Source organism: Algoriphagus sp. (assembly GCF_039969895.1).
In the GTDB taxonomy this organism is placed as follows: Bacteria; Bacteroidota; Bacteroidia; order Cytophagales; family Cyclobacteriaceae; genus Algoriphagus.
The window spans coordinates 1-57,671 of the sequence record NZ_JBDVMZ010000006.1; the positions used below are offsets into that span (position 1 = coordinate 1).

A 57,671-nucleotide genomic window follows, 5' to 3' on the forward strand; every position below is an offset into this window, starting at 1 on the left:
GGTCTTGGTCAGATGCCTCAATCTCCCGATTTCTGCTCCGTTTTTTCCCCTTCCTTGCTGAAGGGAGTGCAAAGGTAAAAGGTTATTTTTAAACCGCAATACCTAGCGCGAAATTTATTTTTGAAAGTTTTTCAGGTTACTCCCCTCGCCTCTCTCTCTACCCATCCGTTAGATCGGTGCGCAAAGGTAAGGACTCTTTTTTCTCTTCCTAGCTCTACGCCTAAATTTCTTTTTTTTCAATCTTATCTAGAAAATTTTCCCTAATCCCTCTAACACCGTGTGCGTCGTTTGGGAGTGCAAATATCCGAGATTTTAATTGAAGTACAAGAGAATACTAGAAAAAACTTGGATACTTAACTTAACTCACTGACTACAACTGACAAATATTTGAAACCGATAAAAATTGGGACATGAAGAAATATATAACCTTAAGAATTCTTTTAATCCTGCTAACTATCACAATCACAAAATTAAATTTTGATCCAAGTACCTAGAACCTAGTATCTGAAGGTTGGTAAAGCTGGATAGTACTTTTTACGTGGATCCTGAGACGAAAAAACATACCTCACAGATACTTCATGTGCCCCTCCCGAAACATTCTGCCCCAACTTAGAAATAGAATAATCATAGCTATATCCAAAGTCCAAACCTGAATCCAATTCGATTCCTATAAGCCCAATTAAAGATTCATTATTCGGTAGATTGTATTTAGTCGGCAAACCTCTGTACCAAAAGCCGAGAATAAGCGGTTCGAAAAAAAACTCAGCGCCAATGTCTAGCTGATCAAAAGCACCCTGCGACTTATAATTAAACGCCAAAGCAAGCGATCGCTCCTGATCTGTATTATTGAAAAAATCATTAATATTCCCTGGAGCGAGATTAAACCTTACTCCACCATGCAGTGAATATTTGATCGGTAGTCTATTTGAGTCAAATTCCAGATAACTAATCTGAGGCTTTAATAAATGAAAAGCAGAGACACCAAACCAAAACTTATCTTCATAATACAAAAGCCCAGCATTAACATCTGCAGCTCGCAATCGACTATCCCCAGTGAATCCATCCCCAGGCTCACCTAGTATAATTCCTTTATCTATGTCTAACTGAGTTCCCAAAACAACTTGATCAAAAAGAACATCTCTCGATATAAAACTCCCTTGAACTCCCATATGCAGGAAGCGTTTTTCCCCCAGCCTCAAACGATAACTATAGAGCAACCCAACTTCATCGGTTCTACTTTGAGTGAAAGATTCTCTCGCGCCAGAGACGACCAAACCGAAACCTGAATTATACTTCTCTGAAAAATGATCTCCATAGGCCGTGTACGCAAGGAAACTCTGGTCCAAAGCAGGCCATTGATTCCTGAAATTCACACCTACCCGAGTCAGCCCAGTGCTTCCGGCCAAGGCAGGATTGAGGTAAAAAGGATTGGCATAAAACTGGGAATATTGAACATCCTGCCCAAAGGATTTGAACCCAAACACTATAAGTATGATGGTAATTAAACAAAGCCTCCTCATCTGATCAACTTGAATTTACCCGCTCTTTCCACTTTTTCTCCATCTGTAGCTACGCCATTGAATCGGTAAACAAAGAATCCAGCATCTAAAAGTTTGCCATCTAGTTTTCCATCCCAACCTGATGAATTCAACTCATATGTTCTAAAAATCAAATCCCCCCAATTATTAAAAATCAATAGCTCGGCTGACACTAGCCCCTTGTATTTTGGAGAGAAAAATTGATTCTCGCTAGCCAAAGGGGTAAATCCTGTGGGAAACATCACTCTATAACTACGAACGATAGAAACTTTTTTCACTACTGATGCTTCGCAGCCCCACCTATTTGTCACTGTGAGGGTCACGTCAAACTCCCCCTTCTTTCCAAATATATGAGTTGGGTTTTTATCTGTAGAAATAGTGCCATCTCCAAAATCCCATTTCCAACTTTGAGCGCCATTGGGGGACAGGTCTCTAAACTGAAATATATCATCTGGAAAAAATCCACCATCTTCCTCCCCTTTCACTCCGGTACCTGATATTTCAAAATCAAAATTTGCAATGAGCTCTTCCTCTAAAATTACGATTTGCACAGGCTCGGGCAAGGAATAACATGCTAGATCGGCATGCTTGACCTGGAGTTCATAGGCTCCAGAAATAGAAATTTCCTTCATTTCATCGTCCAAATACGTCTGTCCGACACCTGTCAATTTATAATCATACATAAGTGGGTCGTAGTTGGAAATGGATTCTGTAACATCGACAGCCTGCCCGGGTGTACAGCCAACCACAGGTGAGGTGACCTGAAAACCCGGGAACTCCGGAAAACTAACTTTAATAATATTGGAAATAGCAGGGCAATTCTTACGATTATAGGCTTTCACCAAATATTCGCCCGCAGTGGAGATGGTTATCTCTTCCAAAATTTCTCCAACAATAAGTTCGTCGTTCTTATACCATTCGTAGCGCTCATAAATCTCCCCTCCTTCAGAATTCAAAACCACTGATTCACCTCCACAGAGTCTTACTTCTTCTATAGCTTCAGGATTTCCTTTTTCGAAAATACTCACTGGCTCCGGTGACTCCTGGATTTTTAAGGTCATGGAATTACCAGAGGAAGTTTTACCGTAGGAATCTGTAATTGTGTAATACACCGTCACACTTTGGTCGGTGAAGCCCGTTTTTGGAAAAAAAGTAAAATCTCCGCCCTCTGAGCCTGCTGTAAAGGTTCCTTGAGGTAATTCTAAAACTCTATTTTCTTCCCTACACTTTCCTTGAGCACAGATATCCGAACTTTCTTCTTCTATGTCTTCAAGTGATGCATAAAATTGCAAACATCGGATTTCACTGTCCTCATTGGGTAAAACAACTTCTTCATCCGTAATAAAATAAGTATTCTCCTGCCCCTCACACGAAGCAAAATCAGAAAAATCCACCCCAACTGGATTTTGTAAGCCCTCATCATTGGAGACCTCTACTACTAAGTTTCTAATTTCATGGATATTGGTCTCGCCCCCTGTAGAAGCAGCAAACCCAATTTTTAAATTACCCGAAGGCTGGTATGGAAATGGAATTCCGGGAAATATCGTAATCGTCCTAGGCTCATTTTGAACAGTAGTCACTACCATTTCCATTTTCAGCAGATAACCTACTCCTGCGGGATTTGGCTCTAGTTCCAAAAAAACCTGTCGGTAACCAATTTTTGCAGGATCTGTAACCCGAGTGGTGCCTTCCCCTCCGGAACTGAGAGGAAATTGATATTGCACATCAAGTGACAAACCAAGTGATCCTGATGGTGGATCCAAGGTCATTTTGCCATCTACAAACTCATAACCATTCAGCCCAGAGCCACTTTTCCTAATCGAAATACTATTAGGGTATCTGCTAGTAGGCGAATTTGAAAAACCACCGATTTTACCCTCACCTGTGTTGCTATAATTACCAAAGGAATCGAAACCTATGCCCAGATATCCGCCTGTCATGCCTGACACAGTACCGCGCTGAGCGTAGCCAAATGAACCGCCAAATCCCCCAGGTCTGAAATTTTGCACAGCTGCATCAAACAAAAAAACCGTAAGCCCATCGGCTCCAGTGCCTCCATACATAAAGTATTCGAAGGAAGCTTTTATCCCGTAGGCTGGAGAAAAAGGAATATCTATATACACATATCCGTTTTGTTCTCTTTGGGCATCTGTCAACCTCAGAACACCATCAATCAATCTCGCACTGCCTCCAAAAACCGTCTTCGACCCGATTGACTGTTGATCCGAAAAAGTTTCACAATAAGGAAAGCCTACTTGGGCACTAGTCGTGAAGGACAAAAAAAAGAAGAGGACGACTGGTAGTAAAAATTTCAATCTAAGGTTAGGTTTAAGTTAGGCACGCCAAAATACACTTAAAACCCCTAAAAGAAAAAGGCCCTTGACTTTAAAAGTAAAGGGCCTTAGGTAGTGGAAATTCTACTAACGTAAAATCGTTTGGGTACGATCTGGACCTACAGAGATAAGCTTTATTGGAACATGGAGCTCAGTTTCTAAATATTCCACATATGCTCTCAATTCAACTGGAAAATCCTCGAACGTATGTATATTTTCCAATGAGCAATTCCAGCCCTTCATTGTTTTATAAACCGGAATCACTTCTTGCTCGGTAATCTCAAAACTTAATTTGTCAATCCTTTCTCCGGTAGGAAGTTCATAATGAGTACAAACTTTGATTTCCTCAAATATATTTAACACATCGCCCTTCATCATAAAGAGTTGGGTAACCCCATTGATCATGATAGAATAACGGAGTGCTGGCAAGTCTAACCATCCACATCTTCGTGGGCGGCCGGTAGTACTTCCGAATTCATTTCCTTCCTTGCGCATATCCTCGCCATCCTGGTCAAATAGCTCAGTTGGAAAAGGTCCGCTACCCACACGGGTACAGTAAGCTTTGAAAATACCGAACACTTCACCGATTTTGGAAGGGGCAACACCCAGGCCGGTACAAGCTCCGGCAGTCATAGTACTACTACTCGTCACAAAAGGATAGCTGCCAAAATCCACATCCAGGAGAGATCCTTGCGCTCCTTCGGCTAGAATTCTCTTCTTCGAATCCAATGCCTCATTCACCACATACTCGCTATCAATTAGATTCAGTGTTCTGAAAAACTCAATAGCTGCGAAGAATTGCTCCTCCATTTCAGCTAAAGCATCCAATGGATGATTGTAAAAAGAAAGGGTGGTTTTATGCTTAGCTACAAGCGTATCGTATTTTTCTCTAAAATCAGGACTCAAAATATCGCCTACGCGAAGTGCCGTTCTACCTATTTTATCCTGATAGGTAGGTCCTATACCCTTCAAGGTAGAACCTATTTTTTTATCACCTTTTGCTTGCTCGGAGGCAGCATCCAGCAATTTGTGGGTAGGTATGATAATCGTGGCCTTTTTGGAAATCACCAGATTTTTCATGTAATCAATAGAGAACTTGCCCAATCCGTCGATTTCTCTTTTGAGAACAATTGGATCGAGAACTACTCCATTACCTATAATATTGAGTATCTGTGAGCGAAAAATCCCAGAGGGAATCTGATGCAAAACGTGCTTTATTCCGTCAAATTCAAGGGTATGTCCAGCATTTGGACCTCCTTGAAAGCGAGCAACAATTTCATATTCGGGCGCTAATACGTCCACTATTTTTCCTTTTCCTTCGTCTCCCCACTGGAGACCTAGAAGTACATCCATCTTCATTTGATGTGCGATCTTATCTGTTACACTTGACTTTTTGAAGCGTGAAATTTGTGATAAGCCAATAGAAAACCTAGAGAAAGAGTGTAATTATTTCGAATTCACCGGGATCAGCTAGCCAATTCAACCACTTCACATAAACTGCTCACTACTCTATTCAGATACTTGCAATTAGCTGAATCATTCTTTCATAGGAGGTTAAGTAGCCTATTGTTCACCTAAGACAATCTCAAAATGGCTATGAGTACTGTACTTCACTTCTCTTTATTATGGACTGACCTGATGCAGGCCTAACGCTCAGAAACCTTAAGCTGGCTCCATGCTTTTCTTAGTCTTTCTGTAAATGTAATTTGGATAAATAGCACGCTTGGCAAAACGGTTAATTTTATCACTATTGATCATTTTTTGAAAAACCGCCGGTGTCACTCCGAAGTATTCATAGGTGGTACCATCTAAGAACGTGATTTCTAACACCATGCCTTTGTGATGATAGTCTGCAATTCCCTCATTGATCGTTGCAGTGTATGCTTCCTTATTTGCATCTCTAGTCTCAGGCGCTATGCTCATCAAAAAATGGTAACCATCGATCACTCTTCGACTTTGAACCTCTGCTTCTACTTTCATAGCATCACCATCCTGGAATTTGTCAGGATGCCACTGCTTCACCAGATCTCGATACGTTTTCTTCAAAACCGTCAGATCAATTTCCTTTTCAACTCCGAAGAGTTTTTTGTATTCATTGATACGCTTCATGAGTCATTTTATTTGCGGGCGCAAAAGTAAGGCTTAATTTGACGTGAAGTACTACTTCTTCTAGCCTTTGTGAGTTTCTAAATTTAACGCTGAGCTAAACTCCGCTCTCGGCAAAATCTCGAGTTTTACCGCTTTATTTATTAGATTTCAAAAGCCTTATAAGTTCAAAATAGAACAAGGAATTTCAACCGTAGCTTATTTTTGATCTTTTGACCAGATTGTCCGTACACTTTAGTAAGTGAAAAAACTTATCATTCCAGCCCTCGCCGCACTCTTATTTATAGCAGGACTCATCTGTCTTGTACTGCCTTTTATCCCGTTAGGCTGGCTTCTCATCGCACTGGCATCTCTGCTGATGGCTCCTTATTTCAAAATTATGAGGAAATTTATCGGCTGGTTGACCAAAATAGATAAAACTGGTTTCGTAGAAAAAGCCGGAGAAAAGGCTTCCCATCTATATGAATGGGCTGGTGATCACAAAAGAGCCGAAAAACTGGAGGCCATCCTAGATGAAAACACCGCAGAATCAAATCAGCCCAAGACTGCGTCAGAAAAGAAATGAGAATTAATCACAGTCCGGAATAATAATTAGTAGTTCTGGAAAAAGATTTTGCCGTCGCGCCATAGAATATTTTTCAATTTCAGAGACAGCTCAAGCTTTTTGAAATAATAACCTATTTTTGAAAACAAAAGACGTAATCATTAGCTTTGGCAGCTACTTAATGACAGCTAAGTACCGTTCGCTATCCAATTATATCACCTAATTGAGATGCTTTATATAACTTACCCTAACTAGCTGACATAGAAAAAGCCGAAGTACAATAGAAAAATATGGAAGGAAAAAGTAATAGTCAGGCTAAGAAAATCAGCTTATTCATAGTTCTTCTAATTTTACTTATTGTTGTATTCAATGTGTTGGCCAGTCGCTTCACGCCCTCTACAAACCAGGTGAGGGTGCAGGGATTAAGTTTACCCCTTACACCCATGGTGAGTGGCTACGTATCCAAAGTAAACGTAAGTCTGCATAAAGAAGTAAAGCAGGGAGACACGCTGTTTTTGATTAACAGAAAACCATTTGAAATAGCAGTTGCTCAGGCAGAAATCAATCTGGAAAATATCACTCAAAGCATCACAGCGGGTGTGGCAGGATTGAAAGCTGCTTCTGCACAACTCAACCGGGCTAGAGTACAGCTAGAACGAGCCACCAAAAACTGGGAAAGAACAAAGCGGATCATGGAGCAAAGCAAAGGCGCCCTGGCCGAAGCAGACAGAGAGCGCTCAGAATCTTCCTACTTATCAGCAATAGAGGGAGTATCCACTGCTGAGGCAAATCTCGAAGGTCAACGAGCGGCTCTTGGACCTATCTCAGAAGAAAATCCAGCACTAAAAGGTGCGCTAAACCAACTGGACAAGGCTAATTGGGAGTTGTCCCAGACCGCAATTATCTCTCCATCTGATGGCATCATCGAAAGCTTCACAATTGAGGAGGGTTACTTTGCCTCGCCCAATAGAGCTCTTGCCTCTCTGGTTTCCAATAATACTATTTGGATTCAGGCCAATTTCACTGAGAAAAACCTGACACATCTAAAAATAGGTGATGCAGCCAAAATTACATTTGATATCAATGCAGGGGAAATTTACACTGCCTCAGTGAAAAGTATCGCGTATGGAGTGAAGACTCAAACTACTTCACCTGGCGATCTCCCCACAGTAAGTGCGCCACAAGGCTGGCTCAGGGAGCAGCAGCGCTTTCCAGTGATACTTGCATTGGACGATGAGCAGATGTACAAGAAACTAAGACAAGGAAGTCAAGGCAATGCCGTGGTTTATACAGGCGAAAATTGGCTTTTGAATCTACTGGCTGATGCACGGATATGGGTAAGTTCAAAGGTCGCTTATGTCAGATAAATTAGCGTTACCAAGCGTTCAATTCTCCCAAACCACCGCTATAACTCGTTCTTTGCTTGGGGTGGTTCTTTCTTTACTGATAGCCACAGCAGCAGGTCTTCTTACTCCTCAGACTGCTCCTATATTTGCGGTATTTCTTTTGTCCCCCGGCTCAAAAGCTTTGGGCATCAAAAAATCTCTAGGTGCTGTAGCTGTATTGTTTTTCTTGGGATTGGGTGGTGTACTGCTAGGAAGTATGATTCAGGATTTCATGGTGGAAAGTATCCTGATTGTCGGACTCATCATTTTTTGGTCATTGAGACTGGTATCTATTCCAGAGCCTATTCGATTGATGTTCCTGATATATTCTATATTATTTCCATTACTGAGCTTGACTTTTGAACTATTGGCTCCTTTTGTATTCATGGAAATACTTATGAACCTAGGTATCGCATTAATAGTAGCTCAGTTGGCTTTTATCCTTCTGCCGGAAAGCAGCCCGATGTCCCTACCAGCCACTTCGCAACAGCAGGGCTCATCAACCTTCAACTTAGATAAAATCGCATTGAATGGACTTATTGTCATATTTCCCGTTGTGATACTTTTCTTTTTTTATCGTCCAAATAATCTGATTTTAACTTTGATTTACATAGTCATGCTGGGCATGGATCCGCTGATCTATAAGTCAAAAAAAGTCTTCGTGATTCTGCTTGCCAATTTGTTTGGGGGAATAGTAGCTGTGGTAGCTTATAATCTCCTGACCATCTCTCCTACTTTCTTTTTTTATTCGATCGTACTGTTAGCAGCGTCAGCCTTTTTCACCTTCAATATGTATTCTGACAAAAAAACACGGGATATGTACCCTATGGCCTATAGAACTTTTTTTGTAGTGATGGGAGTAGTATCCAGTACTACAGATCAAGTAGAGGGAAAACTTGTAGATAGACTTCTAGGAATCATCCTGGCTGTAGTATATGTGGTTTTAGCCTATCATGTGCTGAATATTTTCAACAATCCAAGAATAAATGAAAAAGTATAGCGCATTTCTTGGATGCATAGTGCTTGTTTTGGGAGTAGTATCAAGCTGCAAAATCCGAAAAGAGTATGTCTCACCAGCACTGCAAGAATCAAGTTCTTTTTCCACACTAACAACTGACACCTTAGCCCTAGCTGATGTATCTTGGTGGGAATTCTTCAATGATTCTACTCTCACAAAGCTCATTGCTCAGGGTATGGACAATAACCTGCCCCTGAAAAACATCACTGTTGCTATCAGGCAGGCTCAACTACAGCTGGATATAGCCAAAGCACAACTCTACCCAGCTATCAACTATACTATCAGAGGAGAGTCTTCTACCAATTCCATCTCCCCATCCCTGTCCAATTCCATTGCTCCTGCGGCACAGGTCTCCTACACTGTGGACGTATGGGGACGAATAGCTAATCAAAACGAAGCAGCTTTGCAGGCCTATTTAGCCACAGAAATGGCGGTTTTCGAAGTGAAAGCAACATTGGTAGCGCAGCTGGCGGAACTCTATTTCACGCTGAGAGACATAGATAACAAAATTGAAATCTCCGAACAGATGCTTGTTTCCATGCAGGAGTTTGAACAAATCATGGAAGAAAGATATTCAGGCGGCTTTATTTCAAAAGTGGACGTCAACCAAATAAGTATAAGTGTAAAAGATATAGAAGTGACTATTCAGGCATTAGTCAGAGCTAGAAAACAGCTAGAAAATGCCATAAGTATCGCATTAGGAAATGTGCCTCAGCAAATCCCGAGAGGCAAAAAACTACAGGAGCAGATTTTCCCATCCGAACTACCTACGGGTGTCCCTGCTGGTTTGCTGCGTAGAAGGCCGTCAATTCTACGCTCAGAAATTCTATTGAAAGCTCAACTCGCTCAACTTGGAGCGGCAGAGAGTTTTCAATATCCAAACTTTGAGATTGGGTTGAATGTGGGTGCTGAGTTACTAAACCCAATGGCCGTTTTTGGAAGTTTATTTGGTAATCTGACCGGCCCAATATTCAACGCAAAACGTATCAAAAACACCATCTCATTACAGGAAGAACAGTATAATCGAGTAGCCCTGGATTATCAGCAGTCCTACCTCTTGGCGTATGGTGAGGTAGAAGACGCGCTCATTGCCATCAAAACGTATCAAGAAGAAGTGGCTATCCGGAGCAAACAGCTTGCACTTGCTCAGGAAGCTTACGACTTAGCTTGGGTTCGATACAATGAAGGTGCCACCTCTTTCCTTGAGTTTTTGAATGTGCAAAGTAGCTTGCTGGGCGTACAGCTCTCAGCCTCAGAAAGCTATAAGTCGCAACTCCAGTCAGTAGTTCAACTCTACCTTGCGCTGGGCGGTGGCTGGTAAGATTGCAGCTTGAGATTGTCAAAATGAAGAATTGCTTCAAAGGCAGTTAATCCTTTGCTCCTGAGGATTCCTCCTGCTTTGCAAACCACTTATCAACTACCCGCTTACTAGCCCATAAGCACATAAAACTTGGCCTAAAATTGGCTAAGGGAAATTCAAAATTAATTTTCTACTACTTCCTCTTTTCAAAACTCCAAATGAATTTAAAAAAATCGTTTGTGCTCTTCGTTTTTATGATTACTGCCGGTTTGTCCCAGGCGCAAACAGAAATCACAGAGCAGATCAAAACAGATCGGGACAATCAGCTCAAGGAACTGAATGAAAAACTGAAAAACAATGAGGAAATAGTCAATCGATTAACCGAAAAACTAGCTGCGACAGATAATAAAACTGCCTCGGACAAGGAGAAAATCGAAGACATGGAAAAACTCCAAATAGCTCTCGATACTCGACTAAAAATCCTGGAAGAAGCTCCAAAAACGAAGATTAATCTAAATGGGCAATTGGCATTCACAGAGCTCCTGAGCATTCAGCGAGACATACAGCCTCTGGAATTATTTCTTACATCCCAGTCGTTTTTTGACCAACTAGGAAGCATAGGCAAAATACAGCAGTATAAATCCTTCACTAGCTGGAAGGCAGATTTTGACAAATGGTATGAGAAGGATGGCAAATCGGATGCGATGAACAGCTTGTTACAAAATTCCCTGACGATGATTTCTGCATCCTCATCTGTTGTACCCATTTATGGCACTATGGTAAACACCGCCATATCAGGAGTCACCACCCTGATGGGAACTCTGGGTAAAAAAGAAAAGGATCTCTACGACAAAACTCCTGAAATGCTGAGAATACTAACGATTTCCAGTCAGTTTGAACAGCAGAAATCTATCATAGATCACGAGTGGACGCTTATTAATCAGGAATTGGAGCAACTACAAAAGGAAAATGCAAGTCTCCTTGATGAGCAGATGACTTACTTCGGTATCGACAAAAAGCAATTCGAAAGAAGGTATCTGAAGGCAACTTTGGACTCAGATCGTGAGCAGTTTAAAAATGAATGCAGAAAATCCATTTCGGATAAAATAGCCACATTGGACAGATCTGCAGATACTCGAGGTAAGTGGCTAGGTCAGGTAGAAACCTACATGTACAAAGTTCAGTCCCTTCGTTTACGCTTCGGCCAGTTGACCTCCCGCATGCTTGCCAATATAGATCAGTATGAAACCCTATTGAAAAACTACTCTGATCCAGCAACATTCCCAGTGGAATTCACCTCCAAAATTATTGCTATGAATAGCCCATTAAATAATTTGCGGAATAAATTTTACTCCAGCTTCAATCCGGCCAAATACGTGGAAGATTCGGCAGTTATGTACATTGAGCGTCAATAGCATGTACTGTGTTGCTGTAGAACAGCAATCATTCCCTTTCATAAAAATTGATTTCCGGCGCTTTTTATTCATAGAAAAAATAACCCGACTGAGGTCACCTCTAGCGCTTGATTTGGATAGCAGGACTAAATCCTACCTGTTTTCAAAAGTCAGGGAATAGTGAAACAAGTATTGCTCCCGTAGATCAGGGCAGTCTAATTCTTGAAAAATTAAAGTAGTTTAATTTTTGTTTTTATCTCTTTCCTCATTATCGACGGTTTCCTCCTGCACATCGTTCTCTTGGTCATTTTCTCGTTCTATTTCGTTAAACTCTTCTTTTTTAGGAGGACGTGCGCCTTCGGATTGGCCAGGCGTTTTGCGGGTTGATCCCTTATCTACTGAATCTCTTTTCTTGCTTAAAAAAAACAGGGGAGAAAGGCTTCTCAATTGACTTTGATGAGTTAACATAATAATGGGTTTAAGTGGTCTTTAAAGTGAGGCTGCATGAAATCTACCTGAAAAGAAATAGGACATTTATTCAAAATTGCTCCCCATTTCTTCAATCTCCTCTATCGGCACTCGCTTGATAAACTCATCATAATATTGATTATCCTCATCTGAATAAGTACCGTAGGCATTTAGGATAAATCCCTTTTCACCCGAATCTCCATGCAAAAGGTAGATCACCGCCATATCTCCAGGATCAGATTCTCCCTCAAAACGATAAACTTTCACGATTTTAAGCTGCTCGGGCTGAAGGATCGTCTCCGAACCATCAAAACTGGCACCTGCTCTTTTGATCGTCAGTTCCTTACCATAACCTCTCTCAGGCAGAAGATTTAACACTTGTGAATAGGTTGTCATTGATTTGGATGTGCTCATGATTTCTAAGATTTAGTGAAAAAGATAATTGCTTTAAGATGAAGGCAGCAAGACAAAGGCCATCTTATCAAAAGCCTTAAATCCAGTAATTTAGGCTTTACCCCAGTTTTTTCTCCACAAATTCAATCCTATATCAGAGAAATATTCACCCCAACTTGACCCTATTCAATTTGTTTTTCCTGAGTAATCTTATCCACTACCAAAGCGATCGCGCCGTCACCAGTGACATTACAAGCCGTACCAAAACTGTCCATCGCAATATAAAGTGCGATCATCAATCCAATCATTTCCTCGCTGAAACCCAGCATGGACTGAAGCACACCGATAGCTGCCATGATCGCTCCTCCAGGAACTCCTGGTGCCGCCACCATCGCTACTCCAAGCATAAAAATAAATCCTGCAAACATCCCGAAGTCATACGGAACTCCCTGCAAAATCATCAAGGCAACTGCGCAAGCAGTGATTTTCATGATACTCCCCGACAGGTGGATAGTAGCACAAAGGGGAATTACAAAACCGGCAATTTTCGGAGAAACCCCGTTTTTCTCTGCCTGCTCCAGCGTCACTGGAATCGTGGCCGCTGAGGATTGTGTGCCCAAGGCAGTGAAATAAGCAGGCATCATATTGCCCAGCAATTTCAACGGGTTCTTCTTCACAATACCTCCAGTGATCACATACTGTAAGATCAGCAAGAAAATATGCATGGCGAAAATTACCCCTATGATATTCAAGAACACAGAGAGAATGGAGAACACTTGGCCACTATGGGCCATATTTGCAAAAATCCCCAAGATGAAGATGGGTAAAAGTGGGACAATCACGTTTTCAATCACCTGCATGATGATCGTCTCAAAGTTCTTTACCACCTTCTTCAGCATGGAATTTTCCTGGTAGGACAGACCCAACCCAATCACAAAAGCCAATACCAAGGCAGACATCACATCAATCACCGCCGGAATCGTAATGCTGAAATAAGGCACTAAGTCTTTTCCACCTTCTGTAAGCTCAGAAGCCTCATTGATATGCGAGGAAAGTAAGGATGGGAAAATCGTAGCGGAGGTAAAATAGCTCATGAATCCTGAAAAAATCGTAGATCCATAAGCAATCGCGGCAGTAATCAGAAGCATTTTCCCAGCACCTTTACCCAAATCTGAAATAGCAGGCATGATCAGTCCGAGGATAATCAGAGGAATGGCAAAGTTCAGGAATTGTCCAAAAAACGCGTTAAAGGTTGCGAAGATTCGATTAACAGATTCTGGTAAGTAAAGTCCGAAAACTATACCCAAAACGATCGCGACAAATACTTTAAACAATAAATTGGAGAAGAGACTCTTCATTCTTTAGGTTATATTGGGGTGACGAGGTACAAAGCCTCAATTTAATCGTGGATGTGCCGAATGGCAGCTGAGGCAGCGTGGCGTAGGAACTTGTAACATAGATTTGCGCTCCCGCAGCGTTTTTTACAGGTTGATTCAATAGGTAATGGGGATTTCTACCATAGTCTGATCCCAAGCCAAACGCATGACAGCTGCACCGTTTTTGAAATCCTCAAATCGAATAGAGAAATTTTCCACTACCGAATCTAGGGACTTAGAAGGAACTGTAAATCTAGCCACGTCGCTAGCCTTTCTATACCCATGAGTTCCCCAGAAATCCAAATCCGAATTTACAATAATGGTCCATTCTGTAGCGCCAGGAACTGCAAAAAGGGTGTATGTGCCCGCACTCAATTTTTGTCCACCCAAAGTGATGTCTTGAAATGCCTTAAATTCAGTCGCTTCATTTGCTCCAAGCCTCCAAACTTTGTCGTAAGGCGCCATTTTGCCAAAAACTTCGCGTCCATTTTTAGCCGGTCGGCTGTAGTACACCTTTGCGATTACCTGCTCACCATCCACTCTATCGTGTGCAAAGTTGTCAGGTAAATAAGCTACATCCAAGGGACTTTTATCCAGCGACGGGAAGGATTGACCTAGTGACAACGTAGAAAAACTACAAGAAATCAGGAGAATTAGAAGGAAATTTTTCATAAGGTTAGCTTAGTGTAAACTTGTGGCAAAGTAGCAAAATTAAACGGAAGACAATTTTCCATTCCTGTAGATTCTACCCAAAAAACTGCTAAGACTGTTACCATGAAGCCCTTTGATCAGGAAAATAGAGCTGAGTTCAAGGGGTTTTTCTAAACAATAAAAAATGCTGGATCGGTAGAAATTTACCATTCTTGATCAGCTCAAAGCCATTTGCACTCAGCTCCTTTTTAGCTTGTTTTTCGGTCATTTTGTGAAGGGGCTTGATCGGAATACTTGGATCCTCTCCTTTATATTCCAGCAATAAGATTTTCCCATCAGGCTTTAAAGCCTTATAAATAGCCCCCAACATTTCTTTAGGATAAGCCAATTCATGATACACATCCACCATGATCACCAAATCAACTTCTCCTTCAGGAAGATTGGGCGTTTGCTCAGCTCCTTGTACTGCAATCACATTTGACATACCCAGCGACTTACTTTGAGCACGTATATAAGCTACCGCATCTGCCTGAATATCTACCGCATATACCTTCCCAGAGGGCACCAAAGGCGCTATCCTAAAGGTGTAATACCCTGATCCAGCCCCTATATCCGCCACTACGCTCCCGGAATCTATTGGCAGATTTTTCAAAGCCATCGCAATACCTTCCTCACGCTCCCGCTCTGCTCTTTCCAGCCAATCCTTCCCAGCAAACCCCATGACAAAAGAAATTTCCCTGCCCAGATAGACTTTACCTGTACCATCCCTACTTGGAGTTGTAAAAGTGTAGGCTTCCTCTGTGGCAGTCTGTGCCTGACAGCCATAGTTGATGCTAAAGAAAGTGAGGAAGATAAGTGCAAGGATTGGCTTTTTCATAGGGATTCGTTTTTCAGTTAACTCCTTAAAGGAATGCTTGTTTTGAAACAAGTCCAGCTTCCGGAAAATCAGGAAAACAGTAAATTAACAAGGCTGCCAAGCGAAAGACCCGCTCACCTACCTCTTCCTTCGCGAAACCACTGCATCCCAAGATTGAAAATATGAGATCCCGACTATTTATAGAATCGGGATCTCGTTTTGTGCGATTAGTGAGGATACTAACCTTGGAGGCATTTTTAACAGCTCCTGTCTGTGTCTCCACAAACAGGAATTTAGTGGCAGTATAAGTGGTCTGTGAGGACACAGACCACGGAGGTAGGCCTTTCTGCCTATTTAGTCCAGCTTCTGGAGAAGCAAGACAACAAGAGTTACAGCATTCACTGCGAAACCTTCGAGTTCTTAGTGGTTAAAAGTAACCTACTTCCTCATTTTCTTATAAGCATTGATCAGGCCATTGGTAGATCCATCGTGCGTAGTGATTTCCTCATCGCCATGCAACTCCGGAAGAATGCCGCTTGCCAAAACTTTGCCTAGTTCCACACCCCACTGATCAAAGCTGAAAATATCCCAAATTACGCCCTGTACGAAGATTTTGTGCTCATACATAGCGATCAAAGCACCTAGCGTGTAAGGAGTAATTTCCTTTACCAAAATAGAATTTGTAGGCCTATTTCCTTCGAAAACCCGATGTGGGGCTATTTTTTCAATTTCTTCTTCCGACTTACCGGCAGCTTTCATCTCTCTTTTCACATCTTCCAGAGACTTCCCATTCATCAGGGCTTCGGTTTGTGCAAAAAAGTTGGAAAGCAACTTCTGATGATGATCTCCTACAGGATTATGGGAAATAGCCGGAGCGATAAAATCACAAGGAATCAAATGTGTGCCTTGGTGGATCAATTGATAAAAAGCATGTTGCCCATTGGTACCTGGCTCTCCCCAGATAATCGGACCCGTGGTATAGTTTACTTTTTCTCCTGATCGACTGACATACTTGCCATTACTTTCCATATTTCCTTGCTGAAAATAGGCAGCGAAACGATGCATGTACTGATCGTAAGGAAGGATAGCCTCAGAACTAGCACCAAGGAAATTGGTATTCCAGATACCGATCATCGCCAGGACAACCGGGATATTTCTATCAAACTGAGAATGGCGGAAATGCTTATCCATCGCATGTGCTCCGGCAAGTAATTTTTCGAAATTATCGAATCCAATCGTGCAGGCAATCGGCAAACCAATCGCTGACCATAGAGAGTATCTTCCTCCTACCCAGTCCCAGAACTCGAACATGTTCTCGGTATCAATTCCAAACTCCTCAACTGACTTGGCATTGGTAGAAAGTGCCACGAAATGCTTGGCCACAGCCGTATCTATTTTCGCATGCTCCAAAAACCAGTCTCGTGCAGTATGCGCATTGGTCATGGTTTCCTGAGTGGTAAAGGTTTTGGAAGCTATGAAGAAAAGTGTCGTCTCAGGATCTACTCTCTTGAGCGTCTCGGCGATGTGCGTTCCGTCCACGTTGGACACGAAATAGACTTCAATATCCGGATTTTGGTAAGGCTTCAGGGCCTCAGTCACCATCACCGGACCTAGGTCAGATCCTCCAATTCCAATGTTTACCAGTGATTTGATTGGCTTTCCTGTGTAGCCTAGCCACTCTTTATTTTGAATTTTATCAGCAAAAGCCTTCATCTTTTTCAAGACGGCAGAGATATCCTCCATGATATTATGACCGTCAAGATATACGGCCTCATTGGCAGGGTTTCTCAAAGCAGTATGCAACACAGAACGACCCTCTGTCACATTGATCGGCTTTCCAGTAAACATATCCTCAATAGCGACATGTAGATTGCACTCACGTGCCAGATCGAAAAGTGCGTCAAGGACTTCCTGATTCAGCCTGTTTTTAGAAAAATCAACTAAAATATCTTCCAAAGAAATGCTCAATCTGTCAAAGCGCTCGCGCTCATCAAATTGAGATAGAATAGTCGTGTCTTTATGATCTTCAGCAAGCTGCTGTAATCTTGCCCAGGCAGGAGTGGTCGTAGGATTAATTGCGTTCATTGGTTTGTTTAGATAGGAATGAGTCACAAAAATAAGGTTTATCTTGAGGGATGAAAGGATTTATGGCTATCTGCACTAATGGCAGTATTACAACTTCCTAGATTGAAAGGCTAGATCTCCGATGTCGGAAGATCGAAGCGGACGATAGTAAAGTTTTAGCCAATCGGCGCCAAAGACACATCACGCCAATCCTGCATCTCCGATGCGGCAGAATCCAATACAGAGTGTAGGGTAGTTGATGAATTTACAAACGGTAGCCCTGAAAGTGCGGAACTTCACAGTTTCGCACTTTCAGGGCTATCCTCTTATTTTAGTTCTATACTCCCGGTTTTTCCTGGGGACATGAATTGTTTCAATCCTACGGATCTTTTTTTGAACTATGAATTAAATTTATGAAGCGTTGATGGGTTAAAAATTTGGCTGTGGGTTCAAAAGAGAATAAAGATTTCAAAGAAACCTTCCGAGTTAATATAAAAAAAATAACGATTGTGTATTTCAAATTTTACTACCATTTCCTTTGAATTATTCATTAGCAACATGAATTACTTTTCCAGCCTCATCAAATGTTATCACCACTCCTTCAGAGCTACCGAAGGGAGCATGATATATATAACTCGAATCAGCTTCATTCAAATATACATGTGAAAGCCCTTTAGTTTTTGGTTCTCCGATAAGCTCCATTACCATGTTTTTGGTCATCCCTTTTCTCACAGATTTAGCTTTCTCCATCTTGTTTATCCCTATTTGATCAGATATCAAAAAGAAACCAAGACCTATACTAACTATGACTATAATAAATATTCTAATTTTCATATCTACTTCGACTAGATGTATCGCAACAATTTGGATTTTAAATCTCATTTCTATACATAGAACTTAAAAGGAATTGTTTCAAGTAAGTCACGAATACAAAGGAATTTCGGTCAATAGCTTCTCCGCTGGGTTTAGACAGAACACGAGGTACCTGGGTGAAGTTTGGCTGCCCTGCAAGCTGGCCCAAGGCTAAAACAACTCGCGGCAGTAGGTTGTTTTTAACGCCTTGTCCTACCCCAATATCCTTACCAATTTTCAATTGGCTAGAACAATCAAACTCAACCCAGACCACCTACCCTCTTGAGTGAGATTTTTGACGATGGAATGAAAATATAGGATTCGTCCGAATTGCAAATTCTAGAAATAGTAAGGTGTAGATACAATCTACACCGAGTGCTAACGATATACCTACTACACCCAGCGGGGGAATTGCGACTATAATCTATTTTGAAATATCATTCAAGAAACCGTTTTCTAAGCTGATGAATTAAACTATCCATTAAGTTTTAAGATCATTAATCTACAATCATCAAAAGCACATAAACTTCGCAAAACCTCTCCCATACACCTTCTTCAGTTTTCTTGTAAAAATTAATCTGTTCTATCCAACCAACTCTATCCAACATAACTGCGAAATCTCCTTTTATAATCGGCGCAGATACATATCTAATCATGTTAGAATCATATTCGGAGACAAGTTTGACTTCAAGGCTTTCTAACTTTGACGATTGTATTTTCTTAGGCCCCAATTCATTTGTTACAATTGTACTTAAGCTACCCAAGATTTCTTCATCAATATACTTTGAAAACTCACTGGTTTTAAAAATAGCATCTTCACGATATCCACAAAATCCTTCTTGACTACTCAACCATTTTAAATTTAGATAATTACTCCAATAATACCCAAAATTTGTGTTTTCATAAACCTTACCCTTCAATAATTCTAAATTAAGTATGGCATATTGTTCTTCCGTGAGTTCTTGGTCTTGCCCGTAGAGCAAGCCAAAATTCATAAATAACATTATAAAATATAGATATTTCATTTTCTTAATCAACATGGGTTACTTTTGGCATCAGCAGCATTGGTCGCTTCATCTGATAGTATCTTCAAATATTCATTTAACTTATCCCCGGCTATTGCTACAAAAGCTTCATTTGGCTCCCCTGTATCATAGTCCAGCAATCCCCCACATGCCATGGCGATATAATACTCAAAATCCAATTGGTTCTGATTATTACCATAGTTCTCATCCCACATAGCTAGAGAAAAAGCCATCCCCAAAACATATTGTCCCATCAACTCATGATGGGCATCTGCTAAATTAGAAATACCATTATGCTCAAACATACCAAGAAGCAAAATCGACCAAAATCCAGATCTACTCAGATTTTTGTAATTGGGGGGGGTATAATGTTTTTCATATTTTGGGTTTAGATAAGTGGTTAATTACTTCTTCAGTTTAGGCTTTCTAGGATTTAAAAGCAACAGTAGTTTGAAAATTTTCTTGGTTTTTCTCCCGTATAAGCTCTCCTAGGCAACTACCTTAACTAGCAAAACCCGCCATTTCTGACGGGTTTTGCTTATTTTATTTTCATAAGGAAAAATAAAATCAAAAAGATCAACTCCTCCTTAGCTAATCCTTTACCATAACAATCTCGCTATCAGAACCATCTTTATGCAAAAGTTTCAATCCACCCGTTTTGGTAATTAGATATTTTGCAAGGAAAGGTTTCTCGAAATATTCAATATCCGAATCGGAGAGCACAACTTTAAGCTCTGTGATAAATCCCCAGAAATCTTCTAGATCAATATATAATTTTCTATATCCTAAGAAGGAAATAATTACTTTGTCCGCCTCCCTACCAGTAGTATAAATTCTAGCTTCCCCATTTTCATTGGTAACTTCTCCGCTCAGTGTTGCTTTTCCTTTCATTATTGAAACTTTAGTATGTGGGATAGTCTCACCTGAATAATCCACCACTTTTATCTTCAATGAGGCTATACTATCTCCAAAGTTTGAGTCAAGTCCGAAATCACGTCTAATTGTATCCGTTTTGGAAATGACTTCAAAATAGGATGGACGTGGATGCTCAATACCCTCATGAAACAAAAGCAAAGTGTCCTGCTTCACAAAATAGTATCCTTTGCTGATAGTCTTTTCGCCATGTGTTCCATAAAGCACATAGTCAAAATGATGATCCTTCTTAAATTCTATTTGTAGGTTGCCATGATCCACACCTCGGGGAGTCCATGAATACTTACCCTCCAAATCCTCTTGAGCAAAGCTTGAACTTAAGGAGTAAAGATTCATACAAATAAGTAGTATCAGTTTCCTAAAAATCTGCATCATTTCTTCAAGTGAATTACGAAATCTTAATAACTAAAGATATCATATGATTATCTACCAAACAAAAAAACCCGCCATTTCTGACGGGTTTTGATTTATCATCAACTAAAACATTTCAGTTATTCAAACTAATATTATGGAATAAAATCTACGTGTTCAGCAGTGTCAATTTCTAATTCCACATTAATAGGAATTCTAGAAGGCTCTAAATTATCGACGATTTTTGGAAGAAAGCCTACCATCCCAAAGTATAATACACAATCCTCTATATCACCTTTGTAATCTATTGAATACAACCCTTCACCGTCAGAGACAGTACCCTCGAGATAATGACTTGAAATATCTAAGGAATCTCTGTGTTTAAGTAGAACCGAAACTTGCCCTATTGGCTCCTTTGTTTTCGAGTCCACAATCATACCTGAAATATTGTTTTGACTAGTACATGAAAACAAAACACATAATGTAATTGTGAGAACAACAAATTTAACAACCTGCATCATTTCCCTTTTTACCACTTTCTCCATTTTGTTCATTATTTATAATGTTTAAAATTCTACTCCTATCAGAAGATGAAGGAACACTTTCTTGAAACCAAGGACTTAAAACATAATTGTTATTTCCAGAGGGATCATAATGCGTTAAACCTCCCCAAGCTAAATCTTTATAATATTGGAGAGAAATTGAAAGCCCATTTAATTGACCATATTCATATAATGATATTGCAATTTTATCTACAAAATTAGAAGCAAATAATGCATGCCCTTGGTTAGGGACTAATTTTGGAACTAAAGAAAACCAATTATCTCCCATGAGAACTGATTTCTCTTCAACAGTCAACTGCAAATTTTGAACTGTTACGAAATATGCATGCACGGATTCATGCAAAATAGTTCTGGCGATAGATATATCAGTTGCGTTTGACAAGTTTGTCGAACTAAAACTTGTGGAAACCCCGTTATTATATGATGTACTAGTGGATGCATTACTCAAACCAGTATCCGAACTTTTCACAACCCAATTATATCCGGGAGTATCCCCTGCAAATTGCGAAACGATATTGCCTACCCCAGTAGTCAAGGACTTCAAATCAATTAATATATCTTTAATACAAGGGTTCAGCTGCGTATCATCAATTTGATCCTCCCATTCATCAATTAACTCTTCATCACTAGGAATATAAGGCCCTCCTCCTCCAGACCCACTACCCGATCCTCCACCAGGTGTAGGTCCAGTCGGACCCGTGTAAGTCCCAGCTCCAGAACCAGGATTATATTGATCGGAACATTTTGGATCCTCATAGGCTATAACATCAAAACACTCGATACCAAACTCTGGCAGAACGCATGTCCCACTACTACAATCCATCTCTTCATCATCTCCAAAGTTGAAGCAAACTTCTTCCATGATTGGCGTGCAGTTAAGCGCCGCATTAGCATTTAAGCTGCCTTTCTTGCCAGATTCATTCTTTGGGAAATAAGTATATACCTTCTCACCCTTCTCCACATACCAGCCAGTACTCAATTCTTCACCCCAGGATATCATCTGTATATCACCAGTGAAATCTTCGCTCCAAACTGTATAATTATTGACTTGTAGCTTTCTCTGCTTGGGTACAGACACCTCAGGGAAATACTTGATGATAAACTTGGTAAACCATCCGTCTTCTCGTTTCTCTAAAATCAATCGGAAGAAGGAATCTTGCTGCTTTCTTTTGATGTCGTTGATCGTCTTGGCTGATCGGATGGGCACTGAGAAAACATTGTATGTGATTTCCACTTCAATCACTCTGCCTTCTTCATGGACTATAGCTTTGTTCCAATGGATTTTCTTGATCTGATTTCTGACTCTAGCATTCGAGGCCGATGTGATTGGCACCTCAAACTCCTCCTGTGGTCCAAACCAAGCCTTGGATTCTTCCACTGCCTGCTACAAATCGGAAACGGGAACAACTGCAGGTTCTTCCTCAGGTACGCAGGAATTAAAAACCAGAACCATACATAGGAGCAAAATCGACTAAAATCCAGATCTACTCAGATTTTTGTAATTGGGGGGGTATAATGTTTTTCATATTTTGGGTTTAGATAAGTGGTTAATTACTTCTTCAGTTTAGGCTTTCTAGGATTTAAAAGCAACAGTAGTTTAAAAATTTTCTGATTTTTTCTTCTAGTCAAGCTCGCATATCCATATATCTAAAAAAACTAAAACCCGCCATTTCTGACGGGTTTTGCTAATATAAAATCCAGCACCAAATCCAACATTTGCGGCAGCCTACACCGGTCACCGGACATCAAACATCCAACTCCCTACTCCTTCAAGAAATCCCTCAGCACATAATTCAAAATCCCTCCATGCTTGTAATAAGCAATCTCCACTTCTGAATCCAATCTGGAAAGCACTTCGATTTTCTTCTCTTGAGACTCGGATTTGACAATCACTTCAAACTTCTGACCTGGAGTCAAACCCGATTCGATTCCTACAATACTGAATTCTTCTTTGCCAGTTAATCCTAAGCTCTCAGCACTATCTCCCGGCAAGAACTGTAGTGGCAATACACCCATTCCAACCAAGTTGCTTCGGTGGATACGCTCGTAGCTTTCTGCTATTACTGCTTTTATCCCGAGCAAAGTGGTTCCTTTAGCAGCCCAGTCACGAGAAGAACCCGAACCGTATTCTTTGCCCGCTAGAACTACTAATGGAACACACGCTTCTCTGTATTTCTCGGAAGCTTCGAACACCGTCATTTCTTCACCGGAAGGAATATAAGTTGTAAATCCACCCTCTTGCTTACTCAATTGGTTTTTGATCCGCACGTTGGCGAAAGTTCCTCTCACCATGACCTCGTCATTTCCTCTTCTCGATCCATAGGAATTAAAGTCCGGTCGCTCCACACCTCTGCCGTTCAGGTATTTCCCCGCAGAAGAATCCGGCCTGAATGATCCTGCTGGCGAAATATGATCTGTGGTGATAGAATCCCCAAGTTTCAAGAGCACACGGGCGTTCAGAATATCTTTTGCCGAAGGCACATCTATAGAAATATCCTTGAAGAATGGTGCTTCCTTGATATAAGTACTGCTATCATCCCAAGGATAGATTTCTCCTTTTGCAGATTCCAGCTCTTTCCAGATATCGTTTCCTTCGAAGATCTCTCCATAGCTTTTTTGGTAATCCTCCGGAGAAAGAACCTTTCTGGAAATTTCGGCTATTTCCTCATTGGTAGGCCAGATATCTTTCATATAAACTGGTTCCAGATTAGGATCATAGCCAATGGGCTCGTTATATAAATCCACATCCACACGACCTGCAATGGCATAAACCACCACCAGCATCGGTGACATGAGGTAATTCATTTTCACTTGCGGGTGAACTCTAGCTTCAAAGTTTCTATTTCCAGAAAGCACTGAAGCCACTACCAAATCATTATCCTCCACGGCTTGCGCAATGTGCCTGGGAAGCGGGCCTGAGTTCCCGATACAAGAAGTACAGCCGTAACCCACGGTATGGAACTTCAAAGCTTCCAGATCTTCCAGCAGTTCCGCTTTCTCCAGGTAATCCGTCACCACTTTAGAGCCTGGCGCCAAGGAGGTTTTTACCCATGGCTTCACATCCATTCCGAGTTCCCTAGCTTTTCTAGCTACCAATCCTGCACCCAGCATCACCGAAGGGTTTGAAGTATTGGTACAGGAAGTGATCGCGGCAATGACGATGGAACCATCGTACAATTCAAATTTATCGTTATGAAGTTTGACTGAAACAGATTTCAGTCCATTCTTGATTCTTGTTTTGATCTCGGTCTCAGCCGGAGCCTTAGCGTCTGACTGATCATCCGTCTGCCCACCACCCTCTTCTACAAAGCGTGCTACTTCTTCTCTTTTATCGATTGGTATATAGTGACGTCCATGAACGGACTCTAATAACTCACCAAACTTAGGTTTAAAATCCTTCACCAAAATTTTATCCTGAGGTCGTTTTGGACCAGATACTGTTGATTCCACTGTGCCCAAATCCAATTCTACCACAGAACTATACTTGATCTTATCCTCATCGTTTCTCCAAAGCATGTTCGCTTTGCAATAGTCCTCCACCAATTTGATCTGATCTGCTGATCGATTGGTTTTACCCATGTAATCCAACGTGCGATCATCAATCGGGAAATAGGTAACCGTACAACCAAACTCAGGAGACATATTGGAAATCGTCGCTCGATCTGGCACAGAGAGATTATCCAGCCCAGGGCCGAATACCTCCACAAATTTACCCACTACCCCATGCTTTCTGAGCAATTCGGTGATGGTCAAAACCATATCTGTTGCTGTAGTTCCTGCAGGTAATTTGCCCGTAAGCTTCAATCCGACCACTTCTGGCATGATGAAGTAAATCGGCTGTCCAAGAATAGCTGCTTCTGCCTCGATTCCGCCCACTCCCCAGCCTACAACTCCGATTCCATTGACCATAGGCGTATGCGAATCCGTGCCGACAAGGGTGTCAGGAAAAACCAATCCATCCCGCTCGATCACACCTTGAGCTAGGTATTCCAAATTTACCTGATGGCAAATACCCATTCCCGGAGGAACGACTGAGAAGTTATTAAATGTTTTTTGAGCCCATTTCAGGAATTTGTAGCGCTCTGAGTTTCGTTCGTATTCCTTTTCTACATTTTTCTGATAACTGTAATTTGTGCCGAAATAATCCACCTGAACAGAGTGATCAATTACCAGATCTACAGGAATAAGCGGATTTATTTTGCTGGCATCCTTTCCTTTTCGGTTTGCCTCAGACCTTAGTGATGCGATATCCACCACCGCCGGTACTCCCGTAAAATCCTGCATTAACACTCTTGCCGGCTTGAAAGGAATATCTTTGTCTGAAGCTTCTGGTGACCAAGCCATCAGAGTCTCCAAATGCTCTTTGGTGATGGCGAAGTCATCGAAGTTTCTGAGCGCATTTTCTAATAATACCCGGATAGAAAATGGCAACTGACTAATGGATTGGCCATTTGCCTGCAGTTTTTCCAAACTCCAATAGCTGTACTCGCCAGTCGCGGTTTTGAGGGTAGATTTGATGTGGTATGGGTCTTGACTCATAATAAAAAGGGGCTTTAGTGAAAAAAAGAGTTAATTGATGTCACTCAAATTCATGTTTAGTATTCCATCTCTGGTAGATGAGTCCCAAAGTCTTGCCATTTTACAAGAAGAATACCCAACTTTAAGTTAACTTAAACATTTCAAACTTCCTTATGGGCTACCTATTGTTAAGAATTTTCAGTGCGTTTTTCATATTCGCCACATTTTTTCCCCTAGTAAAACTGGACTATTGGTGGGTCAGGATTTTTGATTATCCCCGACTTCAGAAACTCATGATCCTCCTCATCCTGCTCGTGTTGTGGCTAGTTCCTTTTGGCGGGTCAGTGACTTTGGAATCTTATATCTGGGTGGTCTTACATGCTATTTGTGCATTTTACCTGGTTGGGAAAGTGGCTCCATTCACCGTATTGGGAAAAAAAATGATTAAAACGGTTCCTTTTTCAGAAGAAGCCGGTATTCATATTCTGGTGGGAAATGTATATCAATACAATACAAAATACCATAAAGCAATCGCACTCATAGAGAAAATTGACCCTGATTTAATTTTCTTTGTAGAAACGGATCAGAAGTGGGAAAAAGGCTTAAGCATCTTAGAAAAGCGCTATCCTACCCAGATAAAGCTTCCCTTGGATAATACCTATGGATTACTTCTATATACCCGAATGGAGATCATCCGTCAAGAGATCAATTACCTGATTGACGAGGAAGTGCCCTCGTTAGAACTAGACGTAAAGCTTCGGAATGGGGAAATAATTACCATTTACGCGATTCACCCTACACCTCCTGTACCTAGTGAAAATGACAAAAGCACTGAACGGGATGCTGAGATTTTGCTGGTGGGAAAAAAATCTAAAAATAACCCAAAGCCTTCCTTAGTTATAGGCGACCTCAATGATGTCGCTTGGAGCTACACTACGGAGTTGTTTCTCAAAAACTCAGAGATGGCCGATCCACGCAGGGGAAGAGGTCTTTTCAACACATTTCATGCTAAGGTCCCGCTTTTCAGATGGCCCCTGGATCATATTTTTCTGAGTAAAGATTTTGGATTAGCCAGCATCAAGGTGCAACAAGGGATAGGTTCGGATCATTTCCCCATCTCACTACAAGCCGTGCTGACCAAAACAAAAGATACGCAAACGATGAAGGCAAATGGAGATGAAAAAAAAGAAGCCCGTGAGAAAATTTCTAACGGGCTCAGTGAAAATGGAAAAGAATAAACTTTCTTAATTATTGGCTTTTTCTTCTGCTTTTTGCTTTCTCTTGAATCCTTTATTGAACGGCCAGGTGTATTCCAATGCTTCCATACCGCGGTTCAGATTATAAGTAGCAGAATCAGCATTCTCCAAGGTACTCTTCAGGCTTTCGGCAAACTCCGGGTCGTTTAGAAGCATTCCCACAGAGTTATTTGGATCACTGAATTTCTTGGTCACTTCAGTCAACTCAGCGGTCATCTGCTGGGCATTTTCAGCTGCTACATTTAACCCTTCCAACGTCTGCTTGATTTCAGTCACCATAGTGGTGTCTGTCACCAGCTCATTGAATAGATTTCCTTTTTGATTCAATTTGGCAGTAAAGTTTTGCAGTTCGGCGATCATTTTATTGCTTCTCGCAGAAGCCTGATCTAGGTTTCTAACAATCGCTTTGAAGTTTTCGGCAATCAGGGAATCTGTCATGGCAGCGCCTACCATTCCTTCACCTTCTGCGAGCTTACTGGTTAGATTTTTCAGGTTGCCCGTGATCTCTACCAGATTCTCATTGTTCACTTGAAGCGTTTCCATCATCTGATCAGTATCCAGTGGCATCACAGATTCTAGTCTATCGCCATCCTCTACGGGCGGAGCTAAGGTCGTTCCACCATAGATTACAATGATTTTATTACCAATCAAACCATCCGAGCTAATGGTAGCTTTGGAGTCCTTTCGGATGAATTCCACTACTTCCTCCTCCACATTCATTTCTATTTCTACCTGAGAATCTCCATAGAAATTGATTTTTCGTACGGTTCCGATTTTCACACCAGAAAACCAGACGTTATTTCCTGCCTGCAGACCACCGATATCATCGAAAACCGCTTTAAGCTGTATTGATTTTACAAATTTCTTCTGCTGACCACCTAGGGTCAAAATCCCAGTTACCAGAATTGCTATGCCTACGAAGACAAATATTCCTACTATGACTGATCTCTTATTTTCGCCTCTCATGAGTTGATAAAATTATAATCGTAAAATGATTTTATACGTTCGTCCTCTGCATTTGGGAAAACCTCCTCAAAAGGCCCCACCGCATCAAACTGTCCATCCAATAAAACTGCCATACGGTCTCCAGTGACTTTGGCACAGGTCAAATCGTGTGTAATGACGATAGATGAGGTGTTGTACTCTTCCCGCACCTGCACGATCAAGTTATTGATATCCATGCAAGTAATCGGATCAAGCCCAGCTGTAGGCTCATCGTACAGCATGATTTCAGGTTCCAGAATTAAGGTTCGTGCTACACCGATTCTTTTCTTTTGTCCTCCGGAAAGCTCCGAAGGCATCTGATTAATCGATTGAGGCAATCCTACACTATCTAAAAGTCCTTCGATTTTCTTATCCTTTTCTTTCCTGGAGAGGTTTTTCACATTCCTTACCAAAGGAAATTCCATGTTCTCTTTCACCGTCATACTGTCATAAAGGGCAGAGTTTTGAAATGAAAAACCGATTTTGAGGCGCAATTCATTCAAAGCTTTGGTGCCCAAGTTTGCAACATCTTTTCCTAAGACTGTCAGAGAACCACTATCCTGTTTCAACAGCCCGACCATGATTTTGATCAAAACTGACTTTCCTGATCCTGATTTTCCCAAAACCACCAGGTTCTCCCCTTTGAACAGATCCAGATCCACTCCTTTGAGCACGTCTAGGTCTCCAAATGACTTCTTTAATCCACGTATTTCTACTACTTTCTCTTCCATTGCTTACATCATTCGAATTGCATTCACGATCTGAAGAACCAGCAGTTCTTCAATAAATATCAGGAACATCGCCATCACCACCGCAGCATTTGCAGCGCGTCCGACACCCTCCGTTCCTTTGGAAGAATTATATCCTTTGTAACAGCCCACTATACCAATAGTGAAGCCAAAAAGTAGGGATTTCAATACGGATGAAATAATGTCCAAGAAGCTGATCGCATCAAAAACCTGAATAAAAAAGGTAAGCATGCTGACATTTTCATTAGAATTCACACTAAGAAAAGATCCCATCAAAGCCACAAAATCCGTGAACATTACCAGCACAGGCAGCATAAATGTGGTGGCCAATACACGGGTGACGACTAGGAATTTGAACGGATTCGTGGCTGACACTTCCATTGCATCGATTTGTTCAGTCACTTTCATAGATCCGATCTCAGCACCTATGCTCGAACCTACCTTACCGGCAGCAATCAAAGCCGTCACTAAAGGCCCCATCGCACGCACTACCGCAATGGAGATGAGGGAAGGAAGCCAAGAGGTAGCCCCAAATTCTGATAAGGAAGGACGGGATTGGTTGGTAAAAACGATACCCACAATGAAACCAGTCAAGGCTATCAAGGGAAGGGATTCTACGCCTATCCTGTAGCACTGCTGTACCACTTCTTTGAATTCATAAGGCGGTAGGAACACCTCCTTGAAAAACCTCCTTACAAAGTTCCAAGCATCTGCCAGTCCGGTAAAAAACTTATCTATTTTCTTTGAAAGCAGGGGCTTTCGGTCTGCTGCTTTTTCAGTCATACATTCTTAAAGATGGCTCGAAATTAATTAAAATATTGGTAAGGATAGAAGAATATAGCTCAAAGTCCAAGGATTGCCAATAGGTCAGATTCCCCTAGTGGTTTTTCCAAAATATTGGTGATTCTACTATCCAAATTTGCTCTCTGAATTTGGGATCTTTCTACAGATCCAGTCTGCAAAATGATCTGAGAATTAGGTGCTACTTTTTCAGCTTCATTCACAAAATCCCACCCACTCATTTCCGGTAGATTCACATCCACCAGAAGCAAATCTACAGTTTCTGATTTTAAGAAATTCAATGCCTTGGTCGGAGTATCGAAATAAACAAATTCGAGACCAGAGTCAATTTTCAAAAGTCTTTTTTCCACTAAGATCTTTTGGATTCTATCATCATCTAGCAAAAGGATTTTTTGAATGCTTCTAGATTTCATTGGGGTGAGTGTGGTGAAAAAAAGGGGTGAGTTGGATCTGCTAAGTTTAAAAATTCTAAATCAAAATCTCAAGCTTGTTCCATAGCAGCGGCATAAATACAAGCCGGCATAGCCTCAGTCCTTCCATTTCTTCCTCAAAGCTTTTACCCCATGAAGCTATGAGATCATCAGGCAGACGACTTGTATCACTAGCGGAACATCTGATGATATTTAGCCAAGACTAATCTTTTTAGCTTAAACAAATTAAGCTCTCTCTAAACCGCTAGCATCAATCAATTAATCAGATACTTATATGAATTCAATTAAAGTCAAACTTACTAACTTGACGCAAAGATTTTAGTCTTTTAGAAAAGACTCAACCGTACAGGGATATTACCGTACAGTAGAAAATTCTGTAAAAAAAATGCTTAGCATCGCGGTGAAATCAGGCAGAATTTCTGCGATTTCCCTTAGGACATGAGGTCCTGATAGGATGGAATTTTTTTACTTGAGAAAGTATAAACACCAAGCTTAAAGCTTCACAATTGTACTGTTTTTAAAAATAAAGGACCTCTGCCTGACTAGGTTTTCCCACATGTAAAATTGCTAACTTCGATAGTATGACCTCAAGAAAACCACTGGTAGCAGCTATGAATTCCAATAGCAAAATGCTAGGGCAATTAGCATTTTTTAGGTAAAAGCAGGCCCTAGGATATTACTCACTTCGCCCCGATCCCGTCCCAATTTGAGAACCCAGAATCATCTGAAAAAGTCATAAATGTAATCCAAACCTCATTCACATAATTGGGTTAAAAAGTGCCATTTTCATGCTGTTGAATTTTCCGGAAAGCTGTAGATTTTTACTACCCATTTACACGAAGTTCCAAACCTTTTTTGCTTAAAAAAACCAGTGGAAAAGCTGAACATTTTCTTTTCTCAAACAGGAATTCAATCTGCAGAATTCGATCTTTTTGCGCGTATAATTTTCGACAACCAATTCTTAAAATCACTGGAACGAACAGGTGATATCTCCCCCATTTTTCCAAAAATAATTACCTTCATGACCAAGGAGCAAATCGAACGCTCTGGTACAAATCTTAAATTTCCCCTCTCTGATGAAAAAGCTATTCTTCGTGATCATGCTAGTCTTTGTTGCCAGCACTTATTCTTTTTCCCAAACTACTACTTACGACGAAAAACTCGCCAAAGAATTGGGAGCTGATGACTACGGAATGAAAAAATACGTGATTGCTTTTTTGTACCGAGGCGAGAGAGTCCAAGAATACACAGAAACCCAGCGAGCAGAAATTCAAGCGGGTCACCTCGCCAATATCAATCGATTAGTGAAAGAGGGCAAAATGGTCATGGCTGGACCTTTCTTTGGGAATGAGGAACTGCGGGGGCTGTTCTTTTTTGCGGTGGAGAGTCTGGAGGAAGCCGAGAACCTTACAGCTTCCGATCCAGCAGTCCAAGCTGGGGTGCTGAAAATGGACCTTAAAGAATGGTATGGCTCGGCAGCGCTGATGCTGATGACTGAAATGCACAGCAAGGTGGCCAAAGTAGAAATCTAGAATAAGGAGAACTTCAGTTTATCTGTCAAAAGCTCAAGAGCCCGGATGGCTTTCACTGAATTGCCTTTTTCGTTTAGCTCAGGACTCCAGACGGCTATGCTAAACTTATGCGGCATTACCGCAGCTACGCCTCCTCCTACCCCGGATTTGCCCGGCATACCCACTCGAAACGCAAATTCTCCCGCCTCATCGTAAAACCCACAAGTCAGCATCAAGGCATTGACGCGTCTAGCATTGCTTTCTGTTAGGATCTCGCGATTCGCAAAAATAGAATAGCCGTCATTGGCTAAAAAAGAGAAAGACCTGGCTAGGTCCACACAACTCATCTCTATAGCGCACTGGGAAAAATACACATCAAGAACCTCTTCAATCGGGTTGTTGAAGTTTTTGTAAGACTTGAGAAAATAAGCCATGGCGGTGTTTCTCTCGCCGTGGTTCTTCTCTGACCTCATCACCTCCTGATTGATTTTTACACAAGTTTGACCGGCAAGTTCATTGATAAAGTCAGTAAGCTGAACTAATGGATCGTCAAAATTGCTGCAAAGCGCATCGGTAATCACTAACGCGCCTGAATTGATAAAAGGATTTCTTGGAATGCCTTTTTCATATTCGAGTTGTGCGATGGAATTGAAAGGATCACCGCTAGGTTCCACATTCACGCGGGTCCAAAGTTTGGAATTGAAGGCTTTGAACACCATCGTAAGCGTGTGAACTTTGGAGATACTTTGGATGGAAAAAGGCTTCTGGTGGTCACCCACACCAAATACATTACCCTTTAAATCGACCAGAGCTATTCCAAACTGATCCGGATCCACCGTTGCGATCTCAGGAATATAGTCAGCGACTTTACCTTTTAAGTTTTCTGCTTGCACCTCATGGTACACTTCTTCAATAAGTTCCTGATAGTCCATGCTGGAAAAGTGTAGAAATTTGGGAGAGAAAGAAAGGGATTGAAGGAAATTGATTTGAAATAATAGCCCGATGTCCAATGTCAGGTGATCGGGGAAGTCACACTATACTTCAGTCTAAAGTATCATCTTAAATCCTAGCCTCAATAACTATGATTGATATCTATTTATTCACACCTAATATTCTTCTAATGATGCTTCAAAAGCATTGATTAAGAAACAAAACCTAGAATTGAGGCCGCATCGGTCATCCGTCAACGGTCATCCAGTCAATTTTATACTGTAAAAGCAGATACTCATCAATTCAAACTAATTATCAGAAAAAAACATGCATCAGAATCTTATGTATATAATTTTTCTATATATTTGACTTAGCTAGGTAATCCAGCGAAACGATGACAAATAATAATTTAATCAAAGGCTCACTACAAACGATCATCCTCAAGCTCCTGGAAGAGAATGAGCGCATGTATGGCTACGAGATCACCCAACGAGTAAAAGAACTGACTGCCGGTCAAATCAAAATCACTGAAGGAGCACTCTACCCTGCTCTACACAAATTGGAGGCTGAGGGATTGCTTAGCACCGAGATCCAGCAAGTGGATAACCGCGTGCGGAAATATTACAGCCTGACCAAAGACGGCCAAAAGGAAGTCACCAGCAAAATGTCTGAGTTGCAAGGCTTCGTGGAAAACCTCCAGCGAATCCTGACTCCAGACCTTAAACCTGGTTTTAACATTTGATTTTTTTTTAATATGAGACAACTTTCAGAACAGGAACTTGATCAGGTAAAAAGAGTTATTTCGGCGAAGGAATTGACTTCTGCGGAAATTCTAGTGGAGATCTATGACCATTATGTAAGTCATTTGGAGAGTTTTGAAAGTTCAGAATTCGAGGAGCAGCTTTTTGAATTGGAGCAGAAGTTCAAATACAGCTATTGCCATGCGCTTCAGGCAAAATTTCTAAAAGCTTCAAAAAAGGAGATATTCAACCTACAGTGGTCAATTTTTAAGTCTTACTTTACCTGGCCTAGGATTGTTGCTACGGCGGTACTTTTTTCTCTTTTACTTCTACTTTGGGGCAATATTGATAGCAGGACTAAAGGGATTACTCTCGTAATTCTAGTTTCAATTATTTTGATACTGTCAGGATGGATATGGTATAATTCATTTAAAAAAGTAAAGAAAATAAAGGCGTTAATAAGGAGTAAAAACATCATTCAATCTTCACTCCTTACAACTGTTATTATGCAACTCTCCCTTGTCACTTCCTCTTTGAATATGATGATAATGGTTCCGAAAATCCTTGGAGCACCAGATTTTTTTGAAAGCACTTACTTCTTAGTCTCAAGCTTCAGCTTGTTTTTTATTTATGTTAGCTACACCTTGACGCTTTTTGAAGCCTGGAAGATCAAATCTAAAACCGCACTGATATGAAACTATCCCTTTCCCAAATCGCCCAAATTGAATCCTCTCTTTCCAACGGTAACATCTTCTATGATGACATTAAAACAGAATTAGTAGATCACTTTGCAACTGAGATTGAAGAAAAGATGGACGGGAGCACATCCTTCGATATTCTGCTCCAAGAAAAACTTAATGGATTTGACCAGAAGAAATTTCAACGAACTCTCCTACTTCAAAGTCATGTAGGAATGCTGAAAACTATTTTCAAAAAAATGCTTTCTTTTTGGCTGCTCTTTAAAGTAGTGGTCATGACCTACATAATTGGGGGTATTGTTAATCTTTTCTCCACCTATACTCCTGAATTCGCAGAGCAGGTTTTGAAAACAAGCTCTATTTTAACATTTCTGGTGATTGCAATAGTTGGGTTGATAAGAACCAGGTTGCTGAAAAATTCTCAAATCGTAGCGGCTGTTAATACGCTCTTCATGATCGGCATGCTAAGTCAGTTTGTATTACAACTAGACTGGCTGCAATGGACAGGCCTTTCTAATCAAACCTTACTTTATGCATTTACTTTCTGGTTCTGCCTTTTGCTAGTGGTCGGATTCAGAGTTCTATCTAGGACAGCAAAAAGGGCCCAATTAACATGAAACTCTCCCCTTCTCAAATCACCACCCTCAAAAAGCTAATCTCCTACAAGGGCTATCCTGAGATCGATCTGCAATATGAGATCCTAGATCATGTGGCCTGCAAGGTAGAAGTGCTTTTGGAAGAAAAGCCCGACATGACACTCGAAGATGCTTTTCGCAAGGTCCACAGTGAATTCGGTATTTTCGGTTTCAGTAATTTGGCAGAGTCTTATACTAATAGTATAGAAAGGCGATACCGAAGATTTTTCTGGGAGGAGTTCAAATCAATCTTCACTAGTCATAGACTTTTCTATCCTGCTGCTGTAGGATTTATGCTGTATTGGCTGAGCGTCAATAGCACCCTATTTGGAGAACGTCTGAGTTTACCTGTTTGGGGTGGAGCTTTTACGGTACTAGCTATAATCTTCATCATCGCTAGGTATTGGAAGGCTAACAAATCAATGAAAAATTATGTATCCTACAGAAGTTCAATTCATTCATTTACATTCTTCAATCTAATGATGCAAATCAGCATATTTGGAATGCGCAGATTAGAAAATCCATACTACAATTTTGATTTTAGCCCCCAAAGTATTTTGACTTGGCTATCAATTCTGGCTATTTCCGCATGCTTTATATGTATCTTTTTAATCCCACATGTCCTCAAAAGATCCATCGCTGAAACCAGAAAACTTCAGGCGATCTAAGAATCCTAATTGATTTCTGCACTAGTACTACCACAAGTCCAACATTTTCAAAATCACTATTCAATTCGCGGTATTTCAGACTTTTAACCTTAGATTTTATAATTCCATAACCTTACTCCAAAATATTATTTGTACTTTTGCAGCCTCAATAAGCAAACCATGCAGAATATTCGGAATATCGCGATCATCGCACACGTTGACCACGGCAAAACTACACTCGTGGATAAAATCATCCACGCATCTAAGATCTTTAGAGAGAATCAGCAGTTCGACGACTTGATTCTAGACAACAACGATTTGGAACGTGAAAGAGGAATAACCATCCTTTCCAAAAACGTATCTGTACGCTACAGAGACACTAAAATCAACATTATCGATACACCTGGTCACGCCGATTTCGGTGGTGAAGTTGAGCGTGTATTGAAGATGGCTGATGGCGTGATTCTTCTAGTGGATGCGTTTGAAGGTCCTATGCCGCAAACTCGATTTGTATTGGGTAAGGCACTAGACCTTGGATTGACTCCTATTGTAGTCGTAAATAAGGTAGATAAAGAAAACTGCCGTCCTGACGAAGTTCAGGAATCAGTATTTGAGTTGATGTTCAACTTGGATGCTACTGAAGAGCAATTGGAATTCCAGACGCTTTACGGTTCTGCAAAGCAAAACTGGATGGGGCCTGATTGGAAAAACCCAACCGATTCTATTATTCCTTTGTTGGATGCGATCGTAGATCATATCCCAGCTCCGAAAATCGATGAAGGTACACTTCAGATGCAAATCACTTCTCTAGATTACTCCAGCTTTGTAGGTCGTATCGCAATCGGAAGAGTCAAAAGAGGAACGATCAAAGTAAATCAGCAAATCGCCCTGATGAAAGCTGATGGCTCGGTGAAGAAAATGAAGGTAAAAGAACTTCATACGTTTGAAGGTCTTGGCAAAGCCAGTGTAGAAGAAGCATTTGCAGGAGATATCTGTGCGGTGACAGGAATCGATGATTTCGAAATTGGTGATACCATTTCTGACGTGGAAAATCAAGAGGCTCTTCCAAGAATCTCTATCGATGAGCCTACGATGAATATGCTTTTCACCATCAACAACTCTCCTTTCTTTGGTAAAGAAGGAAAATTCGTGACTTCCCGTCACCTGAGAGATCGCTTGATGAAAGAAACTGAGAAAAACTTGGCACTACGAGTAGAGCCAACTGATTCTGAAGATAAATTCTTGGTTTACGGACGTGGTATCCTTCACTTGTCAGTTTTGATCGAAACGATGAGAAGAGAAGGTTACGAACTTCAGGTAGGTCAGCCTCAGGTGATCTTTAAAGAGATCGACGGTGTGAAATGTGAGCCTATTGAAACTTTGGTAGTAGATGTACCTCAGGAAACTGCCGGTAAAGTGATCGAACTAGCAACTCAGCGTAAAGGTGAATTGCTGATCATGGAGCCAAAAGGCGATCTTCAACACTTGGAATTCAATATCCCTTCCAGGGGCTTGATCGGATTGAGAAACAACATGCTTACTGCTACGCAGGGTGAAGCTATCATGAACCACAGATTCACTTCTTACGAGCCTTTCAAAGGAACTATGCCAGGCAGAACTAACGGCTCGTTGATCTCTATGGAAGGCGGACAGTGTACTGCTTACGCGATCGACAAACTTCAGGACAGGGGTACTTTCTTCGTGGATCCAGGAGATGAGCTTTACACAGGTCAGGTGATCGGTGAAAACTCCCGTGATAATGACATCGTGGTAAACGTGCAGAAAGGCAAGAAATTGACAAACATGCGTGCTTCAGGTTCTGATGATAACGTGAGAATCGTGCCAGCTAAGAAGTTCTCTCTGGAAGAGTCCATGGAATACATCCAAAAAGATGAGTACCTTGAAATCACTCCTAAGTCTATCCGAATGAGAAAAATCTATTTGGACGAAGGCGAAAGAACTAGAATGGCTAAGAAAGACGCTTAATAAGATATAAGCTTAATCAACTAGTAGAATCCCTCAGACGAAAGTTTGAGGGATTTTTTTGTACGTAGGGTAAGAAATAAAAAAACCCTCTCTCAACTAACTAGTAAATAGTAATTAATTTGATGGAATTCTAAAACACTTATAGCTTAATGAAAAATCTATTACTTCTTCTAATCATCCTAAGTATTACTTATGGAGTTTCATTGTCTCAGACGAAAAACGACAAACTCTTTCTGCAGCATGAAACCAAAGAGGTAAATGTGAAAGAGGTAAGTAATAACACCATCAAATACACTTACCCTGGGGAAGATGTTATTTATTCAATAAGCAAAACACTTGTGGACAAAATTGAATTCTCAAACGGCAGAGCTGAAGTTTTTGAAAGTCCTTTTCAGGAAGTCAATTCGATAATGGATGTTCCGAAGGTTTTTGTGACTTTCAATCCTACTGATGTAGAAGGTCTGGAGATCAAGGGTGATCTTTTCTCTAAAGCCGTAGGAGTAACTACCTTATCTAGCGTCAACAATGTAAATAATAGAGCACTTAAAAAGCTGAAAACAGAAGCTACCATGATGGGAGCAAATGTACTTTATATAGGCAATCAGTTTCAGCGTGGCAATCAATTCGGGAACGAATACACGCCTGGAAACAGCACGATGACCACTTACTCGGCTAAAGCTTATTCCTCAAATTCTCTAAACATTGCAGCGGCAAAAGAAATGATAGAAAACCATCAATTCTACCAGCATCAACGTATAGAGTTAGCAAGAAATGACTGGAACCCGACTTTTAAAGTTTTTCAAAGAGTAGATAAAGATCTTATGCCTATTCTTTTTGATTTGGGTGAAATAATTGAAAAAGACGGTGATTTATTTCTAGCACCGAAAGAATTCAAATTCAAAGGTGCACACCTTCAGGTGGTGAGAGTGGGGGATGATATGATCACGCTGATGCAAAGAACTGATAAATCTGTAGTGAATTATATCTTGCTATCAGACAATAACGAGCTTGTCAAAAATCAGATTAAAATGGTTCAGCAACGAAAGGAAAATAAAAACAATAAAAACTAAGCAAAAAAAACCGGATAATCATCCGGTTTTTTTACTCTACCAAAGCCCATGTACTTCCTCCCGGATGTAAGTATCGTAGATCTGTTTAACACCCAGCATTTGCTCATCAGTCAATGCCGGCAATTGTCCAGCAGTTACATTCGCTTCCAATTGGGAAGATTTGGATGCGCCCGGGATCACTACACTTACTTCCTCGTGCATCAATATCCAACGTAGCGCAAGTGCTGCCAATGAACCATCTCCTTTAAAAAGTTCTCGCAACTCCTCTACAGCCGGAAAAGCCTTTTCCAATGGAACTCCCGAAAAAGTCTCTCCCTTATCAAATGCTTTTCCCTCCCGATTAAAATAGCGGTGATCATCATGACAGAAGGTCGTTTCTTCGGTTATTTTTCCGGAAAGTAATCCACTCGCCAACGGAACCCGAACGATCAATCCTACCTGCTTTGCGGCAGCAGTACCAAAAAGCTCTTCCGCCGGCTTCTGTCGAAACATATTGAAAATCACCTGAACACTAGACACAATCTCATATTCCATCGCAGCTTTAGCTTCCTCCACTTTCTCCACACTCACACCCATGGCAGCGATTTTTCCTTCAGCTTTCAACTTTTCAAATAACCCAAAAATATCGTCCCGCTGATACACTGACGTAGGCGGGCAATGCAATTGAATCAGATCCAATTGATCTAATCCTGTGTTGCTCAAGCTATCTTCTACATGACGTTGGAGTTTCTCAGCCGTGTAGGTTTCGTCAATGTGTGGATGAATCCTCCTGCCGCATTTGCTTGCGACGTAAATCTTCTCCGATCTCTCCCGCACTGCCTTCCCCACAGCTGCCTCGCTAGCGCCTGCATCATACACATCAGCCGTATCTACGAAGTTGATTCCTTGGTCAAAAGCAAGGTGAAGAATCTCCTCGGCGACTTTTGGATCAAAAGGTTTACCCCAGCCACCTCCTACCTGCCAGGTTCCCAAACCAATTTCTGACACCTTCCAGCCTGTTTTACCCAAGGTTCTATAGTTCATAATGATGATGGTTTAGTGATAAAAAAGAGTTGAATCCCAAAGAGAAATCAAAATAAGACCTCATGATCTAAAACTAATTAAAATTTTTATCTTTAGAGCCACGGCTAATCCTGAATTTCTTCCGTTAGAAAAAGCCAAAACGCACGCAAACCCATCCTATATTTTCATGAAATCAAGACGACAATTTATTAAAACTATTGGCGTGGTAGGTGCCACCGCCGTATTACCTATAACTTCAATCGCTAATCAAATGGCTAAGCAAAAAATGATTCACCAAGTTTACTTTTGGCTTCACGACGAAGCAAATACCCAAGAATTCCTCACTGATGCTGTTCCTATGCTAGGCAGATGCAAGACCGTCGGCAAATTCATAGCCGGTACTCCGGCTGCCACTGAAAAACGTGACGTGGTCGATCACAGCTACCAAGTCGCCTGCACGGCATTTTTTGACAGCCTGGAAGATCAGCTCGTTTACCAGTCTGACCCGCTCCACCTGGAATTCATTGAGAAATATTCTCACATGTGGAAAAAAGTGCAAGTTTACGACATAGCTATCTAATACATCCAAAAGCACCTTTCACTCGTAGGTAACTACGCTAAAGCTAACCGATATGACTAATTCAAAGTGGATAGTAAGGAGTCTCATGTTCTTCTTCTTCTCCTGTGACCAGACTGAAGACATTATTCCTGAACCTCAGTCAGACCAAGTGAGAGGTGCTATTTTTGAATCCATGCAAGAATGGTACTACTGGAACACAGAACTTCCAGCTACTGTAAACACCGCTGATTACTCCTCAAACGAGGATTTTTTAAATGCCATTATCAACAAACCCCTAGACAGATTCTCTTACTTGACTACTCAGGAAGCTTTCAACAATGCTTTTGTGGGTAGAAATGCTGGCCATGGATTTGGGTTCGCATTTGATGCCAGCGAGAGGCTATTCTTGACCTTCGTGTACGAAGAGTCCCCTGCGGGAAAAGACGGCTGGAAACGTGGATGGGAAATCACCGCTATAAATGGTAAACCCATCGCTCAATACCGCAACAGCACAGGAGGCTATGACTTCCAGTTAGGGGCGCCCGATCCCGGAATCAGCAATTCCTTCACTTTCAAGCTGCCTGATGGAACTACCACTTCCCGAACAAACGTGAAGGCCGAGTATCAATCCAATTCTGTTTTGCATCAGGAAATCATCTCCCTAGCTGGCAAAAAAGTAGGCTACTGGGTGTACCAATCTTTCAAAGCAACTGCTGGTCAATCTCCTACCAAAAGCCTGGAAGTAGATGAATCGATGAAGTATTTCGAAGAAGCGGGAATAGATGAGTTGATCATAGATCTTCGCTACAATGGCGGCGGATCCGTAGCTGTAGCAGAGCAAATCAACAACTATTTGATCCAGGCCTCCAACAGCAACAAATTGATGTACACCAACAAACTGAATTCACTGAAAACAGAAAATCAAAAAAGTGTCAACTTCCGAAAAGCAGGAAATCTGAAGCTGGACAAACTCATCTTCATCACAGCCAGAGGCACCGCTTCGGCCTCAGAACTAGTAATCAATTCCCTCAGTCCGTATTTCGATGTCACCCTGGTCGGCGACAATACCTTTGGAAAGCCCGTCGGATCCTTCCCCCTTTCGCCCTACAACAATACTCTTAAAAACAATAACGTAGAGCTTGTACCCATCACATTTGCCATTGCAAATTCAGAAGGAAAAGCCGATTACTTTGATGGCTTCCCCGCTGACTTTGCCGTAGGCGACACCCCTCAGTTCAACTGGGGAAATCAAAATGACTTACGATTAGCCGCCGCGTTAATTGTCGTAGAAAATGGCTCGGTGGGAGGAAGACTACTCACTACCTACTACAGGCCCAAGTGGGAAATGATCGATCAATTCAGCGGGCTTCAGCAGGAATTTCCGGCGTATTAGCAAGCCTGGATCTTGAGTAAACCAGTTTGGAAAGCAAACCTGCACACGCTAGGTTTGCTTTTTCACTTTTCACTCAACCCCAACCTGATGTCCAAATTCTCTTCCGTACTACTTTCATTTTTGATTGGACTTTGCTTTTTACCTTCTAGCAGTGCCCAACCAAACCCTCTTCCTCCCAACATCATCGTTTTTCTGATCGACGACATGGGCTTGATGGATACCTCAGTTCCTTTTCTCACTGATGCCGAAGGTCATATCCTCACCTATCCACTCAATGAGTTTTACCAGACACCGAACATGGAAATCCTTGCTAGCCAAGGCATCCGATTCTCAAATTTCTACGCTCATTCGGTCTGCTCTCCTTCACGAACCTCAATGCTCACCGGGCAGAATTCCGCTCGCCATGGCGTGACCAACTGGATCCGATCGGAAGAGAATAACAGCACAGCTTTTGGCCCTGAGGATTGGAATTGGCAGGGATTGGACAGGAACTCCACCACGCTTCCGAGGATTCTGCAGCAGCACGGCTATAAAACTATCCATGTGGGCAAGGCTCACTTTGGGCCATTTAACTCTCCAGGTGAAGATCCGCTGAACCTGGGTTTTGAGATCAACATCGCTGGGAGCTCGATCGGTCAGCCGGGCAGTTACTTAGGTGAGGAAGGCTTCGGTCATACGGGAGGCAATAAATCCAGAGCAGTACCCGGACTGGAAAAATACCACGGCCAGGATATTTTCCTGACAGAAGCACTGACACTTGAAGCCAAAGCGGCTATTACCCAAGCTCATGAAGAAGGCAAACCTTTTTTTCTGAACATGTCTCATTACGCTGTGCACGCGCCGTTTTATTCAGATCCCCGCTTCGCGGAAAAATATAAGAACTCCGACATGCCTGAAAAAGCCAAGGCTTATGCCACGTTGATCGAAGGAATAGACAAGTCACTTGGAGATATTATAAAACATCTGCAGGAGCTGGGCGTGGGTGAAAATACGCTAATCCTTTTCCTTGGTGACAATGGGTCGGATGCACCCTTGCCAATTGAAGATGACTACAGCAGTTCTTCCCCGATCAAAGGCAAAAAAGGTAATCACTGGGAAGGGGGCATGCGTGTGCCATTTATTGCGGCCTGGGTGAGTACTGATCCTGATGAACCCATCCAGCAAAAAATACCCATCGCACAGAATACTATTCAACAACAACTAGGCAGTATCATAGATCTTTTCCCTACACTCCTGCAGCTGGCTGATATTCCTCTACCGGATTCGTATGAACTAGATGGCTTTAGCCTCCAAACACAGTTTATGGGCATCCTAGACACCACGCGGACCGAGCGATTTTTAAATCACTTCCCTCATGGCGATCATCGCTCGAACTATTTCACGAGTTTGGTCGATGGCAATTGGAAGTTGATCTATCATTATCCAATAGAAGGAGAGCCTGCTTATGAGCTTTTTAACTTGAAAAAAGACCCCTTCGAAACTGAGAATCTGGCAGACTCAAATCCTGAGCAGTTGAATAAAATGAGGAAAATCTTAGCTGAGGAATTGAGAGAGAAAAAGGCTAGTTTTCCAGAAGTAGGTGGAAGGCGATTGGAGCTAGTGATACCGGATTGAGAAATGAAAAACAGTTATTCTGCTTATCTCCATCGACTACTAAATTTGAAACTGCAGAGTAAGAGCGTATCGTTTTGCTCTAATGATTCGTACTAGAATTTATGAAAATCAACTTCCTTTTGTTACTTCTATTATTCTTGGCTTCTTGTGAAAAAGAGGAAACGCCTATCAATGAATTCAGAGTTGTTGTTGAAAGTACTGCTGATATTTCCTGTGGACTTCCTGTCATCAGATTTCTCGACAAAGAATCCGAAGTAAAGAGATTGACTGATTTCAATACACTAAGCTATAACGCCTATAGCCTAGACAATTCCCTGAACACTGCAGGTGATACCTTAATTATCCAATTTATCAAATTGTCAGACGAGAATTTTCGCATTTGCAACAGACTTGGAATTTCTTATCCAGGGATAAAAATCGTAAGTGCAAGACTTGCAGATTGATTAAAATTAGTGGTAGGTCTGCCGACTGCCGCCGTGGTTTGTGTCTTCACAAACCCCAATAAAAAAAATCTCAACAAACAGCCTGTTTTTTTAAACTTCCTGCACTTTCTCCAAACCCCGCATTTCGTATGGGGCTATACATGGTTCGATCCTTTCAGAATCATAAAATGACTTGGGATGACCTCCGGCTAAAGTGGAGGCAGATGAATATCGAAGCAAGAAAATAGATATTTGGCTTTTATGTGATCTATGTTTTCTATGTAATTCAAAAAATACTTTTCCTCGTTTGGCGAACCCTCCTACCCTTGATTTTCAGCCGTTTGCCCAAAACAAGGGCTATAATAAAATCTCATCATTGATGCTGTCTGCCGTTCATTTCGGCAAAAAATGTCTAGCCCCTACAAACCAATAAACACCAACAACAAATTTCAACCCAGTTGCGCACTCCGCGTGACCTTTGCGGCTACAAAAACCTATGGCAATAAATTAAACCCACCATGAGTCAAGAGTAGTGTGTTTTCATCTATTCCTTCAGTTAGCAAAAGCTCAATTGTATCCTCACTTTCCAAACCTGTTTTCACAGCTACTTTCTCTAGCTTATAGCCAGCTTCCGTCTTTTCCCGCTGCACCAACACATAGCTTTCTCCTCCTGACACCACCACAGCGGTGGCTGGAACCACCCAAGCTTCCTTAGGGTCTAGGATAAGTTTGGCTTCGATAAACATCCCCGGCACCAGCAGCGCCTCCTCTTCTCTACTCGACAGATCAGCATGAACAGTAATCTGTCGATCCTGATTGATCGACTGACCCACCATCTTCACCTCAGCGGTCAGTGTCTTCCCCGGCGAATCAGGTATAGTGAGCGTCACCCGCTGTCCTATGTGAATACTTGCAGCATCTTTTTCAAAAAACACCAACTCTACATGAAGGTGATCCTTGCTGATTAGCGTCATTGCTTTGCCTCCTACTGCCAAAAATGAACCTTGTACCAAATGTACCCCGTCCACAAATCCTGAAATTGGAGACAAAACAGGAACTTTGGAACGGATATTTTCAGGTTTCAGCTTATCCGTATTGATGTTGATCAGCGCCAACTGTCGCTTGAGACTCTCTGCTTTAGCTTGGGTTCCCTGATAATCCGCCTCTGCCTTCAGGAAATTCTTCTGTGCTGATATTTTTTCCCCGAAGAGGGTTTTCTGACGTTCATATTCTGCCTCCAAATAAGCGAGTTGGCTGGTAGCTTCCAGATAATCCTGCTGCAGTCGAATGAAGTCGGGGTTTTCCAAATAGAAAAGCGTTTCACCCTTTCGCACGGGCTCGCCCTCCAGCTTACTCAAGCCACTGACATAACCGCCGAAAAAGGCCGAGATCTCCTGAATCCCCTCAGTAGGAACTTTTACCATACCCTGCACCGCTACTTCTTTTGAAAACTCTTGGATCTTGGGACTTCCCCAAGCCATATTCATGGTCTCAAATTGTAGCTGGGAAACGCTGATAAATGGACCAGAGGAGGTCCCAGCCTCCACTTCCACTCCGGTGGTTTCAGATTCTTCAGAACCTGAGCAGTGGACAAAAAGAATACTGCTAGCCATCAGGGAAGCGTTGAGTAAGGATTTTATGAGTAAGTTCTTCATCAGTTCAGAAGGTAATTGAGTTCCAAAATGGTTTGTTGATAAGCAAATTTGCTTTGTAGGTATTGAAGGGTGATCGTTCTGGAATTCTCCAGTAGCTGCACATATTGTAGAAAATCAATTTCCCCCTCCTGATAAGATCGTTGCGCTTGCTGCAGAATTTGCTGCGAAAGTGATTTGCCTTCAGCCTCGTAATAAGCAATCACCCGTACGTTTTGATCGAGTTGACGCTGTAGCTGCTGAGCCCGACTTTCCAATTGATTTTGGTAGTGCTGAGCCTCTAGGAGAATTTTCTCTTGCTGGAACTCACTACTTTTCACACTGGCTTTTTGAGCACCAAAAAACAAGGGAAGCGATATCCCAGCATGGAAACCAGGATAAACTTTGGCATTTTCTCCTGGGTTTGTCCCCCGAAACACTTCCAAATTGATATCTGGAAGCATCTTTCGCTTTTCTGCCTGAATCTGAAAGGTAGATTGACTGATGGCACTTTCGTAATACGCTACTCCCGGATGTGCCGACCAATCCTCCGGCAACTGGGAATCCAGAGATATTTCTTCCTGAGAGAGAGTCAGCTCACCTTCCCAATTCAGTAGGAGTTTCAGCTGATCCAAAGCCATCAGGTGGTTCTCAGTAGCCTCACTTTTCTTCAGCCCAATCTCCTGACGCTTGCCATCGGCGGTAAGTTTTTCGAGGTAGTTGCTCTCTCCAGTTTCAAATTTCCGGGAAGCGGCTCGGGAAAATTCCCCATAAAGGGAATCCAGGTAAGCGTAATTTTCCATCAATTCCTGCCAATAGAGAACTTCGATAAACGCTTTGCTCACCTCTCCCCGCATGCGTCGCTTTTCTAGATCCAGCTGACTGAGCTGCATTTCTGCTTCCGCTTGCAAAGCGTTTTTCTGCGCGCCATATAGCGTAGGAAAAGCCAAGCTCTGACTTATCCCCCACTTTCTGTTATAAATCCCGTTTTCGGCGATGTCATTTTTGTCTTCTGCATAATACAGATTCGTTTTATCGAGATTCCAGCCTTGCCCAATCTTGGCATTAGCCATTTCCAAGGACTTATCCGCGGCTTGTATGGTCAGGTTTCGCTTCATTCCTATTTCCACGGCTTGCGCCAAAGTGAGTGGCGTTTCTTGGGCTGATGCAGCCATAGACGTCAGCGAAATAAGAACCAAGGAGCTCAGAACTTTCTTCGAAAAGGAAGAAGGTGAAGCTCCTGACTTAGTTTTGAATAAAACATACAGCACCGGTAGCACAATCAAGGTCAAAATAGTAGCAGAAATCAATCCTCCTACCACCACAGTAGCCAAGGGTCTTTGTACCTCCGCTCCCGCGGAACCCGAAATCGCCATAGGCAAAAATCCCAACGCAGCTGCTGAGGCGGTAAGCAAAACAGGTCGCAATCGCTCCATTGCCCCTTTAATTACCAGTTCTTTGAGGTTGGTGTACTGAGCTTCCATAGATTTGAAGTGTTCGATCAACACGATGCCGTTGAGTACGGCTATGCCGAAAAGCGCGATAAATCCCACGCCCGCTGAGATACTGAAAGGCATATCCCGCACCCAGAGCAAAATCACTCCTCCTATCGCTGACAGCGGAATAGCCGAATAGATCATCAGCGCATCGCGGGTGGAGGAGAATGCAAAATAGAGGAGGATGAAAATCAGAAATAAGGCAATAGGTACAGCGATCATCAAGCGATTTCGGGCTTGCTGCAAGTTTTCAAACTGTCCGCCGTAATCCACGCGATAACCTTCTGGTACGTCTATTTGATTGGTGATTATACCACGGATATCATCCACCACAGATTGAAGATCGCGATTCCTTACGTTCACTCCGATCACTACTCTTCGCTGCGTATTGTCACGGGAGATTTTCGCAGGGCCTTTGGTATAGCTGATTTTGGCAAGCTCTGAGAGCGGAACTGAACCGCCATTTGGCAGCTGAATAGAGGCTTGCTCCAGATTTCGGATATCCTTTCGGAAAGGCTCCGCAAACCGAACCACCAGATCAAATTGTTTTTCCCCCTCAAAAACCTTCCCCGCACTCATTCCTGCAAACCCCATAGTGACCACCTCATTGAGGTCAGAGATATTCAACCCGAACTTGGCAATTTTGCCTCGGTCGTATGCTATTTTCATCTGCGGCAAGCCATCTACTTTTTCCAAAATTATATCAGCAGCACCCTCCACTCCTTGAATAGCAGCTTCAATTTGTTCTGCAGTTTGGAGCAAAACATCCAAATCCTCCCCAAAAACCTTAATCGCCAAATCAGCTCGAACACCCGTGATCAGCTCATTGAAGCGCATTTCTATAGGCTGGGTAAATTCGAACTCCATTCCCGGAATCACTTCCAGTACCTCTTTGAATTTCTCTGCCAGCTCATCCTTAGTCTCCACAGTGGTCCACTCGGAGCGCGGCTTTAGGGTCACGATCACGTCACTTTCCTCCATAGACATAGGGTCAGTGGGAATCTCCGCCGCGCCGATTCTAGTCACGATCTGATTCACTTCTGGAAACTCCATGAGAATTTTTTCTATCTGAGTGATGGTTTCTACTGTATTGGTAAGGGTAGTTCCTGTTTTCAAAAAGGGCTGAATCACGAAGTCGCCTTCATCCAGCGTAGGCACAAACTCAGAACCCATGCTCATAAAGAGCAGAATAGTTCCTGCCAAAAGTGCAAATGCGGCTCCCAGTACTGCTTTGGTGTGATCCAAAGCCCAAATAATCGCCGGTTGATAAATCTTGTTTATTCCATTGATGATTCGGGTAGAAACGTTCTTTGGGCCTGGGGGAGTAGTTTTGAGAAAAAGGGAAGAAACTACCGGGACGTAGGTGAGTCCCAGAATCATAGCTCCTATCAAAGCAAAGGAAAACACCTCTGCCATCGGGCGAAACATTTTCCCCTCCACACCAGTCAGAGATAATATCGGGATAAAGACGATGATAATGATAATCTGCCCAAAAACCGCAGAATGCATCATTTTGGAAGCTCCTGTGAAGGCTATCTCATCTTTCTTTTCCTGACGCTGAGTCTTAGAAAGCCCAACCAGCTGATGATGAGATCGGGTAAACTGGAAGGCGATGAATTCTACGATAATCACGGCTCCATCGATGATGATCCCAAAATCTATCGCTCCCAAACTCATCAAGTTGGCATCTACGCCAAAGAGATACATCAGTGAAAGGGCAAAAAGTAAGCTAAGAGGAATCACCGATGCTACCACCAAACCTGACCTGAAATTGCCCAATAGTAATACCACCACAAAAACAACGATCAGACAGCCCAGAATCAAGTTCTCAGCGATCGTGAAGGTGGTCCGGCCTATCAATTCAGAACGATCTAAAAAACCATTGATAACGATGCCTTCTGGGAGGGAAGTTTTCATCTCTTCCAAGCGTTCTTTTACTCGGTCTATGGTTCCTTTGGAATCCGCACCTTTCAGCATCATCACCTGACCGAGCACTTTTTCCCCTTCCCCATTGGCCGTGATCGCACCGAATCGATTGGCATGCCCAAAGCCTACTTCAGCAATATCTCTTATGTAAATCGGTGCACCATTTCTCTTCTCCACCACTATATTCCCGATATCCTCCAGCGTACTAACCAACCCTTCACCACGGATGAAAAAGCTTTCATTTGTCTTTTCTATATAGCTTCCACCTGCTATGGAATTATTTTTCTCCAGTGCATGAAAAACCTCAGAAAGTTCAATCTGCATTCCTTTCAAGCGCTCTGGATTGATCGCCACCTCATATTGCTTCAGAAAACCTCCCCAGGTATTCACTTCCACCACACCTTCTATTCCTGAAAGCTGACGGCGGACCACCCAATCCTGAATCGTCCGAAGATCAGTGATGTCGTAGGTCTCCTCATAGCCGGGCTCGACATCGATGATGTACTGATATATTTCACCCAGTCCCGTAGAGATAGGGCCCATGATCGGAGTACCAAAACCTGCAGGGATACTTTCCTCAGCGATCTTGATCCGCTCAGCGATGAGTTGCCGAGGGAGGTAGGTTCCCATTTTATCTTCGAAAACAATCGTCACCACCGAAAGCCCAAACTTAGAAACAGACCGGATCTCGATAACTCCGGGAAGGTTAGCCATTTCCAGTTCCACGGGATAGGTCAGATACTTTTCTACATCCTCTGTAGCCAAGTTTCTGGAAGTGGTGATCACCTGTACCTGGTTGGTGGTGACGTCAGGCACTGCGCCTATCGGCAAATTGCTCAATGCAAAAATTCCAAACCCTACCCATGCGGCTATAAAAATGAATACGATAAGCTTATTAGCTATACTCCAGTGTATAATGCGATCTAACATGTGAGCGAGGGTGATGAGTTACAAAAATGGCTTCAATAGCGCTCATCACCCGAAAAACTCCCTTAAGATTGCCTTAAATCTCTCAGTTAAAAATCAATCGAAAGGAACTGCCCAGGCCTTTTTCACTTTCCACTTCCACCTGGATATCAGACTCAACGGCAAGCTTTTTCACGATAGCCAGACCAAGCCCTGTTCCTGGGACAGAATGTCCAGTTTGGTCCAATTCTCTGTAGAACGGATCGAAAATCTTCGCCAGCGAGTCCTTGGACATGCCTTTTCCAGCATCACTGATTTGTATGAAGGATGCGCCTTCATGATTTCCCACCTGTAGTTGGATTGTGGTTTTTGGAGCAGAGTATTTTACTGCATTCCCAACCAGATTGGTCAGAATTATCTGTAACGATTTTTCATTGACCTGAGTGTAAAGCGGCGTGGCTAGATTGGTCTCAAAGTCAATTTTCCTTCCTGTTTCTTTCTCGGCTTGCTGCGCAAAATCCCGAGTAAATGAAATTAACTCCACATCCTCCCTACTCATCTTGCCTTTGCCCACACGAGCCAGTGAAAGTAATTGCTCAATCATCTCAGACATACGATCAATACTTGCCAGCGCCATTTTGATCTTTTCTACGTATTCATCCGTTTCCCTTGGCTTGCGGATGAGCACTTCCAAGGTTCCCCGCATCACCGCCAGAGGTGTTCTCAATTCATGCGAAGCGTCTGAGGTAAATTGTTTTTCCCTGATCAGCGACTGCTCCAACCTGCCCAACAGCCCATTAATCGACCGAGTCAATTGGGCTATTTCATCATTTGGCTCAGTCACCGGAATCCGTTCATTCAGATTACTTTGGGAAATCAGGTTAGTTTTTAAAATGATTTGCTGAATTGGCTGGATACTTTTTCCCGCCAAATACCGCATGGCAAGAAATAAGGAAATCAATATCCCAGGGTAGAGCAGAAGAAGGATATTTCGCAGGTTGGTGAGTAATTCTCTCGCATCCTCAAATGACTTCGCTACCAACATGTAGCCTTCTTGCTTTCCAGCGTGGTTGAGCGGAATTTGCATCTGACGAACTTCCCGACTCCCGGTTTTCAGGGTCCAAGCTTCGCCTTTTTTAGCACGATCGGGGTAGAAGCTAAGTCTATTTGCACCCAGGTTAGGGGATCTATCCATGGACTTGCCTTGCATGTCCACGATTTCGATGAAGATCGGATTGAGCTGGATTTGGCTATGCTCCTGCTCCTGCCATTCGTCCTTGTGTACGAAGCGAATTTCTCCATTCACCAAAAAAATTTGACCCACGTGCTTGTCAGTCTCCAGCTGAAGTTCCCTATCTATGCTTTCAACCACCGTGAAGTTAACCACCAAATAGATGATCGCGAAAACCACGAGGACGATCAAGGCCGTGACCAAAGTCAACCTACGAGCGATGCGTTCTTTATAGGAAACCATCATAACTCCCTGGCGATATAGCCGATTCCACGAATCGTCTGTATATAATCTTCACTGGTGGTGAATTGAAGCTTTTTGCGAAGGGAATTCATAAACACGTCAATCACGCCCGTGTTGTATTCGAAGTGAATATCCCAGACATCTTCGATGATTTGAGTGCGACGACAAATCTGATTTTTATTTTTCATCAGGTATTCCAGCAGTGCAAACTCCTTTTGCGTAAGTGGCACTTCCTCGTTGCCACGCAAGACTAAATGCCGATCGGTGAAAAGTGTGATCGGACCCAACGTATATTTCTCTTCCAAAACCTCTTTGCCTCGCAGTTGGACACGTATCCTTTCCAGTAATTCTTCGAAATGAAAGGGTTTTTTGATGTAATCATTGGCTCCGGACTGAAGCCCGGCAATGGTCTCCTCCACAGTGTCCTTTGCCGTCAAAAAAATGACCGGTGTGTGCGCATATCGCGCTCTGAACTCTCGGCAAACCTCCACACCGCTTTTCAATGGTAGCATCCAGTCAAGCAGCAACAGATCATATGCTCCACTTAGGGCATGTTGAAGCCCTTTTTCACCATTTTCGGCCACGTCCACAGCGAAAGATTCTTCTTCTAAACCTTGCTTCAAAAATCCAGAAATACCCGGTTCATCTTCTACAACTAGAATTCGCATGTTTGATTTATTTTACCACAGATAGCTCAGAGGTTTAGCAGAGGACGCAGTTAACTTGTTGAGAGCTCGAAAAAGTTACCCCTTTTTCTTCTTACTCTTCAAATCTCTGTCAAGATTGTTTGCTTCGCAAAAGTTAGCAAATCAAATCAAGCTCGGTACTTGTTAGTCTTAAGATTCTCTTAAAGTTTCTTGAGAAAACTGCAAGAACGGCCCTCATTTAGAAGACATTTGCATTAAATCAAACCATTGAGATTTGATAGGGAGCTAAGGAATTTTGATTCTAAAAATCAATAAGATCAGCTTGTGTAGAAGCAGGTCAACCACAAGCTGCCCGCTCCGCGTAAAACTCCGCGTAATAAAAAAACCTTCCACATCCAGAAGGTTTTCAATTACTTAGGCCATTTCAGCTATTCGGTCTTGGGTTGGCTTCGCCTGGTTTGGTTTCTTCTTTGCAGGTTTTTTCTTACGCTTGTTCCACCAGATCAGCGTACCGGTGATCGGTAAGGAAGTCGCAATCAGGCAGGCCACAAACCATAGAAATTTAGAGAACTGCCCAAAGATATCCCCCGTGTGAAGGGACTTGACCGACCGACCAATCTGCTGTCGGAAAGGTAAGTCAGAGAACAAATTCGCTTCCGTAACAGATAAATCTGAAGTTGACAGAGTCAATTGATCAGAGCCAGATCGGGCAAAAAACCCTGTTTTATACTTGCTCACAGCGATGGGATCGGAGGAAGTGGATGGAATTGAAACCCTGATATTTCCTTTATAAGGAAGCTCTTGATTGGTTTTAGTGAAAATATCTTCCAGAGAGAAAGACGCGAGATTAACTTCTTCTACGGGTGCAATAGCCTCAGGCTGCTGTTCAGTTTTAGCCGTTTTTTCATTTTTTGCATTGGGCTCCTGGTAAGTATCCCAGGTTTTTTGCCAGCCTTCTCTATACCAAGTATAAGACCAGAAAGGCCCTGTAGCTGACATGATGAATAAAAGTATAAGCGAGTAAAATGCCAGCGTGTTGTGGATATCGTGATTGACACGCTTCCAGTTACCTGACCATTTGATTTTGAGGCCTTGTTTCCAGCTTTTCACCTTATTTGGAACCCAAATCACAATACCCGTGATGACTCCCAAAAGAAAAAGTAAAGTAGCTACGCCATTTATAAATCTACCAAGATCTCTATTAGAGATGCTTTCCAAGATAGGCGTCTCCACCCTATCCAATAGCAGCCATCTGTGCAGGCTGAACATGTAACCCATGAATTCGGCAGTCTGAGTTTTGTCCGAGGTATTCCCGAGAATCTCTGCCGAATACGGGTTTACAAAATAAGTATTTCCTCTACCCTCTTCACCTTCTTTCTTCAAGGTAAATTGCACACTGCGATCAGACTCTTCATTCCACATCAAACCTACAACTGAAGACTCCATAGTTTTTTCTAAAGAACCCTTCAGCTCATCTGCAGACATGCGATTTCCTGTCTCCTCCACAAAATACAGTTCCGAATCCATGAACTCGCGAATCTCCGTGTTGTACACGTAAATCGTCCCACTGAAGCAAACCGCAATGACCACTAAACCAGAAATCAATCCAGCATACAAGTGTATTTGGTCAAAAATATTTCTGATACTTTTCCAAGTGGATGATTTCTTGGGTTGCATAGAGTAGTTAGTTTATTAAGACTGAAAATAAATACCAGCTCAAAAGTAAAAAAGATTTTTATTATTTAGATTTAATCTAAGAAAGAATTGAAAAAAATTTAATAGGATTATCCGTTTTTCTACCAGTAAGGTGGAATAAGCAAAGTAGCAAATGTTAAACTTAAGAATTGAGGCCGCTTCGGTCTTTCACCCAGATAAGCAAAGAATACAGGGTGACTGGCATTATTGCTGATGATCATAAAATATAATTATCCACCATCTTATCAGCACCAAAAATTCTTTGTACGCAGGGACAGAATACCGATACTCAAAGCCGACTCAATTATAAACTTGATTTAAATTTTTATAACGCTCTAGACCTTTAACTGACAACAAACATGAGATACCCCTATAAATCATGATTTACTGACTTACCAACTCAAAAGCATATAATGCCCATCAAAGCTGCTTGGCAAATATGCAGCTAGTGTACCTGCCCTCATCTAACGTCCAAAATGAACTCCTGAGAATTGGTCAGTTCTTCTTTTCAGCCTAACTTGAAAATTCAAATAACCTTCCAATGCGCAAAACCATCTTATTCCTCAGCTTCACAGCACTTATATTTTCTCTCTTCTCCTGCCAAAAAACAGCTAAAAAACCTCTTCCAGAGCTCTCGCCAGAATTCACAGCAGTATTAGAAGCACATGGGGACTGGCAAAAATGGTACTATGCCAAGGCACAGAGCTATGCCATGATCCACGAGACTCTGATGATCACTGAGAGCTCTTTTGTAAATCTAGAAAGCAGAAAAATCAGGATTACCAATCCGGAATTTGAAATTGGTTTTGATGGGAGCCAGACTTGGGTAAGTCCAACTAGAGAGGCGTACAAAGGTAGGTCGGTGAAATTCTACCACAACTTGTACTTCTATTTTTTCAATATTCCCTTTGTGTTCACAGACCCAGGAGTGACTGTGGCGCAAGTGGAAGATAAGACAGTCAATGGACAAAAATACAAGACACTGGAAGCCACTTTTGCTCCGAATACAGGTGCAAGTCCAGATGATCAGTATTTTATGCTCATTAATCCTGACAGCCAGCGATTGGAATATCTTCTTTACAGTGTATCGGACAGCAATAACCCCAACCCTCCTCTCAATGCCTTGAAGTATGAAGACTACCGGAACTCTGATGGGGTGTTATTCCCGCGGATTCTTACGGGTTTTACCTACGAAAATGACTCAACAAAAAGCATACGCTATCAGGTGAGTTTTGACGATCCGCTCCTACTGGATGAGGAGTTTGAGTCATCTATTTTTGAAAAACCGGGAAAGGGAGTTTTTGCTGATTAATCGCGCTAATCAACTTTGACTTTGAGACTGATGAATGTGATTGTCCTTGATGGTAAAGAAATTAGCATCCACTTCGAGTGATATACTGTTAATTTTCAGCTGGAGGTTGTCCAAATATTCGTGTAAGCCAAAGTTGATGATTTCTCCAACTTCTGCAAATTCCAACTTGGAGCGAAGTTCACCCATAGCTTTTTCGGCTGAGTTCAGGTAGCCACCTCCTAAGTTGCCCGAAATGTTATGAAGACATTTTTCAGCTTCTTTGAGGCAGTAGTAAATAGACCGAGGAAAGTATTTATTCAGCACCAAAAACTCGACAACACAGGAAGGATCGATATTTCCATACAATCTTCTGTAGGTATTAAAAGCAGTCACTGACTTTAAGAGTGCCATCCAATGTAGGAAATCCAGCGGTGTGCCAACTTCCTGATCCGATGGAAGGAGGATATGATATTTCACATCCAATATTCGAGAAGTCTTATCCGCTCGCTCTAGGAATTGTCCCAGTTGCCTGAAGTACCAGCCGTCCACTCGCGCCACCGAACTATCTGCTATACCATATATCAATAGAATTTGATTTTTCACTTTTTCAAAAAATGGTCTTGGATCTTCCTTCTTCCATACCTTTTTCTCCAAGCCTTCCTGCATCATATAATACAGTTCGTTGGCTTTTTCCCAAGTTTCCTTACTTAGGTTTTCACGTATGATTCGGGCATTTTCTCGGGCAATGGTGATGGCAGAGAGCATGGAATTAGGGTTTTCAGCATCAAAACCCAGGAAAAACAAAACTTGATTTTTCTCATACCCTGAGAATTTCTGCTCATAGATAGCCAAGTCCCCAGTAGCGGCAATCAGCGGATGCCATTGTTCTTTGAGGTCAATCGGCAGATCCTGCATAAGGTTGAAATTTACATCAATAAATCGCGCATAATTCTCCGCACGCTCCAGGTATCTTCCCAGCCAATAAATACTATTTGCTACTCTACTTAGCATATTCTTTCTGTTTAAATATATGGTGTATCCGCATTTGCCTTAGTAAAAGTCCAAAAGCGATTTAGTACATAGTGAACAAGTGCAATGAGGGATCTTCCGTTGTTGCTCCTCATCGGCCTCCCCAACTGTTAGACAAAGTAGATTGGATTGCGGCATAACAGACCAAGACAAATAATTTAATACAAAACCCAAGTATCCTTACTTCCGCCACCTTGTGAACTGTTCACTACCAGCGAGCCTTTCTTCAAAGCTACTCGAGTCAGCGCTCCAGGAATCACCTCTATCTCCTCTCCGTACAAAATATATGGCCTCAGATCCACATGTCGTCCACTGATTCCTTCCTCAGTAAGCGTAGGAACTGTGGAAAGAGAAAGCGTAGGCTGAGCGATGTAATTTGTAGGGTTATTCTTGATCAGTTCGCGAAACTTCGCATGCTCCGCTGCGTCAGCCTTAGGACCAATGAGCATCCCGTAGCCTCCGGCGGCATTTGTTTCCTTCACTACCAACTCCTCTAAGTGGTCTAGTACATATTGTCTGTCCTTTTCCTCCCTGCAGAGGTAAGTCGGGACGTTGTTCAGAATTGGATCTTCATTTAAATAGTACTTAATAATTTGGGGAACGTAGGCATATACTGCCTTATCATCCGCTACACCAGTTCCAGGAGCATTCGCCAGAGCAATATTCCCTGCTTTATACGCTTCGAAAAGACCAGGAACTCCCAGCATAGACGCTGGATTGAAGGTCTCTGGATCTAGAAAAGTATCGTCGATCCTACGATAAAGCACGTCAATTTGCTGCAAGCCTTTGGTTGTCTGCATATACACGCACTTGTTTTCCACAATCAAATCCACTCCATTCACTAGTTCTACTCCCATTTGCAAAGCGAGATAGGAATGCTCGTAATAAGCGGAATTGTAGATTCCAGGTGTTAGGACTCCGACCACAGGTTTTGGCTTATCTGATAGATTCTGAAGCATGCGAAGCAGCTTGGTCGGATAATTTGAGACCGGCATCACTCCTTTTTGATTGAAGATATCCGGGTAAACGCGCTTGATGATTTCCCTGCTTTCGAGCATGTAAGAGACTCCCGAAGGGCACCTGAGGTTATCCTCCAAAATGTAATATTCCCCATCCTTCGCTTTCACCAGATCAGTTCCAGTGATATGGCACCAAATCCCTTTTGGAGGTGTAAGACCTATACACGGCTCGAGGTAGTCCTTACTTTTCAGAATCAACTCAGACGGCACAATTCCATCCTTCAAAATTTTCCGCTCATTGTAAATGTCCTGAAGAAACAGGTTGAGTGCTTGGGTGCGTTGCTTGAGACCTGCTTCCAGTTTTTTCCATTCTGAGTTGGGAATAATCCTGGGAATAATATCTAAATGGAGAATTTTCTCTCTTCCCTGATTGTCATGATAAACATTGAAAGTCATCCCCATAGAGCGCTGGGTCTGATTGGCAGAATGCTGGAGCTGATTCATTTTGCGAGAACTTGTCTTTTTGAGATGGCTAAATATCTCATTGTAGTGCTCTCTAATCTCACCTCCATCCGTGATCATTTCGTCGTAATGTTCTCCTGCATTGTATCCGTCGGTCTTCATAGTGTGATCATATTTAAAACAAGCTTCAAAAAGATAATGTAAATTGAGTTATTGTCAAAAATTTAAAGGTTTAAGCTAGAAATAAATACCAAAAAGTGAATTAAAATCAATTTTATATAAATATTTGACTAATTAGTTGTCAATTCAATAATCTAGCTTTCATCCCAAGTTTTACTACAACTCCCCATAAGATAAGTAATTATTATTGGTTTGGAATGGTAAGCAGACCTCACAGTTGATGAAAAAATTCTATTTTCGGCCATGGTTAAGAGACTATTAAACATTCAAGACAACGAACTAATTAAGCGCATCACTATCTGGAATCAGATTAAGGACGGGGTTTTCATCGCCATAGGAGTAGTGATGGCTAGTATTGGTCTGAAAGGATTCCTACTACCCAACGGTTTCTTTGACGGAGGTGCTATGGGTATGTCACTTCTCCTAGAGATGCTCACTCCTGTGAACCTCTCCTTGCTGATCATCCTGGTCAATTTGCCTTTCATCTTGCTAGGCGCCAAGCAAGTTTCTGTACAATTTGCTATCAAGAGTACGCTTGCAATCTTTGCCTTAGCCCTTTTAGTCCATTACATAGAAGTGCCGGCAATTACCGCTGACAAGCTCCTGATCGCTGTTTTTGGAGGCTTTTTCCTAGGTAGCGGAATTGGTTTCGCTATCAGAGGTGGTGCGGTGATAGATGGTACGGAAGTACTGGCGATATCCGTGAGCAGGAGATCTAGCCTCACCGTAGGTGACTTTATCACTGTTTTCAATGTATGTTTATTTATTGTAGCAGCGATTTTTGTGGATTTGGAAACAGCCATGTATTCCATGCTGACCTACTTTTCAGCTTCGAAAACTGTCGATTTCATCATCAATGGGGTAGAAGAATATCTAGGT

49 protein-coding genes (1 of these 49 running past the window's edge) are annotated in these 57,671 nt (G+C 42.0%); 19 read left to right on the plus strand and 30 right to left on the minus strand.

The annotated features are described in order from the left end of the window. Positions 1 to 497: 497 nt before the first annotated feature. The 4 genes from ABJH64_RS02555 to ABJH64_RS02570 form a co-directional block, all read right to left on the minus strand. Entirely contained in the window at positions 498 to 1,520 is a 1,023-nt protein-coding gene (locus tag ABJH64_RS02555; protein ID WP_348276663.1) for a type IX secretion system membrane protein PorP/SprF, read from the minus strand. Next, on the minus strand, positions 1,517 to 3,853 hold the full coding sequence (locus ABJH64_RS02560; RefSeq protein ID WP_348276664.1) for a PKD domain-containing protein: 2,337 nt from the start codon (positions 3,851 to 3,853) through the stop codon (positions 1,517 to 1,519). The genes ABJH64_RS02555 and ABJH64_RS02560 overlap by 4 nt, the downstream gene beginning before the upstream one ends. A gap of 105 nt (positions 3,854 to 3,958) precedes the next feature. Further along, positions 3,959 to 5,230 (minus strand): adenylosuccinate synthase, encoded by a 1,272-nt coding sequence (locus tag ABJH64_RS02565; protein WP_348276665.1) that lies wholly within the window; start codon positions 5,228 to 5,230, stop codon positions 3,959 to 3,961. A gap of 303 nt (positions 5,231 to 5,533) precedes the next feature. Continuing rightward, positions 5,534 to 5,980, minus strand: a complete 447-nt coding sequence (locus tag ABJH64_RS02570; protein WP_348276666.1) for a KTSC domain-containing protein — start codon at positions 5,978 to 5,980, stop codon at positions 5,534 to 5,536. 238 nt (positions 5,981 to 6,218) lie between these two features. Here ABJH64_RS02570 and ABJH64_RS02575 point away from each other — a divergent pair, with 238 nt between their 5' ends. From ABJH64_RS02575 to ABJH64_RS02595, 5 genes are all read left to right on the plus strand, one after another. Then, positions 6,219 to 6,542 (plus strand): hypothetical protein, encoded by a 324-nt coding sequence (locus ABJH64_RS02575; protein ID WP_348276667.1) that lies wholly within the window; start codon positions 6,219 to 6,221, stop codon positions 6,540 to 6,542. 269 nt (positions 6,543 to 6,811) lie between these two features. Next, on the plus strand, positions 6,812 to 7,888 hold the full coding sequence (locus ABJH64_RS02580) for an HlyD family secretion protein (protein WP_348276668.1): 1,077 nt from the start codon (positions 6,812 to 6,814) through the stop codon (positions 7,886 to 7,888). After that, positions 7,878 to 8,906 (plus strand): hypothetical protein, encoded by a 1,029-nt coding sequence (locus ABJH64_RS02585; protein WP_348276669.1) that lies wholly within the window; start codon positions 7,878 to 7,880, stop codon positions 8,904 to 8,906. The genes ABJH64_RS02580 and ABJH64_RS02585 overlap by 11 nt, the downstream gene beginning before the upstream one ends. Further along, entirely contained in the window at positions 8,893 to 10,245 is a 1,353-nt protein-coding gene (locus ABJH64_RS02590; RefSeq protein ID WP_348276670.1) for an efflux transporter outer membrane subunit, read from the plus strand. The genes ABJH64_RS02585 and ABJH64_RS02590 overlap by 14 nt, the downstream gene beginning before the upstream one ends. Before the next feature lie 197 nt (positions 10,246 to 10,442). Next, on the plus strand, positions 10,443 to 11,639 hold the full coding sequence (locus tag ABJH64_RS02595; protein ID WP_348276671.1) for a hypothetical protein: 1,197 nt from the start codon (positions 10,443 to 10,445) through the stop codon (positions 11,637 to 11,639). A gap of 219 nt (positions 11,640 to 11,858) precedes the next feature. Here ABJH64_RS02595 and ABJH64_RS02600 read toward each other — a convergent pair whose 3' ends face one another. The 13 genes from ABJH64_RS02600 to acnA form a co-directional block, all read right to left on the minus strand. Further along, the gene (locus ABJH64_RS02600) at positions 11,859 to 12,086 is read right to left on the minus strand and encodes a hypothetical protein (protein WP_348276672.1); all 228 of its coding nucleotides are present in this window, start codon (positions 12,084 to 12,086) and stop codon (positions 11,859 to 11,861) included. A 66-nt stretch (positions 12,087 to 12,152) separates the two neighbouring features. Continuing rightward, on the minus strand, positions 12,153 to 12,500 hold the full coding sequence (locus ABJH64_RS02605; protein WP_348276673.1) for a hypothetical protein: 348 nt from the start codon (positions 12,498 to 12,500) through the stop codon (positions 12,153 to 12,155). A gap of 161 nt (positions 12,501 to 12,661) precedes the next feature. Next, positions 12,662 to 13,837, minus strand: coding sequence for a dicarboxylate/amino acid:cation symporter (locus ABJH64_RS02610; protein ID WP_348276674.1), 1,176 nt, complete (start codon positions 13,835 to 13,837; stop codon positions 12,662 to 12,664). Positions 13,838 to 13,972: 135 nt separating this feature from the next. Continuing rightward, positions 13,973 to 14,527: a DUF2911 domain-containing protein gene (locus tag ABJH64_RS02615; protein ID WP_348276675.1), complete on the minus strand. Its 555-nt coding sequence runs from the start codon at positions 14,525 to 14,527 to the stop codon at positions 13,973 to 13,975. Between the two features lie 136 nt (positions 14,528 to 14,663). Next, entirely contained in the window at positions 14,664 to 15,383 is a 720-nt protein-coding gene (locus ABJH64_RS02620) for a class I SAM-dependent methyltransferase (protein ID WP_348276676.1), read from the minus strand. 417 nt (positions 15,384 to 15,800) lie between these two features. Continuing rightward, entirely contained in the window at positions 15,801 to 17,447 is a 1,647-nt protein-coding gene (gene pgi / locus ABJH64_RS02625; RefSeq protein ID WP_348276677.1) for a glucose-6-phosphate isomerase, read from the minus strand. 522 nt (positions 17,448 to 17,969) lie between these two features. Then, a complete protein-coding gene (locus ABJH64_RS02630) occupies positions 17,970 to 18,260 on the minus strand; it encodes a hypothetical protein (protein ID WP_348299622.1) in 291 nt (96 codons plus the stop codon). A gap of 515 nt (positions 18,261 to 18,775) precedes the next feature. Then, on the minus strand, positions 18,776 to 19,318 hold the full coding sequence (locus ABJH64_RS02635; protein ID WP_348334755.1) for a hypothetical protein: 543 nt from the start codon (positions 19,316 to 19,318) through the stop codon (positions 18,776 to 18,778). Then, positions 19,312 to 19,608 carry a hypothetical protein gene (locus ABJH64_RS02640; RefSeq protein ID WP_348299621.1) on the minus strand — a complete coding sequence of 99 codons (297 nt, stop codon included), beginning with the start codon at positions 19,606 to 19,608 and terminating at the stop codon, positions 19,312 to 19,314. The genes ABJH64_RS02635 and ABJH64_RS02640 overlap by 7 nt, the downstream gene beginning before the upstream one ends. Before the next feature lie 286 nt (positions 19,609 to 19,894). Beyond that, a complete protein-coding gene (locus ABJH64_RS02645) occupies positions 19,895 to 20,572 on the minus strand; it encodes a hypothetical protein (RefSeq protein ID WP_348277031.1) in 678 nt (225 codons plus the stop codon). A 170-nt stretch (positions 20,573 to 20,742) separates the two neighbouring features. Beyond that, on the minus strand, positions 20,743 to 21,132 hold the full coding sequence (locus tag ABJH64_RS02650; RefSeq protein ID WP_348335616.1) for a hypothetical protein: 390 nt from the start codon (positions 21,130 to 21,132) through the stop codon (positions 20,743 to 20,745). After that, positions 21,092 to 22,528 (minus strand): hypothetical protein, encoded by a 1,437-nt coding sequence (locus ABJH64_RS02655; protein WP_348277033.1) that lies wholly within the window; start codon positions 22,526 to 22,528, stop codon positions 21,092 to 21,094. Before ABJH64_RS02655 ends, ABJH64_RS02650 begins: the two co-directional genes overlap by 41 nt. Before the next feature lie 383 nt (positions 22,529 to 22,911). Next, entirely contained in the window at positions 22,912 to 25,689 is a 2,778-nt protein-coding gene (gene acnA, locus ABJH64_RS02660; protein ID WP_348299617.1) for an aconitate hydratase AcnA, read from the minus strand. Positions 25,690 to 25,961: 272 nt separating this feature from the next. On the opposite strand from acnA, the gene ABJH64_RS02665 reads away from it, so the two are divergent. Beyond that, on the plus strand, positions 25,962 to 26,906 hold the full coding sequence (locus tag ABJH64_RS02665; protein ID WP_348276878.1) for an endonuclease/exonuclease/phosphatase family protein: 945 nt from the start codon (positions 25,962 to 25,964) through the stop codon (positions 26,904 to 26,906). Positions 26,907 to 26,912: 6 nt separating this feature from the next. Here the strand turns inward: ABJH64_RS02665 and ABJH64_RS02670 are convergent, their stop codons facing one another. From ABJH64_RS02670 to ABJH64_RS02685, 4 genes are read right to left on the minus strand one after another with little or no spacing between them, the layout of a single operon-like run. Then, positions 26,913 to 27,890 carry an MlaD family protein gene (locus tag ABJH64_RS02670; RefSeq protein ID WP_348276879.1) on the minus strand — a complete coding sequence of 326 codons (978 nt, stop codon included), beginning with the start codon at positions 27,888 to 27,890 and terminating at the stop codon, positions 26,913 to 26,915. Beyond that, on the minus strand, positions 27,887 to 28,639 hold the full coding sequence (locus ABJH64_RS02675) for an ATP-binding cassette domain-containing protein (RefSeq protein WP_348276880.1): 753 nt from the start codon (positions 28,637 to 28,639) through the stop codon (positions 27,887 to 27,889). The genes ABJH64_RS02670 and ABJH64_RS02675 overlap by 4 nt, the downstream gene beginning before the upstream one ends. A gap of 3 nt (positions 28,640 to 28,642) precedes the next feature. Continuing rightward, entirely contained in the window at positions 28,643 to 29,440 is a 798-nt protein-coding gene (locus ABJH64_RS02680) for an ABC transporter permease (RefSeq protein ID WP_348276881.1), read from the minus strand. Positions 29,441 to 29,499: 59 nt separating this feature from the next. Continuing rightward, entirely contained in the window at positions 29,500 to 29,871 is a 372-nt protein-coding gene (locus ABJH64_RS02685; RefSeq protein WP_348276882.1) for a response regulator, read from the minus strand. 1,094 nt (positions 29,872 to 30,965) lie between these two features. On the opposite strand from ABJH64_RS02685, the gene ABJH64_RS02690 reads away from it, so the two are divergent. Further along, the gene (locus ABJH64_RS02690; protein ID WP_348276883.1) at positions 30,966 to 31,421 is read left to right on the plus strand and encodes a YciI family protein; all 456 of its coding nucleotides are present in this window, start codon (positions 30,966 to 30,968) and stop codon (positions 31,419 to 31,421) included. Here the strand turns inward: ABJH64_RS02690 and ABJH64_RS02695 are convergent. Then, complete coding sequence (locus tag ABJH64_RS02695; protein ID WP_348276884.1) at positions 31,418 to 32,332, minus strand: glutaminase; 915 nt, start codon at positions 32,330 to 32,332, stop codon at positions 31,418 to 31,420. The genes ABJH64_RS02690 and ABJH64_RS02695 overlap by 4 nt on opposite strands. A gap of 392 nt (positions 32,333 to 32,724) precedes the next feature. Between ABJH64_RS02695 and ABJH64_RS02700 the strand changes: the two genes are divergently transcribed. The 6 genes from ABJH64_RS02700 (at position 32,725) to ABJH64_RS02725 (ending at position 38,106) form a co-directional block, all read left to right on the plus strand. Then, a complete protein-coding gene (locus ABJH64_RS02700; RefSeq protein ID WP_348276885.1) occupies positions 32,725 to 33,072 on the plus strand; it encodes a helix-turn-helix transcriptional regulator in 348 nt (115 codons plus the stop codon). 12 nt (positions 33,073 to 33,084) lie between these two features. Next, positions 33,085 to 33,765 (plus strand): hypothetical protein, encoded by a 681-nt coding sequence (locus ABJH64_RS02705; RefSeq protein WP_348276886.1) that lies wholly within the window; start codon positions 33,085 to 33,087, stop codon positions 33,763 to 33,765. Next, positions 33,762 to 34,385 (plus strand): hypothetical protein, encoded by a 624-nt coding sequence (locus tag ABJH64_RS02710; protein ID WP_348276887.1) that lies wholly within the window; start codon positions 33,762 to 33,764, stop codon positions 34,383 to 34,385. Before ABJH64_RS02705 ends, ABJH64_RS02710 begins: the two co-directional genes overlap by 4 nt. Beyond that, positions 34,382 to 35,071, plus strand: a complete 690-nt coding sequence (locus tag ABJH64_RS02715) for a hypothetical protein (RefSeq protein WP_348276888.1) — start codon at positions 34,382 to 34,384, stop codon at positions 35,069 to 35,071. The genes ABJH64_RS02710 and ABJH64_RS02715 overlap by 4 nt, the downstream gene beginning before the upstream one ends. A 159-nt stretch (positions 35,072 to 35,230) precedes the next feature. Continuing rightward, positions 35,231 to 37,036 carry a translational GTPase TypA gene (gene typA / locus ABJH64_RS02720; protein WP_348276889.1) on the plus strand — a complete coding sequence of 602 codons (1,806 nt, stop codon included), beginning with the start codon at positions 35,231 to 35,233 and terminating at the stop codon, positions 37,034 to 37,036. A gap of 149 nt (positions 37,037 to 37,185) precedes the next feature. Then, positions 37,186 to 38,106, plus strand: a complete 921-nt coding sequence (locus ABJH64_RS02725) for a hypothetical protein (RefSeq protein WP_348276890.1) — start codon at positions 37,186 to 37,188, stop codon at positions 38,104 to 38,106. A 36-nt stretch (positions 38,107 to 38,142) separates the two neighbouring features. On the opposite strand, the gene ABJH64_RS02730 is transcribed toward ABJH64_RS02725, so the two are convergent. After that, positions 38,143 to 39,129 carry an aldo/keto reductase gene (locus ABJH64_RS02730; RefSeq protein WP_348276891.1) on the minus strand — a complete coding sequence of 329 codons (987 nt, stop codon included), beginning with the start codon at positions 39,127 to 39,129 and terminating at the stop codon, positions 38,143 to 38,145. 166 nt (positions 39,130 to 39,295) lie between these two features. Here ABJH64_RS02730 and ABJH64_RS02735 point away from each other — a divergent pair, with 166 nt between their 5' ends. From ABJH64_RS02735 to ABJH64_RS02750, 4 genes are all read left to right on the plus strand, one after another. Further along, positions 39,296 to 39,688 carry a Dabb family protein gene (locus tag ABJH64_RS02735; protein WP_348276892.1) on the plus strand — a complete coding sequence of 131 codons (393 nt, stop codon included), beginning with the start codon at positions 39,296 to 39,298 and terminating at the stop codon, positions 39,686 to 39,688. Between the two features lie 52 nt (positions 39,689 to 39,740). Further along, on the plus strand, positions 39,741 to 41,060 hold the full coding sequence (locus ABJH64_RS02740) for a S41 family peptidase (RefSeq protein ID WP_348276893.1): 1,320 nt from the start codon (positions 39,741 to 39,743) through the stop codon (positions 41,058 to 41,060). A gap of 12 nt (positions 41,061 to 41,072) precedes the next feature. Further along, a complete protein-coding gene (locus tag ABJH64_RS02745; RefSeq protein ID WP_348299011.1) occupies positions 41,073 to 42,674 on the plus strand; it encodes a sulfatase in 1,602 nt (533 codons plus the stop codon). Positions 42,675 to 42,775: 101 nt separating this feature from the next. Beyond that, a complete protein-coding gene (locus ABJH64_RS02750; RefSeq protein ID WP_348276272.1) occupies positions 42,776 to 43,117 on the plus strand; it encodes a hypothetical protein in 342 nt (113 codons plus the stop codon). Between the two features lie 473 nt (positions 43,118 to 43,590). Here the strand turns inward: ABJH64_RS02750 and ABJH64_RS02755 are convergent, their stop codons facing one another. From ABJH64_RS02755 to ABJH64_RS02775, 5 genes are all read right to left on the minus strand, one after another. Continuing rightward, a complete protein-coding gene (locus ABJH64_RS02755) occupies positions 43,591 to 44,751 on the minus strand; it encodes an efflux RND transporter periplasmic adaptor subunit (RefSeq protein ID WP_348276271.1) in 1,161 nt (386 codons plus the stop codon). Further along, positions 44,751 to 49,079 carry a CusA/CzcA family heavy metal efflux RND transporter gene (locus tag ABJH64_RS02760; protein ID WP_348276270.1) on the minus strand — a complete coding sequence of 1,443 codons (4,329 nt, stop codon included), beginning with the start codon at positions 49,077 to 49,079 and terminating at the stop codon, positions 44,751 to 44,753. Before ABJH64_RS02760 ends, ABJH64_RS02755 begins: the two co-directional genes overlap by 1 nt. An 82-nt stretch (positions 49,080 to 49,161) precedes the next feature. Next, the gene (locus tag ABJH64_RS02765) at positions 49,162 to 50,532 is read right to left on the minus strand and encodes an ATP-binding protein (RefSeq protein WP_348276269.1); all 1,371 of its coding nucleotides are present in this window, start codon (positions 50,530 to 50,532) and stop codon (positions 49,162 to 49,164) included. Further along, the gene (locus ABJH64_RS02770) at positions 50,529 to 51,197 is read right to left on the minus strand and encodes a response regulator transcription factor (protein ID WP_348276268.1); all 669 of its coding nucleotides are present in this window, start codon (positions 51,195 to 51,197) and stop codon (positions 50,529 to 50,531) included. Before ABJH64_RS02770 ends, ABJH64_RS02765 begins: the two co-directional genes overlap by 4 nt. A gap of 393 nt (positions 51,198 to 51,590) precedes the next feature. After that, positions 51,591 to 52,853: a PepSY-associated TM helix domain-containing protein gene (locus ABJH64_RS02775; RefSeq protein WP_348276267.1), complete on the minus strand. Its 1,263-nt coding sequence runs from the start codon at positions 52,851 to 52,853 to the stop codon at positions 51,591 to 51,593. 559 nt (positions 52,854 to 53,412) lie between these two features. Here ABJH64_RS02775 and ABJH64_RS02780 point away from each other — a divergent pair. Next, the gene (locus ABJH64_RS02780) at positions 53,413 to 54,183 is read left to right on the plus strand and encodes a DUF6503 family protein (RefSeq protein ID WP_348276266.1); all 771 of its coding nucleotides are present in this window, start codon (positions 53,413 to 53,415) and stop codon (positions 54,181 to 54,183) included. Between the two features lie 9 nt (positions 54,184 to 54,192). Here the strand turns inward: ABJH64_RS02780 and ABJH64_RS02785 are convergent, their stop codons facing one another. Then, the gene (locus ABJH64_RS02785; RefSeq protein ID WP_348276265.1) at positions 54,193 to 55,173 is read right to left on the minus strand and encodes an alpha-E domain-containing protein; all 981 of its coding nucleotides are present in this window, start codon (positions 55,171 to 55,173) and stop codon (positions 54,193 to 54,195) included. A gap of 176 nt (positions 55,174 to 55,349) precedes the next feature. Then, positions 55,350 to 56,774, minus strand: coding sequence for a circularly permuted type 2 ATP-grasp protein (locus tag ABJH64_RS02790; RefSeq protein WP_348276264.1), 1,425 nt, complete (start codon positions 56,772 to 56,774; stop codon positions 55,350 to 55,352). Positions 56,775 to 57,035: 261 nt separating this feature from the next. On the opposite strand from ABJH64_RS02790, the gene ABJH64_RS02795 reads away from it, so the two are divergent. Next, a protein-coding gene (locus ABJH64_RS02795; protein ID WP_348276263.1) for a YitT family protein crosses the window boundary here: on the plus strand, positions 57,036 to 57,671 show its 5' portion. The gene runs 270 nt beyond the window's last position; only the first 636 of its 906 coding nucleotides appear in the window; its start codon is at positions 57,036 to 57,038; its stop codon lies off the right edge, out of view.

Excerpts from the sequence above, each read along its gene's own strand:
- pgi (WP_348276677.1), bottom strand. The coding sequence starts at position 17,447 with ATGAACGCAATTAATCCTACGACCACTCCTGCCTGGGCAAGATTACAG.
- ABJH64_RS02600 (WP_348276672.1), bottom strand. The coding sequence starts at position 12,086 with ATGTTAACTCATCAAAGTCAATTGAGAAGCCTTTCTCCCCTGTTTTTT.
- ABJH64_RS02765 (WP_348276269.1), bottom strand. The coding sequence starts at position 50,532 with ATGATGGTTTCCTATAAAGAACGCATCGCTCGTAGGTTGACTTTGGTC.
- ABJH64_RS02690 (WP_348276883.1), top strand. The coding sequence starts at position 30,966 with ATGAAAAAGCTATTCTTCGTGATCATGCTAGTCTTTGTTGCCAGCACT.
- ABJH64_RS02555 (WP_348276663.1), bottom strand. The coding sequence starts at position 1,520 with ATGAGGAGGCTTTGTTTAATTACCATCATACTTATAGTGTTTGGGTTC.
- ABJH64_RS02685 (WP_348276882.1), bottom strand. The coding sequence starts at position 29,871 with ATGAAATCTAGAAGCATTCAAAAAATCCTTTTGCTAGATGATGATAGA.
- ABJH64_RS02785 (WP_348276265.1), bottom strand. The coding sequence starts at position 55,173 with ATGCTAAGTAGAGTAGCAAATAGTATTTATTGGCTGGGAAGATACCTG.
- ABJH64_RS02565 (WP_348276665.1), bottom strand. The coding sequence starts at position 5,230 with ATGAAGATGGATGTACTTCTAGGTCTCCAGTGGGGAGACGAAGGAAAA.
- ABJH64_RS02580 (WP_348276668.1), top strand. The coding sequence starts at position 6,812 with ATGGAAGGAAAAAGTAATAGTCAGGCTAAGAAAATCAGCTTATTCATA.
- ABJH64_RS02770 (WP_348276268.1), bottom strand. The coding sequence starts at position 51,197 with ATGCGAATTCTAGTTGTAGAAGATGAACCGGGTATTTCTGGATTTTTG.
- ABJH64_RS02645 (WP_348277031.1), bottom strand. The coding sequence starts at position 20,572 with ATGAATCTTTACTCCTTAAGTTCAAGCTTTGCTCAAGAGGATTTGGAG.
- ABJH64_RS02735 (WP_348276892.1), top strand. The coding sequence starts at position 39,296 with ATGAAATCAAGACGACAATTTATTAAAACTATTGGCGTGGTAGGTGCC.
- ABJH64_RS02670 (WP_348276879.1), bottom strand. The coding sequence starts at position 27,890 with ATGAGAGGCGAAAATAAGAGATCAGTCATAGTAGGAATATTTGTCTTC.
- ABJH64_RS02790 (WP_348276264.1), bottom strand. The coding sequence starts at position 56,774 with ATGAAGACCGACGGATACAATGCAGGAGAACATTACGACGAAATGATC.
- ABJH64_RS02640 (WP_348299621.1), bottom strand. The coding sequence starts at position 19,608 with ATGTTTGAGCATAATGGTATTTCTAATTTAGCAGATGCCCATCATGAG.
- ABJH64_RS02755 (WP_348276271.1), bottom strand. The coding sequence starts at position 44,751 with ATGAAGAACTTACTCATAAAATCCTTACTCAACGCTTCCCTGATGGCT.
- ABJH64_RS02710 (WP_348276887.1), top strand. The coding sequence starts at position 33,762 with ATGAAACTATCCCTTTCCCAAATCGCCCAAATTGAATCCTCTCTTTCC.
- ABJH64_RS02680 (WP_348276881.1), bottom strand. The coding sequence starts at position 29,440 with ATGACTGAAAAAGCAGCAGACCGAAAGCCCCTGCTTTCAAAGAAAATA.
- ABJH64_RS02595 (WP_348276671.1), top strand. The coding sequence starts at position 10,443 with ATGAATTTAAAAAAATCGTTTGTGCTCTTCGTTTTTATGATTACTGCC.
- ABJH64_RS02780 (WP_348276266.1), top strand. The coding sequence starts at position 53,413 with ATGCGCAAAACCATCTTATTCCTCAGCTTCACAGCACTTATATTTTCT.
- ABJH64_RS02715 (WP_348276888.1), top strand. The coding sequence starts at position 34,382 with ATGAAACTCTCCCCTTCTCAAATCACCACCCTCAAAAAGCTAATCTCC.
- ABJH64_RS02730 (WP_348276891.1), bottom strand. The coding sequence starts at position 39,129 with ATGAACTATAGAACCTTGGGTAAAACAGGCTGGAAGGTGTCAGAAATT.
- ABJH64_RS02760 (WP_348276270.1), bottom strand. The coding sequence starts at position 49,079 with ATGTTAGATCGCATTATACACTGGAGTATAGCTAATAAGCTTATCGTA.
- ABJH64_RS02590 (WP_348276670.1), top strand. The coding sequence starts at position 8,893 with ATGAAAAAGTATAGCGCATTTCTTGGATGCATAGTGCTTGTTTTGGGA.
- acnA (WP_348299617.1), bottom strand. The coding sequence starts at position 25,689 with ATGAGTCAAGACCCATACCACATCAAATCTACCCTCAAAACCGCGACT.
- ABJH64_RS02665 (WP_348276878.1), top strand. The coding sequence starts at position 25,962 with ATGATCCTCCTCATCCTGCTCGTGTTGTGGCTAGTTCCTTTTGGCGGG.
- ABJH64_RS02630 (WP_348299622.1), bottom strand. The coding sequence starts at position 18,260 with ATGAAAATTAGAATATTTATTATAGTCATAGTTAGTATAGGTCTTGGT.
- ABJH64_RS02570 (WP_348276666.1), bottom strand. The coding sequence starts at position 5,980 with ATGAAGCGTATCAATGAATACAAAAAACTCTTCGGAGTTGAAAAGGAA.
- typA (WP_348276889.1), top strand. The coding sequence starts at position 35,231 with ATGCAGAATATTCGGAATATCGCGATCATCGCACACGTTGACCACGGC.
- ABJH64_RS02585 (WP_348276669.1), top strand. The coding sequence starts at position 7,878 with ATGTCAGATAAATTAGCGTTACCAAGCGTTCAATTCTCCCAAACCACC.
- ABJH64_RS02615 (WP_348276675.1), bottom strand. The coding sequence starts at position 14,527 with ATGAAAAATTTCCTTCTAATTCTCCTGATTTCTTGTAGTTTTTCTACG.
- ABJH64_RS02775 (WP_348276267.1), bottom strand. The coding sequence starts at position 52,853 with ATGCAACCCAAGAAATCATCCACTTGGAAAAGTATCAGAAATATTTTT.
- ABJH64_RS02635 (WP_348334755.1), bottom strand. The coding sequence starts at position 19,318 with ATGTTGATTAAGAAAATGAAATATCTATATTTTATAATGTTATTTATG.
- ABJH64_RS02610 (WP_348276674.1), bottom strand. The coding sequence starts at position 13,837 with ATGAAGAGTCTCTTCTCCAATTTATTGTTTAAAGTATTTGTCGCGATC.
- ABJH64_RS02740 (WP_348276893.1), top strand. The coding sequence starts at position 39,741 with ATGACTAATTCAAAGTGGATAGTAAGGAGTCTCATGTTCTTCTTCTTC.
- ABJH64_RS02705 (WP_348276886.1), top strand. The coding sequence starts at position 33,085 with ATGAGACAACTTTCAGAACAGGAACTTGATCAGGTAAAAAGAGTTATT.
- ABJH64_RS02700 (WP_348276885.1), top strand. The coding sequence starts at position 32,725 with ATGACAAATAATAATTTAATCAAAGGCTCACTACAAACGATCATCCTC.
- ABJH64_RS02725 (WP_348276890.1), top strand. The coding sequence starts at position 37,186 with ATGAAAAATCTATTACTTCTTCTAATCATCCTAAGTATTACTTATGGA.
- ABJH64_RS02695 (WP_348276884.1), bottom strand. The coding sequence starts at position 32,332 with ATGGACTATCAGGAACTTATTGAAGAAGTGTACCATGAGGTGCAAGCA.
- ABJH64_RS02750 (WP_348276272.1), top strand. The coding sequence starts at position 42,776 with ATGAAAATCAACTTCCTTTTGTTACTTCTATTATTCTTGGCTTCTTGT.
- ABJH64_RS02620 (WP_348276676.1), bottom strand. The coding sequence starts at position 15,383 with ATGAAAAAGCCAATCCTTGCACTTATCTTCCTCACTTTCTTTAGCATC.
- ABJH64_RS02605 (WP_348276673.1), bottom strand. The coding sequence starts at position 12,500 with ATGAGCACATCCAAATCAATGACAACCTATTCACAAGTGTTAAATCTT.
- ABJH64_RS02650 (WP_348335616.1), bottom strand. The coding sequence starts at position 21,132 with ATGGAGAAAGTGGTAAAAAGGGAAATGATGCAGGTTGTTAAATTTGTT.
- ABJH64_RS02675 (WP_348276880.1), bottom strand. The coding sequence starts at position 28,639 with ATGGAAGAGAAAGTAGTAGAAATACGTGGATTAAAGAAGTCATTTGGA.